Source organism: Mycobacterium sp. NGS34 (genome assembly GCF_059812845.1).
The window spans coordinates 57214-111400 of sequence record NZ_JCALDM010000015.1 but is presented as its reverse complement, the minus strand read 5'-3'; the positions used below and the strand labels follow the sequence as shown (position 1 = coordinate 111400).

58 protein-coding genes and 1 pseudogene (2 of these 59 running past the window's edge) are annotated in these 54187 nt (G+C 68.5%); 37 read left to right on the top strand and 22 right to left on the bottom strand.

Translation table 11 applies throughout. The features are described 5' to 3' along the window. Positions 1 to 945 carry the 3' portion of a zinc-dependent alcohol dehydrogenase gene (locus AC5Y7V_RS26605; RefSeq protein ID WP_499883038.1) on the top strand. The gene continues 114 nt to the left of window position 1, outside the view, so the window shows 945 of its 1059 coding nt (coding positions 115-1059); its start codon lies off the left edge, out of view; the stop codon is at positions 943 to 945. Positions 946 to 994: 49 nt separating this feature from the next. Here AC5Y7V_RS26605 and AC5Y7V_RS26600 read toward each other — a convergent pair whose 3' ends face one another. Genes AC5Y7V_RS26600 through AC5Y7V_RS26590 form a run of 3 tightly spaced genes read right to left on the bottom strand, consistent with a single transcriptional unit; the run spans position 995 to position 4571 of the window. Continuing rightward, the gene (locus tag AC5Y7V_RS26600) at positions 995 to 2722 is read right to left on the bottom strand and encodes an alpha/beta hydrolase (protein ID WP_499883037.1); all 1728 of its coding nucleotides are present in this window, start codon (positions 2720 to 2722) and stop codon (positions 995 to 997) included. Positions 2723 to 2731: 9 nt separating this feature from the next. Beyond that, positions 2732 to 3511: an enoyl-CoA hydratase gene (locus AC5Y7V_RS26595; RefSeq protein WP_499883036.1), complete on the bottom strand. Its 780-nt coding sequence runs from the start codon at positions 3509 to 3511 to the stop codon at positions 2732 to 2734. A 13-nt stretch (positions 3512 to 3524) separates the two neighbouring features. Beyond that, positions 3525 to 4571, bottom strand: a complete 1047-nt coding sequence (locus tag AC5Y7V_RS26590) for an enoyl-CoA hydratase/isomerase family protein (RefSeq protein ID WP_499883035.1) — start codon at positions 4569 to 4571, stop codon at positions 3525 to 3527. A 233-nt stretch (positions 4572 to 4804) separates the two neighbouring features. On the opposite strand from AC5Y7V_RS26590, the gene AC5Y7V_RS26585 reads away from it, so the two are divergent. The 3 genes from AC5Y7V_RS26585 (at position 4805) to AC5Y7V_RS26575 (ending at position 7832) form a co-directional block, all read left to right on the top strand. Next, the gene (locus AC5Y7V_RS26585) at positions 4805 to 5641 is read left to right on the top strand and encodes a Bax inhibitor-1/YccA family protein (RefSeq protein ID WP_499883034.1); all 837 of its coding nucleotides are present in this window, start codon (positions 4805 to 4807) and stop codon (positions 5639 to 5641) included. Between the two features lie 140 nt (positions 5642 to 5781). Next, complete coding sequence (locus tag AC5Y7V_RS26580; RefSeq protein ID WP_499883033.1) at positions 5782 to 6942, top strand: NAD(P)/FAD-dependent oxidoreductase; 1161 nt, start codon at positions 5782 to 5784, stop codon at positions 6940 to 6942. Then, entirely contained in the window at positions 6939 to 7832 is an 894-nt protein-coding gene (locus AC5Y7V_RS26575; RefSeq protein ID WP_499883032.1) for an RNA polymerase sigma-70 factor, read from the top strand. The genes AC5Y7V_RS26580 and AC5Y7V_RS26575 overlap by 4 nt, the downstream gene beginning before the upstream one ends. Here the strand turns inward: AC5Y7V_RS26575 and AC5Y7V_RS26570 are convergent. Both AC5Y7V_RS26570 and AC5Y7V_RS26565 read right to left on the bottom strand, forming a co-directional pair. Further along, positions 7829 to 9046: an acetyl-CoA C-acetyltransferase gene (locus tag AC5Y7V_RS26570; protein ID WP_499883031.1), complete on the bottom strand. Its 1218-nt coding sequence runs from the start codon at positions 9044 to 9046 to the stop codon at positions 7829 to 7831. The two genes, AC5Y7V_RS26575 and AC5Y7V_RS26570, sit on opposite strands and share 4 nt — an antisense overlap. 241 nt (positions 9047 to 9287) lie before the next feature. After that, a pseudogene (locus tag AC5Y7V_RS26565) lies at positions 9288 to 10095 on the bottom strand (SGNH/GDSL hydrolase family protein); the annotation flags it as partial. A gap of 243 nt (positions 10096 to 10338) precedes the next feature. On the opposite strand from AC5Y7V_RS26565, the gene AC5Y7V_RS26560 reads away from it, so the two are divergent. The 4 genes from AC5Y7V_RS26560 to AC5Y7V_RS26545 all read left to right on the top strand — a co-directional run bounded on the left by AC5Y7V_RS26560 (position 10339) and on the right by AC5Y7V_RS26545 (position 14852). Next, positions 10339 to 11418 (top strand): alpha/beta hydrolase, encoded by a 1080-nt coding sequence (locus AC5Y7V_RS26560; protein ID WP_499883030.1) that lies wholly within the window; start codon positions 10339 to 10341, stop codon positions 11416 to 11418. A 40-nt stretch (positions 11419 to 11458) separates the two neighbouring features. Beyond that, positions 11459 to 12865 carry a cystathionine beta-synthase gene (locus AC5Y7V_RS26555; RefSeq protein WP_499883029.1) on the top strand — a complete coding sequence of 469 codons (1407 nt, stop codon included), beginning with the start codon at positions 11459 to 11461 and terminating at the stop codon, positions 12863 to 12865. Positions 12866 to 12971: 106 nt separating this feature from the next. Then, a complete protein-coding gene (locus tag AC5Y7V_RS26550) occupies positions 12972 to 13625 on the top strand; it encodes an RDD family protein (RefSeq protein WP_499883028.1) in 654 nt (217 codons plus the stop codon). A 60-nt stretch (positions 13626 to 13685) separates the two neighbouring features. Beyond that, positions 13686 to 14852, top strand: coding sequence for a cystathionine gamma-synthase (locus AC5Y7V_RS26545; protein ID WP_499883027.1), 1167 nt, complete (start codon positions 13686 to 13688; stop codon positions 14850 to 14852). 100 nt (positions 14853 to 14952) lie between these two features. On the opposite strand, the gene greA is transcribed toward AC5Y7V_RS26545, so the two are convergent. Further along, on the bottom strand, positions 14953 to 15447 hold the full coding sequence (gene greA, locus AC5Y7V_RS26540; protein ID WP_499883026.1) for a transcription elongation factor GreA: 495 nt from the start codon (positions 15445 to 15447) through the stop codon (positions 14953 to 14955). 222 nt (positions 15448 to 15669) lie between these two features. Further along, positions 15670 to 16104 (bottom strand): DUF4307 domain-containing protein, encoded by a 435-nt coding sequence (locus AC5Y7V_RS26535; protein ID WP_499883025.1) that lies wholly within the window; start codon positions 16102 to 16104, stop codon positions 15670 to 15672. 138 nt (positions 16105 to 16242) lie between these two features. Between AC5Y7V_RS26535 and mca the strand changes: the two genes are divergently transcribed. From mca to AC5Y7V_RS26515, 4 genes are read left to right on the top strand one after another with little or no spacing between them, the layout of a single operon-like run. Then, on the top strand, positions 16243 to 17115 hold the full coding sequence (mca, locus tag AC5Y7V_RS26530) for a mycothiol conjugate amidase Mca (protein ID WP_499883024.1): 873 nt from the start codon (positions 16243 to 16245) through the stop codon (positions 17113 to 17115). Next, entirely contained in the window at positions 17112 to 17399 is a 288-nt protein-coding gene (locus AC5Y7V_RS26525; RefSeq protein ID WP_499883023.1) for a hypothetical protein, read from the top strand. The genes mca and AC5Y7V_RS26525 overlap by 4 nt, the downstream gene beginning before the upstream one ends. Next, positions 17386 to 19401, top strand: a complete 2016-nt coding sequence (locus AC5Y7V_RS26520) for a thioredoxin domain-containing protein (RefSeq protein WP_499883022.1) — start codon at positions 17386 to 17388, stop codon at positions 19399 to 19401. The genes AC5Y7V_RS26525 and AC5Y7V_RS26520 overlap by 14 nt, the downstream gene beginning before the upstream one ends. 22 nt (positions 19402 to 19423) lie before the next feature. After that, positions 19424 to 19807: a nuclear transport factor 2 family protein gene (locus AC5Y7V_RS26515; RefSeq protein WP_499883021.1), complete on the top strand. Its 384-nt coding sequence runs from the start codon at positions 19424 to 19426 to the stop codon at positions 19805 to 19807. Here AC5Y7V_RS26515 and trhA read toward each other — a convergent pair. After that, positions 19804 to 20556 carry a PAQR family membrane homeostasis protein TrhA gene (gene trhA / locus AC5Y7V_RS26510; protein WP_499883020.1) on the bottom strand — a complete coding sequence of 251 codons (753 nt, stop codon included), beginning with the start codon at positions 20554 to 20556 and terminating at the stop codon, positions 19804 to 19806. The two genes, AC5Y7V_RS26515 and trhA, sit on opposite strands and share 4 nt — an antisense overlap. A 107-nt stretch (positions 20557 to 20663) precedes the next feature. Between trhA and AC5Y7V_RS26505 the strand changes: the two genes are divergently transcribed. The 3 genes from AC5Y7V_RS26505 to AC5Y7V_RS26495 all read left to right on the top strand — a co-directional run bounded on the left by AC5Y7V_RS26505 (position 20664) and on the right by AC5Y7V_RS26495 (position 23607). Next, complete coding sequence (locus AC5Y7V_RS26505) at positions 20664 to 21452, top strand: (2Z,6E)-farnesyl diphosphate synthase (protein ID WP_499883019.1); 789 nt, start codon at positions 20664 to 20666, stop codon at positions 21450 to 21452. Positions 21453 to 21528: 76 nt separating this feature from the next. Then, positions 21529 to 22908: a hypothetical protein gene (locus AC5Y7V_RS26500; RefSeq protein WP_499883018.1), complete on the top strand. Its 1380-nt coding sequence runs from the start codon at positions 21529 to 21531 to the stop codon at positions 22906 to 22908. 282 nt (positions 22909 to 23190) lie between these two features. Continuing rightward, on the top strand, positions 23191 to 23607 hold the full coding sequence (locus tag AC5Y7V_RS26495; RefSeq protein ID WP_499883017.1) for a hypothetical protein: 417 nt from the start codon (positions 23191 to 23193) through the stop codon (positions 23605 to 23607). A 21-nt stretch (positions 23608 to 23628) separates the two neighbouring features. Here AC5Y7V_RS26495 and coaA read toward each other — a convergent pair whose 3' ends face one another. Next, positions 23629 to 24567 (bottom strand): type I pantothenate kinase, encoded by a 939-nt coding sequence (gene coaA / locus AC5Y7V_RS26490; protein ID WP_499883016.1) that lies wholly within the window; start codon positions 24565 to 24567, stop codon positions 23629 to 23631. Positions 24568 to 24684: 117 nt separating this feature from the next. Between coaA and glyA the strand changes: the two genes are divergently transcribed. The 5 genes from glyA (at position 24685) to AC5Y7V_RS26465 (ending at position 31012) form a co-directional block, all read left to right on the top strand. Then, entirely contained in the window at positions 24685 to 25977 is a 1293-nt protein-coding gene (glyA, locus tag AC5Y7V_RS26485; protein WP_499883068.1) for a serine hydroxymethyltransferase, read from the top strand. Positions 25978 to 26062: 85 nt separating this feature from the next. Continuing rightward, positions 26063 to 26890, top strand: a complete 828-nt coding sequence (locus AC5Y7V_RS26480; RefSeq protein ID WP_499883015.1) for an acyl-ACP desaturase — start codon at positions 26063 to 26065, stop codon at positions 26888 to 26890. Between the two features lie 251 nt (positions 26891 to 27141). Next, positions 27142 to 28443 (top strand): RNA 5'-3' helicase PhoH2, encoded by a 1302-nt coding sequence (phoH2, locus tag AC5Y7V_RS26475; protein ID WP_066941045.1) that lies wholly within the window; start codon positions 27142 to 27144, stop codon positions 28441 to 28443. Between the two features lie 133 nt (positions 28444 to 28576). Further along, a complete protein-coding gene (locus AC5Y7V_RS26470; protein ID WP_499883014.1) occupies positions 28577 to 29452 on the top strand; it encodes a polysaccharide deacetylase family protein in 876 nt (291 codons plus the stop codon). Positions 29453 to 29554: 102 nt separating this feature from the next. Next, complete coding sequence (locus AC5Y7V_RS26465; protein WP_499883067.1) at positions 29555 to 31012, top strand: adenylate/guanylate cyclase domain-containing protein; 1458 nt, start codon at positions 29555 to 29557, stop codon at positions 31010 to 31012. 1 nt (position 31013) lies between these two features. Here AC5Y7V_RS26465 and AC5Y7V_RS26460 read toward each other — a convergent pair whose 3' ends face one another. From AC5Y7V_RS26460 to glpX, 3 genes are read right to left on the bottom strand one after another with little or no spacing between them, the layout of a single operon-like run. Then, entirely contained in the window at positions 31014 to 32045 is a 1032-nt protein-coding gene (locus tag AC5Y7V_RS26460) for a hypothetical protein (RefSeq protein ID WP_499883013.1), read from the bottom strand. A 17-nt stretch (positions 32046 to 32062) separates the two neighbouring features. After that, positions 32063 to 33469 carry a class II fumarate hydratase gene (locus AC5Y7V_RS26455; protein WP_499883012.1) on the bottom strand — a complete coding sequence of 469 codons (1407 nt, stop codon included), beginning with the start codon at positions 33467 to 33469 and terminating at the stop codon, positions 32063 to 32065. Positions 33470 to 33499: 30 nt separating this feature from the next. Next, entirely contained in the window at positions 33500 to 34534 is a 1035-nt protein-coding gene (gene glpX, locus AC5Y7V_RS26450; protein WP_499883011.1) for a class II fructose-bisphosphatase, read from the bottom strand. 56 nt (positions 34535 to 34590) lie between these two features. On the opposite strand from glpX, the gene AC5Y7V_RS26445 reads away from it, so the two are divergent. Genes AC5Y7V_RS26445 through AC5Y7V_RS26435 form a run of 3 tightly spaced genes read left to right on the top strand, consistent with a single transcriptional unit; the run spans position 34591 to position 37635 of the window. Then, a complete protein-coding gene (locus AC5Y7V_RS26445; protein WP_499883010.1) occupies positions 34591 to 35274 on the top strand; it encodes a DUF4245 domain-containing protein in 684 nt (227 codons plus the stop codon). Between the two features lie 13 nt (positions 35275 to 35287). Further along, entirely contained in the window at positions 35288 to 36085 is a 798-nt protein-coding gene (locus tag AC5Y7V_RS26440; RefSeq protein WP_499883009.1) for a dienelactone hydrolase family protein, read from the top strand. A gap of 14 nt (positions 36086 to 36099) precedes the next feature. Beyond that, positions 36100 to 37635, top strand: coding sequence for a carboxylesterase/lipase family protein (locus tag AC5Y7V_RS26435; protein WP_499883008.1), 1536 nt, complete (start codon positions 36100 to 36102; stop codon positions 37633 to 37635). On the opposite strand, the gene AC5Y7V_RS26430 is transcribed toward AC5Y7V_RS26435, so the two are convergent. The 5 genes from AC5Y7V_RS26430 to AC5Y7V_RS26410 all read right to left on the bottom strand — a co-directional run bounded on the left by AC5Y7V_RS26430 (position 37632) and on the right by AC5Y7V_RS26410 (position 42029). Then, positions 37632 to 38759: an AI-2E family transporter gene (locus AC5Y7V_RS26430; RefSeq protein ID WP_499883007.1), complete on the bottom strand. Its 1128-nt coding sequence runs from the start codon at positions 38757 to 38759 to the stop codon at positions 37632 to 37634. The genes AC5Y7V_RS26435 and AC5Y7V_RS26430 overlap by 4 nt on opposite strands. Before the next feature lie 78 nt (positions 38760 to 38837). Then, entirely contained in the window at positions 38838 to 39914 is a 1077-nt protein-coding gene (locus AC5Y7V_RS26425) for a 3-beta-hydroxysteroid dehydrogenase (protein WP_499883006.1), read from the bottom strand. Between the two features lie 54 nt (positions 39915 to 39968). Beyond that, the gene (locus tag AC5Y7V_RS26420) at positions 39969 to 40202 is read right to left on the bottom strand and encodes an exodeoxyribonuclease VII small subunit (RefSeq protein ID WP_499883005.1); all 234 of its coding nucleotides are present in this window, start codon (positions 40200 to 40202) and stop codon (positions 39969 to 39971) included. Further along, a complete protein-coding gene (gene xseA, locus AC5Y7V_RS26415; RefSeq protein WP_499883004.1) occupies positions 40192 to 41442 on the bottom strand; it encodes an exodeoxyribonuclease VII large subunit in 1251 nt (416 codons plus the stop codon). Before xseA ends, AC5Y7V_RS26420 begins: the two co-directional genes overlap by 11 nt. Further along, complete coding sequence (locus AC5Y7V_RS26410; protein ID WP_499883003.1) at positions 41439 to 42029, bottom strand: lipid droplet-associated protein; 591 nt, start codon at positions 42027 to 42029, stop codon at positions 41439 to 41441. The genes xseA and AC5Y7V_RS26410 overlap by 4 nt, the downstream gene beginning before the upstream one ends. 65 nt (positions 42030 to 42094) lie before the next feature. On the opposite strand from AC5Y7V_RS26410, the gene AC5Y7V_RS26405 reads away from it, so the two are divergent. Further along, positions 42095 to 43093, top strand: coding sequence for a 4-hydroxy-3-methylbut-2-enyl diphosphate reductase (locus tag AC5Y7V_RS26405; RefSeq protein WP_499883002.1), 999 nt, complete (start codon positions 42095 to 42097; stop codon positions 43091 to 43093). Here AC5Y7V_RS26405 and AC5Y7V_RS26400 read toward each other — a convergent pair. Next, on the bottom strand, positions 43090 to 44244 hold the full coding sequence (locus AC5Y7V_RS26400; RefSeq protein ID WP_499883001.1) for a DUF6542 domain-containing protein: 1155 nt from the start codon (positions 44242 to 44244) through the stop codon (positions 43090 to 43092). The two genes, AC5Y7V_RS26405 and AC5Y7V_RS26400, sit on opposite strands and share 4 nt — an antisense overlap. Before the next feature lie 131 nt (positions 44245 to 44375). Here AC5Y7V_RS26400 and ychF point away from each other — a divergent pair, with 131 nt between their 5' ends. From ychF to AC5Y7V_RS26380, 4 genes are all read left to right on the top strand, one after another. Then, positions 44376 to 45449: a redox-regulated ATPase YchF gene (ychF, locus tag AC5Y7V_RS26395; protein ID WP_499883000.1), complete on the top strand. Its 1074-nt coding sequence runs from the start codon at positions 44376 to 44378 to the stop codon at positions 45447 to 45449. Beyond that, positions 45450 to 45887: a DUF2510 domain-containing protein gene (locus AC5Y7V_RS26390; protein ID WP_499882999.1), complete on the top strand. Its 438-nt coding sequence runs from the start codon at positions 45450 to 45452 to the stop codon at positions 45885 to 45887. A gap of 96 nt (positions 45888 to 45983) precedes the next feature. After that, the gene (locus tag AC5Y7V_RS26385) at positions 45984 to 46268 is read left to right on the top strand and encodes a type II toxin-antitoxin system Phd/YefM family antitoxin (protein ID WP_499882998.1); all 285 of its coding nucleotides are present in this window, start codon (positions 45984 to 45986) and stop codon (positions 46266 to 46268) included. Beyond that, positions 46265 to 46528 carry a type II toxin-antitoxin system RelE family toxin gene (locus AC5Y7V_RS26380; RefSeq protein WP_499882997.1) on the top strand — a complete coding sequence of 88 codons (264 nt, stop codon included), beginning with the start codon at positions 46265 to 46267 and terminating at the stop codon, positions 46526 to 46528. The genes AC5Y7V_RS26385 and AC5Y7V_RS26380 overlap by 4 nt, the downstream gene beginning before the upstream one ends. Positions 46529 to 46558: 30 nt before the next feature. On the opposite strand, the gene AC5Y7V_RS26375 is transcribed toward AC5Y7V_RS26380, so the two are convergent. Further along, positions 46559 to 47038, bottom strand: coding sequence for a hypothetical protein (locus tag AC5Y7V_RS26375; protein ID WP_499882996.1), 480 nt, complete (start codon positions 47036 to 47038; stop codon positions 46559 to 46561). Positions 47039 to 47157: 119 nt separating this feature from the next. Between AC5Y7V_RS26375 and AC5Y7V_RS26370 the strand changes: the two genes are divergently transcribed. The 3 genes from AC5Y7V_RS26370 to AC5Y7V_RS26360 all read left to right on the top strand — a co-directional run bounded on the left by AC5Y7V_RS26370 (position 47158) and on the right by AC5Y7V_RS26360 (position 48364). Continuing rightward, positions 47158 to 47502: a hypothetical protein gene (locus AC5Y7V_RS26370; protein ID WP_499882995.1), complete on the top strand. Its 345-nt coding sequence runs from the start codon at positions 47158 to 47160 to the stop codon at positions 47500 to 47502. 35 nt (positions 47503 to 47537) lie between these two features. Further along, entirely contained in the window at positions 47538 to 47888 is a 351-nt protein-coding gene (locus tag AC5Y7V_RS26365) for an Mtp family mycobacterial-type pilin (RefSeq protein WP_499882994.1), read from the top strand. Positions 47889 to 47965: 77 nt separating this feature from the next. Next, the gene (locus AC5Y7V_RS26360) at positions 47966 to 48364 is read left to right on the top strand and encodes a VOC family protein (RefSeq protein WP_499882993.1); all 399 of its coding nucleotides are present in this window, start codon (positions 47966 to 47968) and stop codon (positions 48362 to 48364) included. A 25-nt stretch (positions 48365 to 48389) separates the two neighbouring features. On the opposite strand, the gene AC5Y7V_RS26355 is transcribed toward AC5Y7V_RS26360, so the two are convergent. Next, on the bottom strand, positions 48390 to 48998 hold the full coding sequence (locus AC5Y7V_RS26355) for a TetR/AcrR family transcriptional regulator (RefSeq protein WP_499882992.1): 609 nt from the start codon (positions 48996 to 48998) through the stop codon (positions 48390 to 48392). A 66-nt stretch (positions 48999 to 49064) separates the two neighbouring features. Between AC5Y7V_RS26355 and AC5Y7V_RS26350 the strand changes: the two genes are divergently transcribed. From AC5Y7V_RS26350 to AC5Y7V_RS26335, 4 genes are all read left to right on the top strand, one after another. Beyond that, entirely contained in the window at positions 49065 to 50222 is a 1158-nt protein-coding gene (locus AC5Y7V_RS26350) for an aromatic ring-hydroxylating oxygenase subunit alpha (RefSeq protein WP_499882991.1), read from the top strand. Beyond that, positions 50219 to 50716, top strand: coding sequence for a nitroreductase family deazaflavin-dependent oxidoreductase (locus AC5Y7V_RS26345; protein ID WP_499882990.1), 498 nt, complete (start codon positions 50219 to 50221; stop codon positions 50714 to 50716). The genes AC5Y7V_RS26350 and AC5Y7V_RS26345 overlap by 4 nt, the downstream gene beginning before the upstream one ends. A 136-nt stretch (positions 50717 to 50852) precedes the next feature. Next, the gene (locus tag AC5Y7V_RS26340; protein WP_499882989.1) at positions 50853 to 51395 is read left to right on the top strand and encodes a peptidoglycan endopeptidase; all 543 of its coding nucleotides are present in this window, start codon (positions 50853 to 50855) and stop codon (positions 51393 to 51395) included. 228 nt (positions 51396 to 51623) lie between these two features. Next, positions 51624 to 51947, top strand: a complete 324-nt coding sequence (locus AC5Y7V_RS26335; RefSeq protein WP_499882988.1) for a putative quinol monooxygenase — start codon at positions 51624 to 51626, stop codon at positions 51945 to 51947. On the opposite strand, the gene AC5Y7V_RS26330 is transcribed toward AC5Y7V_RS26335, so the two are convergent. Continuing rightward, positions 51944 to 52624, bottom strand: a complete 681-nt coding sequence (locus AC5Y7V_RS26330) for a guanylate cyclase (protein ID WP_499882987.1) — start codon at positions 52622 to 52624, stop codon at positions 51944 to 51946. The genes AC5Y7V_RS26335 and AC5Y7V_RS26330 overlap by 4 nt on opposite strands. Before the next feature lie 95 nt (positions 52625 to 52719). Between AC5Y7V_RS26330 and AC5Y7V_RS26325 the strand changes: the two genes are divergently transcribed. Continuing rightward, positions 52720 to 52929 (top strand): hypothetical protein, encoded by a 210-nt coding sequence (locus tag AC5Y7V_RS26325; protein WP_499882986.1) that lies wholly within the window; start codon positions 52720 to 52722, stop codon positions 52927 to 52929. Here AC5Y7V_RS26325 and AC5Y7V_RS26320 read toward each other — a convergent pair. Further along, positions 52881 to 53714, bottom strand: a complete 834-nt coding sequence (locus tag AC5Y7V_RS26320) for an adenylate/guanylate cyclase domain-containing protein (RefSeq protein WP_499882985.1) — start codon at positions 53712 to 53714, stop codon at positions 52881 to 52883. The genes AC5Y7V_RS26325 and AC5Y7V_RS26320 overlap by 49 nt on opposite strands. A gap of 103 nt (positions 53715 to 53817) precedes the next feature. Between AC5Y7V_RS26320 and AC5Y7V_RS26315 the strand changes: the two genes are divergently transcribed. Beyond that, a protein-coding gene (locus tag AC5Y7V_RS26315; protein WP_499882984.1) for a glucose-6-phosphate dehydrogenase crosses the window boundary here: on the top strand, positions 53818 to 54187 show its beginning. Its footprint extends 1040 nt past the window's final position; the window shows 370 of its 1410 coding nt (coding positions 1-370); the start codon lies at positions 53818 to 53820; its stop codon lies off the right edge, out of view.

Genomic DNA, 54187 nt, shown 5'->3' with positions numbered 1-54187 from the left:
GACCTGGACCAAGCGATCGTGCACGCGCCGACCCCGGTTCCGGGCTCCGAGCAGCCGTTCGCAATCGGCCACGAGGGCGTTGGCGAGATCATGGACGTCGGGGCGGCGGTCAGGGGGCTCCGGCCCGGCGACGTGGTCGCCATCAGCTATCACCTGTCGTGTGGCGGCTGTGATCGCTGCCGTCAGGACATGCCCCTGTTCTGCCGCGCCACCTACGACCAGGCGATCGCGATGTACGGCATGCCGATCGGGGCGGAGTATGGCGGGCTGTTCTCGGATCTGGTCCGGGTGCCGTTCGCCGACCACTCGCTGGTGCCGCTGCCGCCCACCGTGTCCGCGGCGCAGGCCGTGTCCGTTGGCGACAACCTCACCGACGCGTGGCGAACCGTGGTACCGCACCTCACGCGGCGACCGGGAGCCGACGTTCTGATTCTCGGGACCGGTTCGATTGGCCTGTATGCCGTCGACATCGCCCGCGCACACGGGGCCGGCGAAATTTCTTACGTCGACGCCGACCCGACCCGGCAGGCGATCGCCGCCCGGTTCGGTGCCAGCGTCTACGCGCCCGAAGCCTTCGAACCGCAGCAGCGCCAATACCCGATCACCGTCAACGCCACCAACGACCGCACCGGCGCCGCGCTGCGCACCTGCCTGCTGGCCGGCGAACCCGGCGGCGTTTGCACGAACACCACGCTGCACTTCGACGACCCACGGGTTCCGCTACTGCACATGTTCCTCAACTGCCTGACCCTCACCGGAGGCCTCTCGCATGCGCGAACCAACATGGCCGCCGCGCTGGCGCTGATATCCGGCGGGGGGATCCAGCCAGGGACCGTCGCGACCGACGTCCTGCCGTTCGAGGCCGCCGACACCGCTGCCCTGGCGGGGTTCAAGCCCGTCTTCGTCCGAGAGCCGATCCTCGCGACGGCGACCTGCGCGGCTTGACTTCTCCAACCCGCCGCCGGTCACCACGGCACACCCGTGCGCGCTGGCGTCAGCCGTTGGCGTGCAACAGCGGCCGTAGTTTCTCCGTCTTCTCCGGCGTCCACCCGGGGGGCGAGAGCACCGCCGCCCAGCCGTTGGCGACGTCGGCGACGTAGTGGTGGCCGTGCCCGTCCGGCACGTCCACCGCCACCGCCATGTCGGCCGAGACTTGCAGGAACGTCACCACCGGGATCCAGTACGTCTCGGGCAGCACGTCGTAGCCGCGCTTTTCGCGCAGCCAGTCGGGCTTGGCGAACAGCAGATCGGGGGTCCACCAGGCGATCGGGTCGGAGGCGTGCTGCAGGTAGACCACCCGCGGGTGGCCCCACTCGGCGTCCGGACGCCCCAGATCGCTTGCGCGAGCGACGAATCGGACGTTCTTGCCGTCGTTGTAGATCGGCAGCCACTCCGGCGAACCGGCGTCGCGCGTCGAGGTCAGATCTGTCCAGATGGTGTTGTTGAACGTCGGCCCGCTGAACAGCGCGCCGTCGGTGCGGGCCAGCACGTTGTTGAGGCTCATGAACGGCGCCTCGCCGCCGAACGACCCCAGGCTTTCGCCGAACACCACGAGCTTGGGGCGCTGACCTTCGGGCATCTGACGGATCAGCCGGTCGACGGCCTCGAACAGCGCCTGGCCGGCGTGGCGGGCGTTTTCCTTGTCCACCAGGAACGAGAGCCAGCTCGGCAGGAACGAATACTGCATGCTGACGATCGCGGTGTTGCCGTTGTACATGTACTCCAGCGTCGAGGCCTCCGCCTCGTTGATCCACCCGGTGCCGGTGGTGGTTGCGACGGCGACGACGGCGCGCTGCAGCCCGCCCTCGCGCTGCAGCTCCCGGGCCGCCAGTTCCGCGGTCGCGGTGATGCCGTCCGCGGAGTTCAGCCCGGCGTAGGCGCGGATCGGTTGCACCGCCGGGGCGCCGTTGAACGCGGTGAGCTCGTCAACCCGGGGGCCGCCCTGGACGAAGATGCGGCCCTGGTGGCCAAGCGAATCCCAGGACGCCAGCGACCCGGGGCCACCGGATCGCAGCGGGGTCTTCGGGGGAGCGCTGTCGGGGCTCATTTCGTCGTTGACCGACGCGAACGTGTTGTTCATCGTGCGCATGGCGGACTTGAGGACGACGCCGTTCATCAGGGTGATGGTCAGCACCACCAGCGCGACCACGACGATGGTCACCGAGAGGCGGAACGGCGCGATCCGGTCCAGCAGCCCGACCAGGAAGCTGATCAGCCACCGGATGAACTGGCCGATCTCGACGAGCGTGAACAGCACCACGATCGACAGCACCGCGGCGATCGGGTAGTCGTACCACTTCAGGTGCGCGACGCCCATCAGGTCGCGCACGTGGTCCTGCCAGACGTGGAACCGGATCGCCATCACCACCATGCCGACCACGCCGACCGGGATCAGCACCTTCCAGGCCCAGCGCGGCGGAGGCGGGCTGTAATTGCGGGTGCGCATGTAACGGACCAGCCAGACGGCGAAGACCCCCAGCCCGTAGCCGATGGCCCCGGAGAACCCGCTGACGAGGCCCTGAAACACCGCGCCGCGGGGCAGCAGCGACGGCGTCAGCGAAAACCAAATGAAAATCAGGCCGACCGTGGTCCCGGTGAACGTGTAATGGCGCACCCACCATGGCTTTTCGTGCGCGACCGGCTCGTGCGGCAGGGCGGCTTCGCGCGCTTCCGCTTCGGCTGCCTCGTCGGGGGCGGTCGTGGCGGGACCCGGGTCGCTCATCGAAGCGTCCTATCGGTGGGTGAAGTTGGGGGGCCGCTTCTCGATGAATGCCGCCATTCCCTCGGACTGGTCCTCGGTCGCGAATGTCGAATGAAACAGCCTGCGCTCGTAGAGAAGTCCCTCGGACAGGGTGGACTCGAACGCGCGGTTCACGGCCTCCTTGGCCATTCGCGCCGCCGAGCGTGACATCTGCGAAATGGTGGTGGCGACGGCCTTGGCCTCGGTGAGCAGGTCGCCGGCCGGCACCACGCGCGAAACCAGGCCGCTGCGTTCGGCTTCGGCGGCGTCGATGGTCCGCCCGGTCAGGATGAGGTCCATCGCCTTGGCCTTGCCGATGGCGCGGGTCAGCCGCTGCGAACCGCCCATGCCCGGCAGCACACCGAGTTTGATCTCCGGCTGGCCGAACTTCGCGGTGTCGGCGGCGATCAGCAGGTCGCACATCATCGCGAGCTCGCAGCCACCGCCCAGCGCGTGTCCGGCCACCGCGGCGATGGTGGGGGTGCGCACGTCGGCGAGTTTGCCCCAGGTGGCGAAGAAGTCGGCGCCGAACGCGTCGGCGAAGCTCAGGGCGGCCATCTCCTTGATGTCGGCGCCGGCCGCGAACGCCTTGGCCGAGCCGGTGATGACGATCGCGCCGATTCCGGGATCTTCGTCCAATTTGGTTGCCGCGCTGGTGACTTCGATCATCACCTGGCTGTTTAGCGCGTTGAGCGCCTGCGGTCGGTTCAGCGTGATGATCCCGACCCGCTGATCGCGCTCGACGAGGATGGTCTCGTAGTTGTCTGTCACGCCAACCGCCTTTCTAGAATTTCAAGTCGTCGTCGACCGGGGCGAAATACGCCTGGACATCGGCCGCGGTGACCTCGGCCAGGGTCGCCGGCGACCATTTCGGATTGCGATCCTTGTCGATGATCTGCGCGCGGATGCCCTCCACCAGGTCGTGCGAGCCCGCCGACGCGCACGACACCCGATAGTCCTGGACCAGAACCTCTTCCAGGGAGCCCATTTTGGTGGCGCGGCGCACCGCCTCCAGCGCCACCGACACCGCGATGGGGGAGCGGGTGGCGATCAGGTCGGCGGCGTCGTTCGCCGGCCCGGAGTCATCACCACGCAGGGCGGCGACGATGTCTTCGACCGTGTCGCCCGCGAAGCACCGGTCGATCCAATCGCGTTGCGCGGCAAGCGGGCTGGGCGGCGGCTCGACCGCGTGCGCGGCGAGCGCGCTGTCGACGCCGTCGTCGACGATCGCCTTGGTGAACGCGGCCAGTTCGTCGTGCGGGACGTAGTGATCGGCGAATCCCATTGCGATGGCGTCGGATCCGGAGAACGGCGCGCCGGTGAGGGCGGCGTGCAGCCCCAGCGCACCGGGCGCACGGGACAACAGAAACGCCCCGCCGACGTCGGGAATGAACCCGATGCCCACCTCCGGCATTGCCACCTTCGAGGTTTCGGTCACCACCCGGACGCTGCCGTGCGCGCTGACCCCCACGCCGCCGCCCATCACGATGCCGTCCATCAACGACACGTACGGCTTGCCGAACCGGCCGATCTGGCCGTTGAGCAGATACTCGTCGCGCCAGAACTTCTTGGTCTCGACACCGTCCTTGCGGGCGCTCTCGTAAACCGCGACGACGTCGCCGCCCGCGCACAATCCGCGTTCGCCGGCCCCGGACAGCACCACCGCCCGCACCGCGTCGTCGTTTTCCCACCGCGTGAGCACGGCGCTCAGGGCGTTCACCATCGGGTGATTCAGCGAGTTGATCGCCTTGGGCCGGTTGAGCGTGATCAACCCGACGCCGCCTTCGACTCGGGTCAGGACCTCATCGGATTCTTGGAATTCCGCAGTCAACGCCCCTTGCCTTCCGATCGCCGCCCGGTCTCGACCAGCAATCTAGAACGTCACGACCGCAGCGATCCCCGCGGGTAAGGGTTATGTTTGACCGGACGACAACAGCAGAGCCCGTTTAAATACCCGGAAACGCCGAGAAAACAGCAGGTCGGTCGGGAACCCGGGCGCCCCGCCGGTCGTTGAGCAGTTGTTCGCACAGCTCGAACCCATAGCCATTGAGAGAGGATCCGACGGTGCGGGAGACAAGTAACCCGGTATTTCGTTCGCTGCCCAAGCAGAGCGGCGGATACGCGCAATTCGGCACGGGCGCGGCCCCGGGCTATTACCAGGCCGACCCCTACGTGGCCCCCTACCAGGACACCAGGGCCTCCCGCCCGCTGACCATCGACGACGTCGTCACCAAGACCGGCATCACGCTGGCCGTGCTGATGGCCTCGGCGGTGGTCTCCTACTTCCTGGTGACCGCCAACCTGGCGCTGGCCCTGCCGCTGCTGCTCGTCGGCTCGCTCGGCGGCCTGGGCTTGGTGCTGATCGCGACCTTCGGCCGAAAGCAGGACAGCCCGCCGCTGGTGCTGAGCTACGCCGCCCTGGAAGGGTTGGCGCTCGGCGCGGTGTCGTTCGTCTTGGCCAACTTCCAAGTCCGGGGTGCCAATGCCGGCGCGCTGATCGGCGAGGCCATTCTCGGCACCTTGGGTGTGTTCTTCGGCATGCTCGTCGTCTACAAGACCGGGGCCATCCGGGTCACTCCTAAATTCACCCGCATGGTGGTCGCCGCCCTGTTCGGCGCGCTCTTCCTCATGCTCGGCAACTTCCTGCTCGCGCTGTTCGGTGTCGGGCACGGCACCGGCCTGGGCCTGCGCAGCGGCGGTCCGGTGGCGATCATCTTCTCGCTGGTCATGATCGGCATCGCCGCGTTCAGCTTCCTGATCGACTTCGACGCGGCCGACCAGATGATCCGCGCAGGAGCCCCGGAGAAGGCGGCGTGGGGCATCGCGCTGGGCCTGACCGTGACGCTGGTCTGGCTGTACCTCGAGATCCTGCGACTGCTCAGTTACTTCAACAACCGTTAGCGCGGTTTGACGGAAAAACCGGCATGCCCTGTTGCGTGCCGGTTTTTTTTGCGCGTGTGTGCGCGACGCGATGTCACATCCGCGACCGCTGGATGCGTCTGGTGGTTGTCAGCACACATTCGCTCGCGAAAGGCAGCATCATGAAGCACATCGTGATCATCGGAGCCGGCTACGCCGGCATGGCGGCGACCACCCGCTTGGCGCGTCGGGTCAAGGGCCGCGACGATGTCCGCGTCACCCTGGTCAACCCCCAGGCTCGTTTCACCGAGCGGCTGCGCTTGCACCAGGCGGCTTCGGGCCAGCGGCTGGCCGACCTTGAGATCCCGGACATGCTCGCCGGCACCGGCGTCGAGTTCGTGCGGGGATGGGTCACCGGAGTCGACGCCGACGCGCGGACCGTCCGGCTCGACGACGAGCGCACCATCGGCTACGACACGCTGGTATATGCGCTTGGCAGTGTCGCCGACACCGAGGCCGTGCCCGGTGTCGACGAATTCGCCTACACCCTCAACACCGCCCGCGAGGCCGGGCTGCTGGCCCAGCAGCTGGATCGGCTCGACACTGGCACGGTGGTGGTCGCCGGCGGCGGCCTGACCGGAATCGAATCGGCGGCCGAGATCGCCGAGCGCCATCCGGAACTCGACGTCGTCCTGCTGAGCCGGCAAGCGCCCGGATCGACGATGGCCCCCGAGGCGCGCGCCCGGCTGAATTCCGGGTTGACCCGGTTGGGCGTGCGGGTCCGTGCCTGCGTCGACGTCGTCAAGGTGATGCCCGACGGGGTCGCCCTGGCCGACGGCGAGGTCGTCGCGGCGCGGGCGGTGCTGTGGACGACGGGAGTGCGGGTGTCGCCGGTGGCGGCCGCCGCGGGCCTGCGGGTCGACGAGCGCGGCCGGATCATCACCGACGCGGCCCTGCGTTCGGTGTCCCACCCGGACGTGTACGTCGTCGGCGACGCCGCGGCGATTCGGCAGGGATACGGCTTCGTGCACGGCACCTGCCAGAGCGGCATCCCGACCGGCGTGCACGCCGCCGCCAACATCGTGCGAGAGCTGAAGGGCAAGCAGCTCAAGCGGTTCCGTTTCGGCTACATCCACCAGCCGGTGAGCCTGGGACGCCACGACGGCGTCATCCAGTTCACCCGTCCCGACGACAGCCCGACGCGTTTCTATCTGGCCGGCCGGTGGGCGGTGGCATACAAGGAAACGGTGAGCGCCAGCCCCTGGACGACCTACCGCCTGCTCAAGCTGCTGCCCGCGCTGGGCGCCGTGACATGGCGGCGCGGCGGGGGCTTCACCCGATGAGCACCGACGAGCGCACGTTCATAGAACATCGGAAACTGTTGTTCGCCATCGCCTATCGGATTCTGGGGTCGGCGGCAGACGCCGAAGACGTCGTTCAGGATGCGTGGCTGAAGTGGTCGGCGGCCGATCGGGGTCAGGTCGCCGACCCCAAGGCCTACCTGTCCCGCATCGTGTCGAATCTGTCGATGGAACGACTGCGCTCGACCCGGCGTCAGCGGGAGACCTACGTCGGGCCGTGGCTTCCCGAGCCGATCCTCACGAGCGAGGACACGGCCGAGGACGTCGCGGCCGCCGAATCGGTGTCGATGGCGATGCTGGTCGTGCTCGAGACGCTGAGCCCACTGGAGCGCGCGGTGTTCGTGCTCAAGGAGGTGTTCGACTTCAGCTACGCCGAAATCGCTTCGGCCGTCGAGCGTTCCGAGGCGGCGGTGCGCCAGGCGGGCCACCGCGCCCGCAATCACGTGCAGGCCCGCCGGCCCAGGTTCGAGGCCGACCGCGGCAAGAAACGCGCGGTCACCGAACGCTTCTTCGCCGCGGCGACCGGCGGGGACATCAACGACCTCATGCAACTGCTCGCCCCCGACGTCACGCTATGGACGGACGGCGGCGGAAAGGTCCGACAGGCACTGCGCCCGGTCGAGGGCATGACCAAGGTCGCCGCGTGGCTCGCCGGGGTAACCAAACGCCCCTACGAAGGCGTCGAGATCGCCGATATGACAGCCGAAGTCGTCGACGTCAACGGCGGACCGGGCATCGTTTTCTCGGCCGCGGGCCGCGTGATCGCCACGCTCACCGTCGAACTCGACGCGGACGGGCGCATCGCCACGATCCACAACGTGGCCAACCCGGACAAACTGCATGCCGTTGCCGATGGCGTTCGGCGCGGTTAGCTCAGCCGCTCGATCACCATCGCCATGCCCTGGCCGCCGCCGACGCACATGGTCTCCAGGCCCAGCGTCTTGTCGTGAGTCTGCAGGTTGTTGAGCAGCGTGGTGGCGATGCGCGCGCCGGTCATGCCGAACGGGTGGCCCAGCGCGATCGCCCCACCGGAGACGTTCAGCTTGTCCTCGTCCATGCCCAGCTCGCGCGCCGAGCCCAGCACCTGCACCGCGAAGGCCTCGTTGATCTCGTACAGATCGATGTCGCCGATCGACATGCCCGCCCTGGCCAGCGCCTTCTTGCACGCCTCAATCGGGCCCAGGCCCATGATCTCCGGCGAGAGGCCGCTGACCCCGGTGGACACGATGCGGGCCAGCGGGGTCAGGCCCAGTTCCTTGGCCTTGGTGTCGCTGGTGATGATCAGCGCGGCCGCGCCGTCGTTCAGGGGACACGCGTTGCCCGCGGTGATGGTGCCGTTGGGCCGGAACACCGGCTTGAGCTCGCTGACCTTCTCGTAGGTGGTACCGGCGCGGGGACCGTCATCGGTGGTGACGGTGGTGCCGTCGGGCAGGGTCACCGGGGTGATCTCCCGCTCGAAGAAGCCGCTCTTGATGGCCTCCTCGGCGCGGTTCTGGCTGCGCACGCCCCAGCGGTCCTGCTCCTCGCGGCCGATGCCGGTGAGGATCGCGACGTTCTCGGCCGTCTGACCCATCGCGATGTAGACGTCGGGTAGGTTCCCGTCGGCGCGGGGATCGTGCCATTCGTCGGCGCCCGCCGCGGCCGCCGTCGAACGTTCCTGGGCCTCGTCGAACAGCGGGTTCTTGGTGTCGGGCCAGGAGTCGGAGTTGCCCTTGCCGAACCGCGACACCGTCTCCACGCCCGCCGAGATGAACGCGTCGCCCTCGCCCGCCTTGATCGCGTGGAAGGCCATCCGCGTGGTCTGCAGCGACGACGAGCAGTACCGGTTGACCGTGGTGCCCGGCAGGAAGTCATAGCCCAGCTCGACGGCGACCACGCGCGCCATGTTGAAGCCGGATTCGCCGCCCGGCAGGCCGCAGCCCAGGATGAGGTCGTCGATCTGGTGCGGGTTGAGCGCGGGCACCTTGTCGAGCGCGGCGCGCACCATCTGGGCGGCCAGGTCGTCGGGCCGCATGGACACCAGCGACCCCTTCATGGCGCGGCCGATCGGTGAGCGAGCGGCTGAGACGATGACGGCTTCAGGCATGGCGTTTCCCTTCAAATCCCTTCCGCCGGTGCGGACTCGCATCACAAGCGGGTGTCTGGGCACCCCGACGGGCTAGAACAAATCTAGTCGGTGCCGACCGGCTGGGATTCGGACGGGGCGGGGGATGCGGTCGCCGGGCGCCGCCACAGCCGCGTCACGAGGGTCAGCCGCGCGGGGGACTCGTCGAGCTTCGGCGCCAGGGCGGCGGCCGCGGCGTCGGGCGTCGGGCTCTCGACAACTACGCCCAGCGCGTCGCACAGCGCGCCCAGCAGCGCGTCCGCGGCCAGCGCGTAGGCGGCCGGCGAGGGGTGGAAGCCGTCGGCGGAGAACATCAGCTCGGGCGCGGTGCGGAATCGGGGCGCCAGCAGCTGCGCCATTGCGACCGGGACCCCGCCCGCCCCGCGGACGGCGGCCGTCTGGGCGCGGGCGAGCTGCGAAGTCCGCGCGTGCGCCAGCGAGCGCAGCGGTTGGGGAATCGCGCTGATCACACCGAGATCGGGACAGGTGCCGACGACCACGACGGCACCGCGCGAACGCAGCTTGCGCACGGTCAGCGCCAGCCGCTGCGCCGATTGGCTGATGCCGTTGAGGGCTGTGACGTCGTTGGCCCCCAGCATCATCACCGCCACGTCCGGCGGCGGGCCGGCCACGAACATCGCGTCGACCTGGCCGGCGACGCCCTTCGACGTGGCGCCGACGATGGCCTTGGTGCTGAGCCGGACGGCCTTGCCCGCCCGCTCGGCCAGTCCGCGGGCGATCAGCACGCCGGGCACTTCCTCGGCGCTCATGCAGCCGTACCCGGTGGCCGTCGAGTCGCCGAAGATCATCAGGTGCAGGTCGGCGGCCATGCCGCGCTGCCAGCGCTGCACGGGGCCGCCCCCGGCGATGTACACGCCGTCGGCGCGCGGCGGGATGTCCCAGGCCTTCGGAATGACGGTGCGTGTGTGCGCCGCCTGGCCGACCAGCAGGTTGCGTGCGCCCAGATAGGCGGTACCCGTCGAGGCGAGTGCACCCGCTGTGGCCAGGGCGATCGTCGAACGACGCGGCACCCGGATGGTCACGGAATCAGTTTAGTTCGGCTTGAGTGTTTGCGCGGGCGGCTTATGAACAATGTGGTCACGTTGTGAATCAAATGTGGTATCAAATCAGATTCTTCAAACGTTCTACCCAGCAAAGGCTGTCAAGCTAAGTTTCAAGGGTTGGCTGAACGCCCTGGAAAGCGGGCTGAACCGGACGCTTGGCCGCCTCGTCACATGCTGTATCGGACTACAACGGCGTAGGAAGTGTTGAGCATGACCGCACCTAGCAAGGTATCCGGTTTCCCCCGGAATACCGTTCGGCCACATGAGGTCCTCAAGCGACGTAGAGTTGAGGCACGCAGATTTGCCATCAGCGACGGCGCGCCGGTCGAGGTACTCGAGTCCGGTCCCAGCGTTGCTGCGCGCGTAGCTAACGTCGCGTCCCGGCTGACCATCCGCCCGGTTCTGTCCGTCGGCAGCCACGTCCCCAACCTGCCGTGGCCGTGGGGTCTGATCGACGTCGCGGCCCGGGTCCTGCTCCCGGTTTCCGCCACCGTCCGCGAGACGGTGAACTTGCCCAATGCTTCCGCGCAGCTCGTGCGCGCCCCCGGAGTGCTGCCCGCGGACGGCACCCGCCGGGTGATCGTCTACTTGCACGGCGGCGCGTTCTTGACCTGTGGAGCAAACTCCCACGGCCGGCTGGTCGAGACGCTGTCGAAGTTTGCTGACTCGCCGGTACTGGTCGTCAACTACCGGCTGTTGCCCAAGCACTCGGTCGGGATGGCCCTCGACGACTGCCACGATGCCTACCGGTGGTTGCGCGAGCGCGGGTTCGAGCCGGACCAGATCGTGCTGGCCGGTGACTCCGCGGGCGGGTATCTCGCGCTGGCCCTGGCGCAGCGCCTGCTGCAGGAGGCGCGCGGGGATTCGGACATGCCGGCGGCCCTGATAGCGATCTCGCCACTGCTGCAGCTAGCAAAGGAATGCAAGCAGGCGCACCCCAACATCAAGAGCGACGCGATGTTCTCCGCGAACGCGTTCGACGCGCTCGGCGCATTGGTTGCTAGCGCCGCCGAAAAGAACATCGTCGACGGCAAACCCGAAGAGATCTACGAGCCGTTGGAGCACATCAAGCCGGGCCTGCCGCGGACGCTCATCCACGTTTCCGGGTCCGAGGTGTTGCTGCACGACGCGCAGCTGGCGGCGTCGCGGTTGGCGGCGGTCGGTGTCCCGGCCGAGGTTCGGGTCTGGCCCGGCCAGGTCCACGACTTCCAGCTGGCCGCCCCGCTGGTGCCCGAGGCGATCCGTTCGCTGCGCCAGATCGGCGACTACATCCGCGAGGCGACCGGCTAGCGAGTGTGCGCCGCGCGAAAGCGCCTGAGACGATGAACGCATGCGGATCGCGCAGCACATCAGTGACCTCATCGGTGGCACGCCGCTGGTTCGGCTGAACTCCGTCGTCCCCGACGGCGCGGGCACCGTGGCGGCCAAGGTCGAATACCTCAACCCCGGCGGCAGCTCGAAGGACCGGATCGCGGTGAAGATGATCGACGCCGCCGAGGCCAGCGGGCAGCTCAAGCCCGGCGGCACCATCGTCGAACCCACGTCGGGCAACACCGGCGTGGGCCTGGCGCTGGTCGCCCAGCACCGCGGGTACAAGTGCGTGTTCGTCTGCCCCGACAAGGTCAGCGAGGACAAGCGCAACGTGCTGCTCGCCTACGGCGCGGAGGTCGTCGTGTGCCCGACGGCGGTGCCGCCCGACCACCCGGACAGCTACTACAGCGTCTCCGACCGGCTGGTCGAGGAGATCGACGGGGCGTGGAAGCCCGACCAGTACGCCAACCCGGAGGGACCCGCCAGCCACTACGCGACGACGGGCCCGGAGATTTGGGCCGACACCGACGGCAAGATCACCCATTTCGTCGCCGGCATCGGCACCGGCGGCACTATCACCGGCGCCGGCCGATACCTCAAGGAGGTGTCCGGCGGGCGGGTCAAGGTCATCGGCGCCGACCCGGAAGGTTCGGTGTACTCGGGCGGCAGCGGCCGGCCCTACCTGGTCGAGGGCGTCGGCGAGGACTTCTGGCCGGACGCCTACGACCGCACGGTGCCCGACCAGATCATCGCGGTGTCGGACTCCGACTCGTTCAACATGACCCGGCGCCTGGCCCGCGAGGAGGCGATGCTGGTCGGCGGGTCGTGCGGGATGGCGGTGGTCGCCGCGATCAAGGTTGCCGAGGAGGCCGGGCCCGACGCGCTGGTCGTGGTCCTGTTGCCCGACGGCGGGCGGGGCTACATGTCCAAGATCTTCAACGACGCCTGGATGTCGTCGTACGGGTTCCTGCGCGGACGCCTCGACGGGTCGACCGAGGAGTTCACCGTCGGCGATGTGCTGCGCCGCAAGTCCGGTGAGCTGCCCGACCTGGTGCACACCCACCCGTCCGAGACCGTGCGCGACGCCATCGGCATCCTGCGCGAGTACGGCGTGTCCCAGATGCCTGTCGTCGGCGCCGAGCCGCCGGTGATGGCGGGCGAGGTCGCCGGCAGCGTTTCCGAACGCGAGCTACTGTCCGCCGTCTTCGAGGGCCGGGCGAAGCTGGCGGACGCCGTCGCGCTGCACATGAGCCCGCCGCTGCCGATGATCGGCGCCGGCGAATTGGTCAGCGCGGCGGGCAAGGCGCTGCGCGACTGGGACGCGCTGATGGTGGTGGAAAAGGGCAAACCGGTCGGCGTGATCACCCGCTACGACCTGTTGGGATTCCTGTCCGAGCCGCCCCGCGGGGCGACGGTCCGGCGTTAGCGGGCAGGCCCCGCGTCCGAGCCCGCAAATCTCGCTTATACCGCTTCGCTGGCCCGGCAGGTACTGTAATTCGGCCTGGTTCAGCTAACGCAGTGGAGGGTTGCCCATGTCCGATCAACCGTCGCCCGGCGAGTCCTACCAGCCGCCCCCAGGGGCCGGCGGCCACGAACCCCCTCCGCCGCCCCCGGCGGGCGGTTCCTACCCGCCGCCGCCCCCGTCGTCGGGCGGATATGCGCCGCCCCCGCCCGGACCGGCGATCCGCGCCCTGCCGACGGAGTCCTACACGCCGTGGGTCACCCGGGTGCTGGCGTTCATCATCGACAACATCCCGGCCGGCGTCCTGGTGGGCATCGGCGCGATCATTCAGGCGCTCACCACGCAACAGTCGTGCGTCAGCGACATCACCCAGTACAGCGTCAACCAGTACTGCGTGAACCAGCCCAGCGCCATCGGCACGATGGCGTTCTGGTTGACGTGGCTGGCCGCAGTGGCCTACCTGGTCTGGAACTACGGCTACCGCCAGGGCACCACGGGCTCCAGCATCGGCAAGTCGGTGATGAAGTTCAAGGTGGTAAGCGAGGTCACCGGGCAGCCGATCGGTTTCGGGATGTCGGTGGTGCGCCAGATCGCGCACTTCGTCGACCAGATCATCTGCTACATCGGCTACCTGTTCCCGCTGTGGGACGCCAAGCGGCAAACGCTGGCGGACAAGATCATGACGACGGTGTGTCTGCCCCTCGAAGAGGGCGCAGCGGCCTGAATCCGGACGGCCTTCGGTCGGCGGGACGGTGGCGCGACGGCGTCACTAGGCTGATCGTCGATGAGCGAGGACCGTAGCGGAGACCACAAGTTCAACGGATTGGCCACCAAGGCGATCCACGCCGGCTACCGCCCGGATCCGGCGACCGGGGCGGTGAACGCCCCGATCTACGCCAGCAGCACATTCGCCCAGGACGGTGTCGGCGGGCTGCGCGGCGGATTCGAGTACGCCCGCACCGGCAACCCGACCCGGGCCGCGCTCGAGGCCTCGCTGGCCGCAGTCGAGGAGGGGGCCTTCGCGCGCGCGTTCGCCTCCGGGATGGCCGCGACCGACTGCGCCCTGCGCGCGATGCTGCGGCCGGGCGACCACGTCGTCATCCCCAACGACGCCTACGGCGGCACCTTCCGGCTGATCGACAAGGTGTTCACCAAGTGGAACGTCGAGTACACGCCGGTGGCGCTGTCCGACCTGGACGCCGTCGCCGCCGCGATCAACGCGCGGACCCGGCTGATCTGGGTGGAAACCCCGACCAACCCGTTGCTGACCATCGCCGACATCGCCGGGATCGCCGAACTGGGCAAGCAACACTCGGCAAAGGTGTTGGTGGACAACACCTTCGCGTCGCCGGCGCTGCAGCAGCCGTTGACGCTGGGCGCCGACGTGGCACTGCACTCGACGACGAAATATATCGGCGGCCACTCCGACGTGGTGGGCGGCGCGCTGATCACCAACGACCCGGAGCTGGACGACGCGTTCGCCTTCCTGCAGAACGGGGCGGGCGCGGTGCCCGGTCCGTTCGACGCCTACCTGACGATGCGCGGCCTGAAGACCCTGGTGCTGCGGATGCAGCGGCACAGCGAAAACGCTTGCGCGGTAGCAGAATTCCTCGCTGAGCAGCCCGCGGTGAGCGCGGTGCTGTATCCGGGCCTGCCCGGCCACCCCGGCCACGAAATCGCCGCGCGCCAGATGCGCGGCTTCGGCGGGATGGTGTCGGTGCGCATGCGCGGGGGCCGGCGGGCCGCCGAGCAGCTTTGTGCGCGGACCGGGGTGTTCATCCTGGCCGAGTCGCTGGGCGGCGTGGAGTCGCTGATCGAGCTGCCCAGCGCCATGACGCACGCGTCGACGGCCGGTTCGCAACTGGAAGTGCCCGACGACCTGGTGCGGCTTTCGGTCGGCATCGAGGACGAGGCCGACCTGTTGGCCGACCTCGACCAGGCTCTCGCTTAATTCCTCTGGCGGTGTTCGCCGGGCCCTGCCCGGCCACCAGACGCAGAATCGCACGCGCAGGGCGCGGTTTATGCGATTCTGCGTCTGCTCGCGGCGGGGGCTACGAGTGGTAGGGCTCCGCGCTGACCAGGGTGACCTCGACGGTGTTGCCGTTGGGCACCTGGTAGCTGCGGGTCTCGCCGACCTTGGCGTCGATCAGGGCACCGCCCAGCGGTGAGTTGGGCGAGTACACCTCGAGCTTGCCGTCGTTGACGCCCTCCTGGCGGGTGGCGATCAAGAAGGTCTCGCTGTCGGACTTGTCGCCGTTGTAGTAGACCTTGACCACCGAGCCGGGCAGCGCGACGCCGGACTGCTTGGGCGCCTCGCCGACCTTGGCGTTGTTGAGCAGGTCCTGCAATTGGCGGATGCGGGCCTCCTGCTGACCCTGCTCTTCGCGGGCCGCGTGGTAGCCGCCGTTCTCGCGCAGGTCGCCCTCTTCGCGGCGGTCGTTGATTTCCGCGGCGATGACCGGACGATTCGCGATCAACTGGTCGAGCTCGGCCTTGAGTCGGTCATGTGACTCCTGGGTCAACCAGGTCACCTGAGTATCCGTCATCTCGTCGTGCTCCTCGTATTTCCTTCTCGTTCGCGTAGTCGCGCAAGTTTTTGCACCCCGCTGCCGGGGGTATCGGGTCCCGCCCCGCCTACCGCCGCTCCGTTCTTCCGACGGCCTTTAATGCAGCAATACACGGTCCCTACGGGAACCGTGCATTCATCCATGTTACCACCGCGCAAACAGATGATGACTCAATATTCGCCGTTGGTCTTGATCGCGCGGTCAGGCCGGACGCAGGTAGCCGGGCACATCGGTGCCGCAACCGTAGATGTCGGCCATCACCGGCGGCCGGACGGATTTCACCGTCGTCGTCACCTGGACGGTGGCCTGGTCGGACGGCGCCACCAGCACCTCGCGTCTGCCGGTCTCGCCGCCGTCCTTGGCCCGGACCCGCACGATGCAATCAACCGGGCGCGACGGGTCGGATCGCGTCACGCTGATCGTTACCGATGCCGTCTCGTTGTCGATCACCTGGTAGCCGGCCAGCGATCCGGTGACGTCGCTGGTCCCCAGCCGCTGGTAGCCGATGACGGCGACGACGACGCCCACGGCGACGACCAGCACCGCCAGACCGATGGCAACCCGGCGGCGGGACACGCGCGACAGCCGCGACCGGCCGTAGCGGGCCTCGGGGCGCGGAAGCGAGGTTTCGGTCATGCCTGGGTATGCCTGGGTTGGTGGGCTGCCGGCCGACGGCCGACGGGATGCAACGATCGGAACTGGAATTATAAGGTCGTTTCTAGCACTTCTAGCCCTTCAGGGGCGACCAGCCAACCGACTCGGAGAAGGGGGCACGTGAGCGAACTGCGGTTGATGGCGGTGCACGCCCACCCCGACGACGAGTCGAGCAAGGGTGCGGCCACCGTGGCCCGCTATGCCGACGAGGGTCACCGGGTTTTGGTGGTGACCCTGACCGGGGGCGAGCGCGGCGAGATTCTCAACCCGGCGATGGACCTGCCCGACGTGCTGGAGCACATGGCCGAAATCCGCCGTGACGAGATGGCGAAGGCGGCGGAGATCCTCGGCGTCGAGCACACCTGGCTGGGCTTCGTCGACTCCGGCCTGCCCCAGGGCGATCCGCCGCCGCCGCTGCCGGAGGGCTGCTTCGCGCTGGCGCCGCTGGAGGAACCGGTCGAGGCGCTGGTGCGGGTGGTCCGCGAGTTCCGCCCGCACGTGATGACCACGTACGACGAGAACGGCGGCTACCCGCACCCCGACCACATTCGCTGCCACCAGGTTTCGGTCGGCGCGTTCGAGGCCGCCGCCGACTACGCCCGCTTCCCGGACGCGGGCGAGCCGTGGGCGGTGTCCAAGCTGTACTACAACCACGGCTTCCTGCGGGCGCGGATGCAACTGCTGCACGACGAATTCGTCAAGCGCGGCCAGGAGGGCCCGTTCCAAAAGTGGCTCAAGCACTGGGATCCCGAGCACGACCCGTTCGAGTCCCGGGTGACGACGCGGGTCGAGTGCTCGGCGTATTTCAGCCAGCGCGACGACGCCCTGCGCGCGCACGCCACCCAGATCGACCCGAACGCCGAATTCTTCGCCGCTCCCATCGAATGGCAGCAGCGGCTCTGGCCGACCGAGGAATTCGAGCTGGCCCGCTCGCGGGTTCCGGTCAAACTGCCCGAGGACGACCTGTTCGCCGGAATCGAGGACGACGGGTGACCCACCATCTCCTCCGGGTGATCGCCGACGGCCCGCACAACCACGGGCCCGACTTCGGCAAGGCCAGCCCGGTCGGACTGCTTGTTGTGGTGCTGCTGGTGGTCGCGACGCTGTTCCTGTTGCGGTCGATGAGCCGGCAGCTGAAGAAGGTTCCGAAGACGTTCGACCCGGAGCATCCCGAGCCCGATCAGGCCGCCGACGAGGGCACCGACACGATCGGTGAGGGGCCCGGCCCGGCGAACGGGCCGACGCGGGCCCCAGGACCCGGTGATGAGCCCGGCTGAGCAGTCCGCAACGAACACCCTCGGCCTGGCCACCAGCCCCTATCTGCGCCAGCACGCCGACAATCCGGTGCATTGGCAGCAGTGGACGCCGCGGGCGCTCGCAGACGCGGAGGCGCGCGACGTGCCGATCCTGCTCTCCATCGGCTACGCCGCCTGCCACTGGTGTCATGTCATGGCCCACGAATCGTTCGAGGACGACGAGGTGGCCGCGGTGATGAACGCGGGATTCGTCTGCATCAAGGTCGACCGCGAGGAGCGCCCCGACATCGACGCGGTGTACATGAACGCCACCGTCGCGCTCACCGGGCACGGCGGATGGCCGATGACGTGTTTCCTGACATCCGACGGCCGACCCTTCTTCTGCGGCACGTACTACCCGAAAGACGGCTTCCTGCAACTTCTCTCGGCCGTATCGGCCACCTGGCGGGACCGCCGCGGGGAGGTCGAGGAGGCCTCGGACCACATCGCCGACGAGTTGCGCAAGATGGCAGGCGGGCTGCCCGGCGGTGGCCCTGACGTGGCGCCGCAGCTGTGCGACCACGCCGTCGCGTCCGTGCTGGGCGACCAGGACCCGGTTCACGGCGGGTTCGGCGGCGCCCCCAAGTTCCCGCCGTCGGCGCTTCTCGAGGCGCTGCTGCGCAACCACGAGCGCACCGGGTCACCGGCGGCGCTGGAGGCGGTCGCGCGCACGGCCAACGCGATGGCCCGCGGCGGCATCTACGACCAACTCGCCGGCGGCTTCGCCCGTTACAGCGTCGACAATGCCTGGGTGGTACCGCATTTCGAGAAGATGCTCTACGACAACGCGTTGCTGCTGCGGGCGTACGCGCACTGGGCGCGGCGCACCGGCGACCGGCTGGCCCGCCGCGTCGCCGCCCAGACCGCGGGGTTCCTGCTCGGCGAGCTGACCGACGGTGACATGTTCGTCTCGTCGCTGGACGCCGACGCCGACGGCCGCGAGGGTTCGACGTATGTGTGGACGCCCGCGCAGCTGACCGAGGCGCTCGGAGCCGACGACGGTGCTTGGGCGGCAACGGTTTTCGCGGTCACCCCGTCCGGCACCTTCGAACACGGCAGCTCGGTGCTGCAGTTGCCCGCCGACCCGGACGACCCGCAGCGGGCCGAACGGGTCCGCACCGCGCTGCTGGCCGCGCGGCTTATCCGGGCGCAGCCCGGTCGCGACGACAAGGTCGTCACGTCGTGGAACGGCCTGGCGATCACGGCGCTCGCCGAGGCCAGCGTGGCGTTGGACGACCCCGAATTGGCCGCTGCCGCAGGGCGTTGCGCGCTTTCGCTGCTGGGCCTGCACGTCGTCGACGGCCGGTTGCGGCGCGCCAGCCTGGGCGGGGTGGTCGGCGACAGCCCCGGCATCCTCGAGGATCACGCGATGCTGGCCACCGGCCTGCTCGCGCTGTATCAGCTGACCGCCGACGAGTCGTGGCTGACGACGGCGAGCGACCTGCTGGACACGGCGCTGCGCCATTTCGCCGACCCTCAGCAGCCGGGCCGCTGGTTCGACACCGCCGACGACGCCGAGCGGTTGGTGCTGCGCCCCGCCGACCCGCTGGACGGCGCGACGCCGTCGGGCGCGTCGTCGATCACCGAAGCGTTGCTGACCGCGGCGCACCTCGTCGACGGGGAACGGGCGGAACGGTACCTGCGGGCCGCGGGTGACGCCCTGGCCGCGCACTCGCTGCTGCTGGAGCGCGCGCCGCGGTCGGCCGGGCACTGGCTGGCCGTCGCCGAATCCGCGGTTCGCGGGCCGCTGCAGATCGCGGTCGCCTGCGACCCGGCGCGGTCCCCGCTGCTGGCCGAGGCGCGCCGGCTGGCGCCCGGCGGGGCGATCGTCGTGGGCGGCGAGCGCGATTCGTCGGCGCTGCTGGTCGGCCGGGACCGGGTTGGCGGCGCCGACGCGGCGTACGTGTGCCGCGGCCGGCTTTGCGACCTGCCGGTGACCGCGGCGGCCGAACTGGCGGCGGCCCTGGATGTTTCGGGAGGGTAGCCCGGAGGCTACCCTGCCTCCCATGCCAAACGCCTCGGACCGGGTCCACGCGATCACGGACACCGTCAACCGCTACATCGAGCTCATCGCCAAGGGCAGCGCCGACGACCTGGTGGAGTTGTACGCCGACGACGCGACCGTCGAGGACCCGGTCGGGGGCGAGGTGCACATCGGCCGCCAGGCCATCCACGGCTTCTACTCCGCGGTCAACGACGTGCAGCGCGAATGCGAGCTGGTGTCGCTGCGGGTGGCCGGCAACGAGGCGGCGTTCCAGTTCCGCCTGACCATCACCGCGGGGGAGCACCGGATGGTGATCGAGCCGATCGACGTCATGGTGTTCGACGACCGCGGCAAGGTCACCGCGATGAAGGCCTACTGGTCGGCGGCCGACGTGCGGCAGCTCTAGGCGGGGTTGCCGACGTAGAAGACGGCGAACCACATGGCGATGTAGTGCAGGATCGCCGCGATCGCCGTGAAGGCGTGGAAAAACTCGTGATAGCCGAACGTCTTCGGCCACGGGTCCGGCCAGCGCAATCCGTAGAGCAGCCCGCCGATGCTGTAGAACGCGCCGCCGACGGCGAGCAGCACCATCGCGGCCACCCCGGCGACGTGGATGATCGTCGGCGCGTACCAGACGGCCACCCAACCCAGCAGCAGGTACAGCGGCACGCCCACCCAGCGCGGCGCCGTCGGCCAGCACACCTTCAGCACGATGCCCGCCAGCGCGCCGCCCCACACGATCCACAACACGGTTCGCCCGTCGGCGGGCGGCATCGCCAGCATCGCGAACGGCGTGTAACTGCCGGCGATGAACAGGAAGATCATCGAATGGTCGAGCCGCTTCATCAGGTTGCGGCTCTTGGCGGATTTCCAGTTGACGCGGTGGTAGGTGGCGCTGACCGCGAACATGGCCACGGTGGCCAGGGCGTAGGCGAACGTCGTCAGCCCGGCCCGCGTGGATGCCACCGCCCACGACACCGACACCAGGCTCGCGCCGCAGACGATCGCCAGCCACGCGGAGTAGAAGTGAATCCAGCCGCGCATGCGGGGCTTGGAAACGGCCTCGGCGGCACCCTCGACGAGCTGTTCGACGGGATTGCCGGGCGCGATCGCCTCGGGCTCCGGGTTGGGGGGCGTGCTGGTTTTGCTGCTCATTAGAACCAACAGTAGCGGCGAACGACCACGACCCGGTGTTGGACGTGCGGTGGGGTTGCGCAAATCCAAACCGGAATTTGGCGTCGCTCACAGTAGGGTGGAGCTTCGTGGAGATCATCCCGCCGCGGCTCAAGGAGCCGTTGTACCGCGTCTACGAGCTGCGGCTGAGGCAGGGTCTGGCGGCCTCGAAATCCGAGCTTCCCCGCCACATCGCGGTGCTGTGCGACGGGAACCGGCGCTGGGCGCGCAACGCGGGTTACGACGACGTCAGCTACGGCTACCGGATGGGTGCCGCGAAGATCGCCGAGATGCTGCGCTGGTGTCAAGAGGCCGGCATCGAGATGACGACGGTGTACCTGCTGTCCACCGAAAACCTGCAACGCGACGCCGACGAGCTGGCCGGCCTCATCGAGATCATCACAGACGTGGTCGAGGAGATCTGCGCCCCCGCCAATCGGTGGAGCGTCCGCACCGTCGGCGACCTCGGGCTGATCGGCGAGGAGCCGGCCCGCCGGGTGCGCGACGCGGTGGAGTCGACCCCGGCCGTGGCGCCGTTCCACGTCAACGTCGCCGTCGGCTACGGCGGGCGCCGGGAGATCGTCGACGCGGTGCGGGCGCTGCTGAACAAGGAGCTCGCCAACGGGGCCACCGCCGAGGAGTTGATCGACGCGGTGACCGTCGACGGCATCTCCGAAAACCTTTACACCTCGGGGCAACCCGACCCCGACCTGGTGATCCGCACCTCCGGCGAGCAGCGGCTGTCGGGGTTTCTGCTGTGGCAGAGCGCCTATTCGGAGATGTGGTTCACCGAGGCGCACTGGCCCGCGTTCCGCCGCGTCGATTTCCTGCGCGCGCTGCGTGACTACAGCCAACGGCACCGCCGATACGGCAAGTAACCCGTGTCGATCGCAAGCGCGGCGTAGCCGGGCGCAGCGGGTCGGCGCGCATCGAACCCCGTGCCACACTGGATGCATGGCTGCGCTGTCGGCGGTGGTTTTCACGCTGAGCTTGTGGCTGGGTTTGTATCTGCTGGCCCGCGACCCGCGCAAGCCGGTGCTGGCGCTGGCGGCGATCGGGCTGTTCGGTTTCGCGCTGGTGGTCGCGCTGGACGCAATACGCACCGCCGGCGTCGGCCACGTCGCGGTCCTCAGCCGGCTCGAGATCTATCTGGCCGCCGTACCCAGCGTGGCGTGGTTCGCGGTGCTCGTCGAGCTGTCCCGCCCGGGCGACCGCTGGCGGGCGCGCACCGGTGAGATTCTGCTCGTCGGCGGTGTCGGCGCGCTGATCCTGCTCGGCGCGGCGCTGGCCGGCAGCGTCGAAGGGCCGCTGCGGCCAGGGCACCTGCTGATGATGGCGGTGATCTCGACGTCCACGTTGGGGGCGATGATCGTCGCGGTTCGGCGGCCCGCCCAGCCGACCTCGGTCGTGGGCGTCGTGGTCGTCGCGACGCTGTTCTTCGCGCTGGCCAACGCCATCCTGATCATCCCGCTGGGCATCGTGCCGAGCTGGCTGGCCCTGGCGTCGACGGGTTGCGACGTCCTGACGCTCGGGGTGGCGGTGGCGCTGTGGGACGCCTTCGACGAGGGCCAGGCGTTGCGCGCCGACATGCTGCGCTCGTTCGCCGGTTCGATGGCGGTCGCCGTGCTGTTCGGCGGCCAGGCGCTGATCGGCTTGGCGCTGACCCGCGGGGAGCCCGCCGCGCAGACCGTGCTCACCGTACTGCTGTTCACCACGCTCGCCATCGCGATCGCGGTGCAGGTGCTGGCCGACCCACTGGCCGGCGTGCTGGACCGGCTGGCGTTCTCCCGGTCGCCCACGCTGCGCGCCGACCGGGCCGCGTTGCGGCACACCGGGGCGGCGCTGCCGTTGCGCTCGGCCGATCCCCGCAAGGCGCTCGCGCACATCGACGACGACACCTTCGCCCGGCTCACCCGCCGCGCGCTGGGCCACTACGCCGACCTGACCAAGCTCGTCGCCAGCCCGCTCACCGCGTTGCCCGTGATCGACGAGCGGCTGGCAGCGCGCGGCGCGCCCGATCACCCGGTGGAGCGGGCCAACGAGCTCAAGGCCGTTCTCGCCGACGGCATCGCCCGGCTCAAACCCCGCGACGCGGGCGATTTCGGAACCACCGAGGAATGGCGTTACTACAACTCGCTGTACTTCCCGTACGTCGTCGGGGTGCGCGCGTACGCGCAGAACGCCACCGCGGCCGGCCTGGACGCCACCGCCCGGCAGGCCTGGCAGTGGCTGGTCACCGAGGTGCCGCAGCGCTCGCTGCACAACTGGCAAAGCGCCGCCGCCCGGCTCATCGCCGCGGATCTGCGCGGCCGGGTGCCGGTCCCCAGCGACTAGCGGGGCGGCCCCGCCGCTCGCGAGATGTAAACCACCGCGACCGTCGTCGGCGCGTCTTCGCAGCCGCTTATGTGTCGCGGCGCCGGGGGGCGCGATCAGGCCAGCGGCCCCACGATTTGCGACACGTGTGGAACTAATTGGCCCACGGCGGGAATAGCCCGAAGAAATGCCTGGTCTTTGTATCCGTGGCAGCAGTTGGCAGCGCCACGCGTCGATATGGCAGTGCTCTGGCGGCACGCTCAAACCAGATCGACCCCCTCCGCCATCGCTAGGAGTAATCACATGACCGCCGTTTCTGGTCTCCCCACCCGCCCCTTGTACGACTCGACCGATTCGCTGCTGCGGTTCGCCATGCGCGCCGACGCCACGTTGACCGGGCTGTGCGGCTTGGCCGTCGCTTTCTTCGCCGACCCGATCTCGTCGCTGACCGGACTCACGTCGGGCCAGGAATACGCGATGGGCGCGTTCTTCGTGCTCGCCGGCCTCGTCGTGTTCAGCCTCGCCGCGGCGCCGGACCTGCGCCGCGTCGGGATGGGCATCATCGCGGCCAACGTCGTCTTCACGCTGGCCGCGATCGTGGCCGCCGAGGCGGTGCCCATGTTGACCGCAACCGGGGTGGCCGCGACGCTGGCCACCGGCGTCTACACCGCGGCGTTCGGCGGTCTGCAGTACCTGGGAATGCGTCGCCTCGCGACGTAACCCCGCCCACCGGCTCCCGCGCTACAGCTTGCGCAGGCGCAGCCGATTGATGGAGTGGTCGGCGTCCTTGCGCAGCACCAGGGTGGCGCGGGGCCGGGTCGGCAGGATGTTCTCGACCAGGTTGGGCCGGTTGATCGACCGCCAGATCTCGCGGGCGGCGGCGACCGCCTTGGTGTCGTTCAGCGCCGAATAGTGGTGGAAGTGTGACTCCGGATCGGCGAACGCCGTGGTGCGCAGCGACAGGAACCGCGACACGTACCACTGTTCGATGTCCTCGATCCGGGCGTCCACATAGAGCGAGAAGTCGAACAGGTCCGACACCATCAGGGTCGGACCGGTCTGCAGGACGTTGAGGCCCTCGAGGATCAGGATGTCGGGGTGGCGGACGACGTGCTTGGCCCCCGGGATGATGTCGTACTTCAGGTGCGAATACACCGGCGCGCACGCGTAGTCCGCGCCGGACTTGACCGACGTCACGAACCGCATCAGCGCCCGGCGGTTGTAGCTTTCCGGAAAACCCTTGCGGTGCATCAGGTTTCGCCGATCGAGCTCGGCGTTCGGGTATAGGAAGCCGTCGGTGGTCACCAGGTCGACGCGGGGGTGGGGATCCCAGCGGGCCAGCAGCGCCTGCAGCACGCGGGCCGTCGTCGATTTGCCGACGGCCACGCTGCCCGCCACGCCGATCACGAACGGCACCGGCCGGTCCGGATTCTGTTGCGGTTCCCCGAGGAATTCCGCGGTGGCGGCGAACAGCCGCTGGCGCGCCGCGACCTGAAGGTGGATCAACCGGGCCAGCGGCAGGTAGACCTCTTCGACCTCCAGCAGGTCGATCTGCTCACCGAGACCGCGCAGCCCGACGAGTTCCTCTTCGGTGAGGGCCAGCGGCGTCGACATGCGCAGCGCACGCCATTGTTTTCGGTCGAACTCCACATAAGGGCTCGGCTCGCTAGGCCGCGGCATAGTGCTCAAGTGTGGCAGGGGCAAACGCGCGCCCGACGGCTGGGCTGGCGAAAAGCGCCCGCGGATAGACTGGCGGCCGTGACCGCCGCACCTGACGCCCGTACCGCCTCTTCTGTGATGTCGGCCCCGCTCGCCGAGGTCGACCCCGACATCGCCGAGTTGCTGGACAAGGAACTGCACCGGCAACGCGACACCCTGGAGATGATCGCCTCCGAGAACTTCGTGCCCCGCTCGGTGCTGCAGACCCAGGGGAGCGTCCTGACCAACAAGTACGCCGAGGGACTGCCCGGCCGGCGCTACTACGGCGGATGCGAGCACGTCGACGTCGTGGAGAACATCGCCCGCGACCGGGCCAAGGCGTTGTTCGGCGCCGAGTTCGCCAACGTCCAGCCGCATTCCGGGGCGCAGGCCAACGCCGCCGTGCTGCACGCCCTGATGTCACCAGGGGAACACCTGCTGGGCCTGGACCTGGCCAACGGCGGCCACCTCACCCACGGAATGAAGCTGAACTTCTCCGGAAAGCTGTACGAGGCCGGCTTCTACGGCGTGGACCCCAAGACGCATCTGGTCGACATGGATGTCGTGCGCGCCCGGGCGCTCGAGTTCCGCCCCAAGGTGATCATCGCCGGCTGGTCGGCGTACCCGCGGATCCTCGACTTCGCCGCGTTCCGCTCGATCGCCGACGAGGTCGACGCCAAGCTGTGGGTGGACATGGCGCACTTCGCCGGGCTCGTCGCCGTGGGCCTGCACCCGACGCCGGTGCCGCACGCGGACGTGGTGTCCACGACCGTGCACAAGACGCTGGGCGGCGCCCGTTCCGGCATGATCCTCGGCAAGCAGGAGTACGCCAAGGCGATCAACTCGGCGGTGTTCCCCGGCCAGCAGGGCGGCCCGCTGATGCACGTCATCGCGGGCAAGGCGGTCGCGCTCAAGATCGCCACCACACCCGAGTTCGCCGACCGCCAGCAGCGCACGCTGTCCGGGGCGCGCATCGTCGCCGACCGCCTGCTGGCGGCCGACGTCGCCAAGGCCGGCGTCTCGGTGGTCAGCGGCGGCACCGACGTGCACCTGGTGCTGGTCGACCTGCGTGACTCGCCGCTCGACGGCAAGGCCGCCGAGGACCTGCTGCACGAGATCGGCATCACCGTCAACCGCAACGCGGTCCCGAACGACCCGCGCCCCCCGATGGTGACGTCGGGGCTGCGGGTGGGAACGCCGGCGTTGGCCACCCGCGGTTTCGGGGACGCCGAATTCACCGAGGTAGCCGACATCATCGCCACCGCGCTGGCAACGGCCGGGACCACCGGCAAAGACGTAGACGTTTCCGCGCTGCGGCAACGCGTGACGCGCCTGGCCAGGGATTTCCCGCTCTACGAGGGCCTGGAGAACTGGACGCTCGTCGACCGCTGAGCGGGTTAGGGACCAAAGTCACCATTCGGCGGCGACACGCCCCAACAATTTCACAGAACCTGTTCCTAGAAGTTACAGTAACCGCATGGCACAGAAACCTGTTCCTAACACGCTGACCCTCGAACTCGAGCCCGTGGTCGAGCGGCTCATGGACCACCACCTCAACACCGAGGACCTGTGGTTCGCCCACGACTACGTGCCCTTCGAGCAGGGCGAGAACTTCGCGTTCCTGGGCGGACGCGACTGGGACGCGTCCCAGACCACCCTGCCGCGGACCATCACCGACGCCTGCGAAATCCTGCTGCTGCTCAAGGACAACCTCGCCGCACACCACCGCGAGCTCGTAGAGCACTTCATCCTCGAGGATTGGTGGGGCCGCTGGCTCGGCCGGTGGACCGCCGAGGAGCACCTGCACGCCATCGCGCTGCGCGAATACCTCGTGGTGACCCGGGAGGTCGACCCGACCGCCAACGAGGAGGCCCGCGTCCAGTACGTGATGAAGGGCTACCGCGGCGACACCTACTCGCAGGTCGAAACCCTGGTCTACATGGCGCTCACCGAGCGCACGCACGCGGTCTTCTGCGGCAACCTGGCGGCCGCGATCGAGGAGCCCGTGCTGGCCGGCCTCATCGACCGGATCCGCAGGGACGAGGTGCGCCACGAGCACATGTTCGCCAGCCTCGTCGCGCACTGCCTCTCCTACACCCGCGACGAGACCATCGCCGCGATCGCCGCGCGGGCGGCCGACCTGCAGACGGTGGGCGCCGACATCGACGCCTACGCGGACAAGGTGCGAAACGTCGCGGACGCGGGCATCTTCACCCCGCAGGACCTACGGCAGGCGATCTCCGACCGCATCACCGACTGGGGTGTGGCGGGCGAACCCGCGCTGCAGCAGTTCGTCATAAGTTAAGCCGAACGTCACCCGAGCCGGCCGCGGCCCGCGGCCGGTTTTTGGTGTCCCCGTGTCGGTCTCGGCGCGCCTGCGCGGCGCCGAAGCGGCCACGAGAGTAGCGTCGTTCCCGATGGCCAGCGACAAGATCTGCTGCCAGGGCGGCACCTCCCGTCACGAGAAGGGCAGGACCGGCCCCGGTCCTGGTGCTGCGGCTCCCGCCGACATGCCTGTGCGGGTCCGCGCGGGCTTACCCGCTCGAGGAGCGCTTCGTGACCGATCTCCGGACCTATGTGCTCGACACCTCCGTGCTGCTGTCCGACCCGTGGGCGTGCAGCCGGTTCGCCGAACACGAGGTGGTGGTGCCGCTGGTGGTGATCAGCGAGCTGGAGGCCAAACGCCACCACCACGAACTGGGCTGGTTCGCCCGTCAGGCGTTGCGCCTGTTCGATGATCTTCGGCTCGAGCACGGACGGCTGGATCAGCCGATTTCCGTTGGGACACAAGGCGGCACGCTTCACGTCGAACTGAATCACACCGACCCGTCGGTGCTGCCCGCCGGCTTTCGCACCGACAGCAACGACTCCCGGATCCTGAGCTGCGCCGCCAACCTGGCCGCCGAGGGTAAGCGAGTTACGTTGGTCAGCAAGGACATTCCGCTGCGGGTGAAGGCCGCCGCGGTAGGACTGGCCGCCGACGAGTACCACGCGCAGGACGTCATCGTCTCCGGTTGGTCGGGGATGCAGGAGATCGAGACCGGCACCGACGACATCGACGCGCTCTACGCCGACGGTGAGATCGATCTGGTCGAAGCCAGAGACCTGCCCTGCCACACCGGGATTCGGCTGTTGGGCGGCAGCTCTCACGCACTCGGGCGGGTCAACGCGGCAAAACGCGTCCAGTTGGTTCGCGGCGACCGCGAGGTGTTCGGGCTGCGCGGGCGTTCCGCCGAGCAGCGGGTGGCGCTGGACCTGCTGCTGGACGAGTCGGTGGGCATCGTGTCGCTGGGCGGCAAGGCCGGCACCGGCAAGTCGGCGCTGGCGCTGTGCGCGGGCCTCGAGGCGGTGCTGGAACGGCGCACCCACCGCAAGGTGGTGGTGTTCCGACCGCTGTATGCGGTGGGCGGCCAGGAGCTCGGCTACCTGCCCGGCAGCGAGAGCGAAAAGATGGGTCCGTGGGCGCAGGCGGTCTTCGACACCCTCGAGGGCCTCGCCAGTCCCGCGGTGCTCGAGGAGGTGCTGTCCCGGGGCATGCTCGAGGTGCTGCCGCTGACCCACATCCGGGGCCGCTCGCTGCACGACTCGTTCGTGATCGTCGACGAGGCGCAGTCGCTGGAGCGCAACGTGCTGCTGACCGTGCTGTCCCGGCTGGGCACCGGATCGCGGGTGGTGCTGACCCACGACATCGCCCAGCGCGACAACCTGCGCGTCGGCCGCCACGACGGGGTCGCAGCGGTGATCGAGAAGCTCAAGGGCCACCCGCTGTTCGCCCACATCACGCTGCTGCGCAGCGAGCGCTCGCCGATCGCTGCGCTGGTCACCGAGATGCTCGAGGAGATCGCCGGACCGCACTGAGTGTGAATCCTTGGCTTTAACGGTCACTTCAGGGCGGGAAATCCGCGCGAATCTCGCCCTGGTGCAACACTGAAAACCCTGGTTACAGGGTCAGCGCCGCGGCTGCACACCCAACCCCGGGTAGGCTTCCTACGTGCCGAAACGACCCGACAGCCAGGCCTGGCGCTATTGGCGGACCGTGTTGGGCGTCGTGGCGGCCGCCGCGGTGCTGGTGATCGGCGCCCTCACCGGTCACGTGACGCGGGCCGACAACCTCAGCTGCTCGGTCGTCAAGTGCGTCGCGTTCACGTTCGACGACGGGCCGGGGCCCTACACCGACCGGCTGCTGCAAATCCTGAAGGACGCCGACGCCAAGGCCACGTTCTTCCTGATCGGCAACAAGGTCGCCGCCAACCCGGCCGGCGCCAAGCGCGTCGCCGACGCCGGCATGGAGTTCGGCAACCACACCTGGGAACACCCCAACATGACCACGATCCCCCCGGAGGACATCGCGGGCCAGTTCTCCCGCAGCAACGACGCGATCACTGCCGCGACGGGCCGGGCCCCGTCGCTGTGGCGTCCCGCCGGCGGGCTGTCCAACGACGCGGTGCGGGCGACCGCGGGAAAGTTTGGGCTGGCCGAAATACTGTGGGACGTCATCCCTTTCGACTGGATCAACGACTCCAACACGGCCGCGACGCGGTACATGCTGATGACCTACATCAAGCCCGGCTCGGTGGTGTTGTTCCATGACACCTACTCGAGCACCGTCGACTTGGTGTACCAGTTCATCCCGGTGCTCAAGGCCAACGGCTACCGCTTGGTGACGGTCAGCGAATTGCTGGGGCCGCGGGCGCCGGGCAGCACGTACGGCGGCCGCGACAACGGGCCGCCCGCCAACCAGCTGCACGACATTCCGCCCGGCGAGATCCCCGCCCTGCCCAACACGTCCTCACCCAAGCCGATGCCAAATTTCCCGATCACCGACATCCCGGGCCAGAACTCGGGCGGGCCGAACAACGGCGCCTAGAAAAGGTTTGGGCCCGCTCACCGCTACCTTTATAGGGTGATCAAGCCGGGCTGGCTTCGGGCTCCAGCGGCGGGGCAGCGAAAATCCGCTCGCCGGTTGGAGATCCAATATGCGATCGACCTCACGCTGGCGTACGTCGTGGCCGTCGTCGACGCCGCCGCCATCCTGGTCCCGCTGCGCGGACACACGTCCGCCGCGGCCAACGTCGACATCGTGGAAAGAAACACGGCCCTGGTGCTGGCGCTGATTGCGGTGGGCGTCGTCGGCGTCGTGGTGGCGGGTGTCCGCAACCTGGCTCCCACGCTGCGTTGGTACGCCGCCGGGGACGAACCGACCGACGCGCAACGGGAAGCGGCGATGAGGATCCCCGGCCGTCAGTCGACGATCCTCTTGCTGTCCTGGGGCGGGGCGGGGGCGATCTTCGCGGCGATGAATCTGGCCGGGGGGCCCGAGCTGATGCTGCCCATCGTCCTCGGTGTGCTGCTGGGCGCGCCGGCGGCCGCCGGCATGGGGATGCTGTTCGCGCAGCGGACTTTGCGGCCCATCATGGGCGCCGCCACGCTCGGCCGCGAGCCGCGCCTGGTGGTGCCGAGCGTGTTCGCGCGACTGGTGTTGCTGTGGTTCTTGTGCAGCGCGCTGCCGATCGGGGTGATCGCGGCCCTGGTCGTCCTTCGCTCGTACGGATGGCTGATCCAGAAGTCGGCATCGCTGGACGTGCCGCTGCTGGTGGTCTCACTGGCGGCGGTGCTGCTCGGTTTGCCGATCATGATCTTGACGTCGCGCTCCATTTCCGATCCCCTCAGCGAGGTCGTCGACGCGATGGCCGAGGTGGAGCACGGCCACATGGAAACCAAGGTGGGCGCCTACGAGCGCTCCCAAATCGGTCGCCTGCAAACGGGATTCAACCGAATGGTCGCCGGGCTCGCCGAGCGGGATCGGCTGCGGGACCTGTTCGGGCGCCACGTCGGAACCGATGTCGCGCAACGCGCGATTCAAGAGGGTGCGTCGCTGTCCGGCGATGTGGTCGAGGCGGGGGTGCTCTTCATCGACCTGGTCGGCTCCACGCAACTCGCGGAAAGCCGCCCCCCGCAAGAGGTCGCCGAGGTGCTCAACGACTTCTTCCAGATCGTGGTCGACGCGGTCGACGAACACAACGGGCTGATCAACAAATTCGCCGGCGACGCCGCACTGGCCGTCTTCGGCGCCCCGTTGCGCACGGCGCAACCGGCGTCGGCGGCGCTGGCGACGGCGCGCGCCTTGGCCAGCCAGCTGCGCCGGCTGCCCGTCGTCGATTTCGGCATCGGCATTTCGGCGGGACGCGTCTTCGCCGGCAACGTCGGCGCCGAAAACCGGTATGAATACACGGTAATCGGCGACGCGGTCAATGAGGCGGCGCGGCTGGCCGACCTTGCCAAAACCGCCGAGCGGCGAATCCTGTGTTCGGCCGCCGCCATCGACCGGGCCGACGACGCCGAGCGCGCGCACTGGGCCGAGTGCTATTCGACCGTGTTACGCGGCCGCTCCGAGGCCACGCACGTGTCGGCGCCGGCGAGTTCCTGACCTACTTCTTTACCTTCAGCGCCCCAACGACTTTGGTGATGATGCCCGCCGACGCCGCGTCGCCGATGGGCGTCGCGCCCATGAAGATGGTGACCGGCTTCGTGTCGACCGCGATGATGACCACGGAGTCACCCTTGACGTTGCGTGCGGGGTCGGCGATCGTGATGTCGGCGTCCACGCGGGCGGCCTTCACACCGTCGACGGTGAGCGACGACGTCTTCGTCGGGCCCAGGGTGGGCGTGGCGTTCGCGTAGCCCGGTCCGTTGGCCACGCAGTCCAGCAACTTCGCCGCCTGCGCGCCGACGTCCATGCTGGAGACGAAGTTGGTGACGGCGACCTCCGCCTGCATCATCCACTGGTTGGCGCCGGGCACCTCCGCCCCCACGCCGACCGCGCCGATGAGGTTGGGGGACTGATCATCCGAAAAACCCTGCCACCCGGGGGTGGCGCTGGCCGGGAACGACAGCTTGCCCGCGCTGATCGTGTCGCCGGAGGGCTTGTCGCCGCCGGACACGTTGGGCGTGCAGCCGGTCGCCGTCTGCTGGGAGTTGTTCGGCGACGACGACGGGGCGCTCGTGGAGGACGGCACGGACGGGTTGGTCGAGGGGCTCGCCCTGTTCGGCTTGCTTCCGTTGTTGAGCCCGATCGCCAAGAGCACCACCACGATGATGACGCCCAGCACCGCGATGCCGGCGAGGATCAGCCACGGCGCCTTGGAGCGTGGTCCCGGCGGTGGCCCGGGCGGGTACGGCCCGCCGGGCCCTCCCGGCCAGCCCGGCGGAACCTGCTGCCCGGGCGGCGGGAACTGCTGGGGCTGGTAGGGGCCCGCCGGATACGGGCCGCCCGGCGCGGGGTAGGGGTATCCGCCGCCCGGCGGCGGGCCGCCCGGCGGGGGACCACCCGGTGGCGGGCCGACCGGTGGCTGGCCACCCTGCGGCGGGCCACCCCAATATGGGCCCTGCCCATAGGGATTCGCCCCGTAGGGATCCTGACCGTAGGGACCGCCGGGGGGACCGCCGGGGGGATTCGTCATCGCCGAACCGCTCTCATCTATTCCTCCGGCTTCACTTTGGCCATCGCCAACACGTCGAGGCGGCGGTCCAGTTCTTCGAGTGACAGCTTGTCACCGATCAGGCCGCGGTCGATCACGGTCTGTCGGATGGTCTTGCGCTCCTTGAGCGCCTGCTTGGCCACCGCGGCGGCCTCCTCGTAGCCGATGGCCGAGTTCAGCGGCGTCACGATCGACGGCGACGACTCGGCAAGCTCGCGCAGGTGCTCGACGTTGGCCCTGAGCCCGACGATGCAGCGCTCCGCGAACAGCCTCGAGACGTTGGTCAGCAGCTTGAAGGACTCGAGAATGTTGCGCGCCATCATCGGGATGTAGACGTTGAGCTCGAAGGCGCCGGACAACCCGCCGACGGCGACCGCGGCGTCGTTGCCGATCACCTGGGCCGCGACCTGCGTAACCGCCTCCGGCAGAACGGGATTCACCTTGCCCGGCATGATCGAGCTGCCCGGCTGCAGGTCCGGCAGCTGAATTTCGGCCAGGCCCGTCAGCGGGCCCGACCCCATCCAGCGGACGTCGTTGGCGATCTTGGTCAGCGACACCGCGATGGTGCGCAGCGCGCCGGAGGCCTCGACCAGCCCGTCGCGGGCGGCCTGGGCCTCGAAAGAGTTTACCGCCGGGCGCAATTCGCTCAGGCCGGTGGAAGCGACCAGGGTCTCGACCACCTTGACGCCGAACCCGTCGGGTGCGTTGAGGCCGGTGCCCACGGCGGTGCCCCCGATCGCGAGCTCACCCAGCCGCGGCAGCGTGGCCCGGACCCGTTCGATGCCGGCCTCGATCTGGCGGGCGTACCCGCTGAATTCCTGGCCCAGCGTGACCGGGACGGCGTCCATCAGGTGGGTGCGGCCGGACTTGACCACCGTGTGCCACTCGCGGGCCTTGCTCGCCAGCGCGTCGTGCAGCACCTCGAGCGCGGGGATGAGGTGACGCACCGCGGCCTCGGTCGCCGCGATGTGCGTGGCGGTCGGGAAGGTGTCGTTGGACGACTGCGACATGTTGACGTCGTCGTTGGGATGCACCGTCACCCCGTTGGCGGCGGCGATGCTGGCGATCACCTCGTTGGTGTTCATGTTCGAGCTTGTGCCCGAACCGGTTTGGAAGACGTCGATGGGGAACTGGTCGTCGTGGCGGCCGTCGGCGATCTCGGCCGCGGCGGCGATGATCGCGTCGGCCTTCTCCGGCGCCAGCAGCCCGAGGTCCTTGTTCACTTGCGCGCAGGCACCCTTGAGCAGCCCCAGCGCGCGGATCTGGGTGCGCTCCAGGCCGCGGCCCGAGATCGGGAAGTTCTCGACCGCGCGCTGAGTCTGCGCGCGCCACAAGGCCTTTGCCGGCACCCGGACCTCGCCCATGGTGTCGTGCTCGATGCGGTACTCGGCGTCCTCAGTGGCCATAGATTGGTCTCCTGGTTTCGGGTCGGGTTCTTAGGGCAGGGGGTAGGCGGCAGAGCTGTCGCCGGTGAAGTCGATCGCGGAGTACTCGTTGAGCTTGGACAGCCGGTGATAGGCCTCGATCAGGCGCACGGTGCCCGACTTCGAGCGCATCACGATCGACTGGGTGGTGCAGCCGCCGGGGTAGTACCGGACGCCCTTGAGCAGGTCGCCCTCGGTGACGCCGGTCGCGCAGAAGAAGACGTTCTCGCCGGACACCAGGTCCTCGGTGGTCAATATCTGGTCCAGGTCGTAGCCCGCGTCCAGCGCCTTGCGGCGCTCGACGTCGTCCTTGGGCGCCAGTTGAGCCTGGATGGCCCCGCCCATGCAGCGGATCGCCGCCGCGGCGATGATGCCCTCCGGCGTGCCGCCGATGCCGGCCAGCATGTCGGTGCCCGATTCCGGCCGGCACGCGGAGATGGCGCCCGCGACGTCGCCGTCGGTGATCAGCCGGATCCGGGCGCCGGTGGCCCGGACGTCTTCGATGAGCTGTGCGTGCCGCGGCCGGTCCAGGATGCATACCGTCATGTCGCGCACCGACAGGGCCTTGACCTTGGCGACGGCCTTGATGTTCTCGGCGATCGGGGCGGTGATGTCCAGCACGTTCGCGGCCTCGGGGCCGACGGCGATCTTGTTCATGTAGAACACGGCCGACGGGTCGAACATCGCGCCGCGGTCGGCCACCGCCAGCACGGAGATGGCGTTGGGCATGCCCTTGCTCATCAACGTGGTGCCGTCCACCGGGTCGACGGCGAAGTCGCACTCCGGCCCGTCGCCGTTGCCGACCTCCTCGCCGTTGTAGAGCATCGGGGCCTGGTCCTTCTCACCCTCGCCGATCACCACCACGCCGCGCATCGACACGGTGTTGACCAGCTCGCGGATGGCGTCCACGGCCGCGCCGTCGCCGCCCTCCTTGTCGCCGCGGCCCACCCAGCGGCCGGCCGCCATGGCACCGGCCTCGGTTACCCGGACCAGCTCCATCGCCAGGTTGCGGTCGGGGGCTTCACGGCGTTGGGGGCGATCGCTCATGGTTGCCGATTGTCCCAGAAGCGGATCCGTCTGCCGGAACTGGGATACTCGGCGTCATGACCGACGAGCCGCAGCCGAACGCCGAGGTAGGCGAGCCGACGCCGGCGCCCAAACCGGCAAAGCCCCGGTTGCTGCAGGACGGTCGCGACATGTTCTGGTCGCTGGCGCCGTTGGTCGTCGGCTGCATCCTGCTGGCCGGCCTGGTCGGGATGTGTTCGTTTCAGCCGGTCGGGACGAACAAGGGCGCGATCCCGTCCTACGACGCGGCGGCGGCCTTGCGGGCGGACGCCCAGGCCCTGGGCTTTCCGATTCGGCTGCCCCAGCTGCCCGCCGGCTGGCACCCCAACTCCGGCGGACGCGGCGGCATCGACAACGGCCGAACCGACCCCGCGACCGGTCAGCGGCTGCACGCGGCCACCTCGACGGTGGGCTACCTCAGCCCGACGGGCATGTACCTGGGCCTGACCCAGAGCAACGCCGACGAGGACAAGCTCGTCGGGTCGGTCCATCCGTCGGCGTATCCGACCGGGACGGTCGACGTCGGCGGCGTCAACTGGGTCGTCTATCACGGCAGCGCGCAGGGCGCGCAAGCAGAGGGAGCCGCCGAACCGGTATGGACCACCAGGCTCGCCGGCCCGGCCGGCGCCACCCAGATCGCGATAACCGGTGCCGGCAGCGCCGAGGAATTCCGTACGCTGGCCTCGGCGACGCAATCAGCGTCGCCGTTACCCGCGCGCTGAAAGAAGGCACCGCGTGACCGCACCCCAAGCAGACCTGTCCGGATGGTCGGTGGCACCGTTCACCGGAGGCGGCTACACCCACGACGTCTACCGCAAGGGCACCGGCCCCGGCGTGGTGCTGATCCCGGAGATCCCCGGCATCCATCCCGCCGTGCTCGGACTCGGTAATCATCTGGTGGACAACGGCTTCACCGTCGCGATGCCGTCGCTGTTCGGTGAGCCGGGCAAGCCGAAGACGCTCGGCTACATCATCAGCTCCATCACCCGAGCCTGTGTCGCAAGGGAATTCGCCGCGTTCGCCACCAACAAGGAGCGACCGGTGTCGCTTTTCCTGCGCGCGCTGGCCCGCGACCTCAACGCGTCCACGCCGGGCAAGGGCGTCGGCGTCATCGGGCAGTGCTTCACCGGCGGCTTCGCGCTGGCCGCCGCGGTCGACGACAGCGTGTTGGCCCCGGTGCTTTCGCAACCGTCGGTGCCGATGCCGCTGGGCCGCGCGCGCCGCGCCGACACCGGTCTGAGCGAATCCGAGATGACGACCGTGGCCGACCGGTGCGCCAACGACGGCCTGTGCGCGATGGGCCTGCGCTTCAGCGAGGACAGCGTCGTGCCGAGGGAGCGGTTCGCGGCGCTCAAGGCGCGCCTCGGCGACGCGTTCGAGGTCATCGAAATCGACTCGCGCCCAGGCAACGAGGGCGGCTTCGGCAGGATGGCGCACTCGGTGCTGACCGACGAGGTCCGCGAAGTCGACGGTCAACCTGCTTACGAGGCGCGCAAGCGGGTGGTCGAGTTCCTAACCGAGCGGCTCACGTAGGGAAGTTCGAGATCATGGCGAGCGACGACCGCGTGGTCGAAACCACCCACGGCCCGGTCCGGGGCGCTGACGACGGGGACGTCAGGACCTGGAGGGGCATCCGATACGCCGCGCCGCCCCTCGGCGACCTGCGGTTCCGGCGACCGGAGCCCCCGCAGCGGTGGCCGGAGATCGCCGACGCCACCAGCTACGGTCCCGCGTGCCCGCAACCCACCTTCCCCAACATGCCGCTGGAACTCGGTGCGCCGCAGGGCGAAGACTGCCTGCGCCTGAACGTCTTCGCGCCGGCGGGCACCGCGCCCGGCGATGCCAAACCCGTGATGGTGTGGCTGCACGGCGGCGCCTACGTTCTGGGATCGGCCAGCCAGCCGCTCTACGAGGGCCACCGGTTGGTCACGGGCGGTGACGTGGTCGTCGTGACGGTCAACTATCGCCTCGGGGCGTTGGGCTTTCTCGACTTGTCGTCGTTTTCCACCGCGCGGCGCCGCTTCGATTCGAACATCGGGCTGCACGACGTGCTGGCGGCGTTGCGCTGGGTGCGCGACAACATCGCGGCGTTCGGAGGTGACCCCGAAAGGGTCACGCTGTTCGGCGAATCCGCCGGCGCGGGGATCGTCACGACGCTGCTGACCACTCCGGCGGCCGAGGGCCTGTTCGCCGGCGCGATCGCCCAGAGTTCCCCGGCCACATCGGTGTACGACCGCGACCGGGCCGAGCGCGTCGCCGTGAGCTTCCTCGACAAGCTGCGAATCGACCCGGCCGCGCTGCCCGACGCGCCGATCGAAGCGATCCTGGCCGCGTCGCAGCAGGTGTTCGACGAAGTGCCCGTGCGCAATCCGGGCTTGCTCGCGTTCGTCCCGATCGTCGACGGCGACCTGCTGCACGACTACCCGGTCAAACTGGCGCAGGAGGGTCGCTCGCACCCCGTGCCGTTGATCATCGGCACCAACAAGCATGAGGCGGCGCTCTTCCGGTTGATGCGCTCGCCGCTGATGCCGATCACCCCGCACGCGATCACGTCGATGTTCACCCAGATCGCCGCCGAACAGCCCGACCTGCAATTGCCCACCCAGGAGCAGATCGTGTCGGCCTACTCCGGATTGCGGCGCAAGGCAAGGTTTTTGAGCATCGCCACCGACGTCGGCTTCCGGATGCCGTCGGTGTGGCTGGCCGAGGGGCACAGCGGTGTGGCGCCGGTGTATCTGTACCGGTTCGACTATTCGACGCCCCTGCTGAAGCTGCTGCTGGTGAACGCCGCGCACGCCACCGAATTGCCTTACATCTGGGGCAATCTCGGGGCGCCGAAGGACCCGACCCTGAAGCTCGGCGGCGCCAGGACCGCCAAAGCGGTCTCGAAACGGGTGCGCACCCGGTGGGTCAACTTCGCCACTCACGGGAAGCCCGCGGCCCCCGACGGCGAGCCGGACTGGACGCCCTACCAGGAGGCCGATCGGGCCTGCCTGATCATCGACAAGCGCGACACGATCGCCACCGATCTGGACGCGCCGATCCGGGCCGCGTGGGGCAGCGAGATGGTGAGCTTCCGCTAGCTCGATGCCGCCTTGCGCCACGGAAACCAATTGCGGCGCACGGGTTCGTCGTCGAGCGGTTCGAGTTCGATGCCCTTGTACACCGCGAGGTAGACGTCGACGGTGGTGACGATGAGGATCATCAGCACCGGGCCGATGACGATGCCCCATGGGCCGAACATGGCGATGCCCGAGAACACCGCCAGCAGCATGAGCGCCGGATTCAGCCGCGCGTCGCGGGGGACCAGGATGGGGCGCAGGAAGTTGTCGATGTTGGTGACCACGATGAGGTGCCACAGGACGACGAAGGCGCCGCCGACGATGTTGCCGTAGAAGATCATTCCGATGCCAAACGGAATCGTCACGATTCCGCCGCCCAGCGGAATGATCGACAACGCGGTCAGCAGAACCGCGAAAATGAAGAAGCCATGGTGAAAGCCGGCGACGTAGATGGACGCGGCGCCTGCCACGCCCTGACACAGCGCGATGACGAACTGGCCGCTGACGGTGCCGCGCACCATCGCCCCGGCCTTCCTCAGGTACAGATCGGTGACCTCGTCGCCCAGCGGGTTGAGCTGGCCGATCAAGGTTCGCACCCGTTCGCGATTCACCAGCAACGCGAGGAACACGTACAGAAAGATGATCGCCGACGCGACGGCGCCGGCGATGCCGCCGACGGCGCCCTGCAGGAAATGCAGGAGCCATTCGCCGACGCTGCGTCCCACGGTGATCATCGACTTCCGCAGCGTGTCCGTGGTTACCGTTGTGTGCGCGAAGGGAACCCGGGCCAACAGGTCGTTGACCGCATGCAGGATCCGGTCGCCGAGCCCGCTCAGGTCGGTGGTCTTGACCCACTCCGAGATGCTGTCGACCATGCGGCGGATCTGAACGAACGCCAGGACCACGAGGAGGCCGACCGGAATGAACACGACGGCCAGCGCCGCCAGCAGGGTGCAGGTGGCCGACAGGCCGGTGCCCAGGCGTCGGTTGAACCAATTGAACAGGGGGGTGAACAAGTACGCCCCGACGGCGGCCACCACGATGAGCACGAAGTAGTTGCGCAGGAAATACGCACCGAACAGCAGGGCGATCAGCGTGAGCACCGCGAGCGCGCGTTTTTGGGTGAGCGTGAATTCGGTGTTCATGCGAACCGGGCCGCCCTCCGCGTCGTCGCTGCTGAGCTGAACCTTAACGCCGGGCGGTGCCTTTCGTCAGCATCCGAGCTACCGGGCCGCGGCTTGAGTTTTCATCCGCTGGAACAGGTCCACGTAGTACGGCAGGCATTCGGACATGGCCTTGTCGGTGGTGAACAACGGCTCGTATCCGAGGTCGCGCCGCGCCTTGTCGATCGAGAAGTAGTTGTCCAGATACAACCGCTCGATGGCCAGCGGCTCCAGCAGCGGCGCCGGTATCCCGAACCGGAAATGCAGCCGCTGCCATCCGCTCATCGCCGCGCGCACCATCGGGCCGTTCACGCGCACGCGGGGCCAGTTGACGCCGCAGGCCTCCACGACCGGCCGGGCGAATTCGAACATGTTGATCGGGTCGGCGTCGTTGATGAAGTACGCCTGACCGGGCGCCGTCCCACCCGGGACCAGATGCTGGGCGGCGAGGATGAAACCGTGAATCAGGTTGTGCACGTAGGAATTGTCGAGCCGCGCCGACTTGCGGCCGATCAGCACCTTGACGTGTCCGGCGATCACGCTTTCGAACAGCCTGCGAAACATCGTCTGATCGCCGCGGCCCCAGATGCCGCTGGGCCGGATCGCGCACGTCAGCATGTCCCCAACGCCGTTCTGCGCCAACACGAATCGCTCGGCGACCACTTTCGTCTCGGTGTAGAGGTCGTTGAACCTGTTGGTATACGGCAGCGTCTCGTCACCGGCGGCGATGTTCTGCCCGCCCATCACGACGCTGTTCGACGAGGTGTAGACGAACCGCTTCACCCCGGCCCGTTGCCCGGCGTGCACCAGGTTCTCCGTGCCGCCGACGTTGACGGCGAAACTGCGCTGGCGGTATTCGTCGGTGACCGACGCGCCGCCCATCAGCTCGATCAGCGCGGCGGTGTGGAACACCGTGTCGATGCCGTCGACCGCCGCGGCGCAGACGCCCGCGTCGGTGACGTCGCCCTGCAGGACCTCCAGCTGCGGATGCGCCTCAAGCGGCGAGGGGGCGCGGTCGAAGGAACGCACCTGGTATCCGCGGTCGAGCAAGGTGGTCACCAGGTTCGCGCCGACAAACCCCGAGCCCCCGGTGACCAGGACGCGCCCAAGTTCGGTTGTCAGTGATGGATCACCCATAGTTCGCGAAGCATAGTCCAGAACAACTGGAACGTGTTCCAGTGTCGGGTGCCCTCAGCCCTCGTCGGCCTCGCCGGCCGCCAGCGCGTCCTCGACCCGCTTGCGCGCTCCAGCTAAGTGCTCTTCGCACCTTTTGGCCAGCTGTTCGCCCCTTTCCCACAGCTGCAGCGACGCGTCGAGGTCCAGCCCGCCCTGCTCCAGCAGCCGCACCACCTCGACCAGCTCGTCGCGGCACGCCTCATAGCCGAGCTGACTAATGGGAGTAATTGATTCGTCGTCACGCGCCATCGGAAACCCCCTCGCTGACCGCCGCCACGGCGCCGTCGGCCACCCGCACCCGCAGCCGCGTGCCCGGCGGCGCGTCGTCGACAGAACGCAGCACCGCCGCGGGTCCCGCGTGCGGAACGGTCTGCACGACGGCGTAGCCGCGGGCCAGGGTGGCCGCGGGGCCCAGGGTGGCCAGCCGCGCGCCGAGGTGACCGACGCGGTCGGCCTCGGCGCCGATGAGCCGCCTGATGTCGCGGCGCACGGCCGAGCGGGCGCGGTGGATTTCGTCGGTGCGGGTGGCCAGGGCCGTCAGCGGCTCGGCCAGCACGGGGCGGCTGCGCAGCTGGGTCAGCGCGCGTTGTTCGCGGGACACCCAGTTGCGCAGGGCCTGCGCGCTGCGCCGGCGCAGGTCATCGATCAGCCGCTGCTCGGCGGCGGTGTCGGGCACCACCCGCTTGGCGGCGTCGGTGGGCGTCGCGGCGCGCAGGTCGGCGACCAGATCGCACAGCGGGTTGTCGGGCTCGTGCCCGATCGCGCTGATCACCGGGGTGCGGCAGGCCGCGATCGCGCGGCACAGGGTCTCGTCGGAGAACGGCAGCAGGTCCTCCACGCTGCCGCCGCCGCGGGCCACCACGATCACGTCGACGTCGGCGTTGCGGTCGAGTTCGGCCAGCGCCTCGACGATCTGCGCGACCGCGTTGGGCCCCTGCACGGCCGTGTTGCGCACGGCGAAACGCACCCCGGGCCAGCGGGCGGCGGCCACGGTCGTCACGTCGTGTTCGGCGGCGCTGGCGCGGCCGGTGATCAGCCCGATCATGTTGGGCAGGAAGGGGATTGGTCGCTTGAGCCGAGGGTCGAACAGCCCTTCGGCGTCGAGCAGCCGGCGCAGCCGGTCGATGCGCGCGAGCAGCTCGCCGATGCCGACCGCGCGAATCTCGCTGAGCCGCAACGAGAAGGTGCCCCGGCCGGTGTAGAACGACGGTTTGCCGCAGACCACCACCTGGGTGCCTTCGGCGAGTTTCACCGGCGCGTTCGCCACCAGGTCGCGCGAACACGTCACGGTCAGCGACATGTCGGCGGCCGGGTCGCGCAGCACCATGAACACCGTCTTGGAGTCGGGGCGCATCGTGATCTGGGCCAGCTGCCCCTCGACCCAGACGATGCCCAGCTTGTCGATCCAGCCCGCGACGCGCACCGCCACCGCGCGCACCGGAAAGGGGTTCTCCGCGGAGTTGGGTTCGGGATTAGCCGCTTGGGTCACTTCGCGTTCGCGCGGGTGATCCTGTTGGCGAGCAGCGTCTGGAACGGCGCCCGGGCCTTGGTGGCCTGCTCGTAGGCCAGCAACGCCTCGAGCTCGTCGACGCTCAGCGACTGCAGCCGCGCGCGCAACTGGGCCAGCGTCAGCGCCGGGTAGTCGAGTTCGGTCGCCACCTCCGGCTGCGCGACCGTCGGTTTCGCCGCCGGCTTCCTCGATTGCTTCGCGGGTTTGACGAGCGCGCTGGCGTCCTCGTGCGCGTCGGCCACCGAGTACAGCGCGAACCGGCCCTCGGGCCGCCGGTCGGCGTCGTCGCCGTCGGCCGCTGGGACCCCGTCGTCTTCCGGCAGGTCCTCGTCGAAGGTCGCCCACTCCGGCTTCTCGTCCTTGGGCGGAAAGATCGACTCGAGGGTGCTGTCGCCCTTGATCACCAGCTCGGCGAGGTTCTGCTGAAACCGCATCACAATGTGCGCCGCCGTGCTGGCCAGCGTCATGGGGTACATCAGGATGGTTTTCGGCAGCTTCATGGTCTCCTCGACAGCGACTGTCGCCGCGCCGACTATCAGCCGAACTCCGTACGGTGCAGTGGCCATGGGTCCAAGACTGCCTCAACCGGCGGATAAGTCCAAGCCGACCGCCGGCCGGTACCCTGAATGTCATGCCGCCGACTGTTGACATGGGAATTCCGGGTGCGGCCAGCACGGTAGTTAACGACCCGACCCGCAAGAGGGTGCTCCTTGCGGAGCCGCGTGGCTACTGCGCGGGGGTGGACCGGGCCGTCGAGACGGTCGAGCGCGCCCTGGAGAAGCACGGCGCGCCCGTCTACGTGCGCCACGAGATCGTGCACAACCGGCACGTCGTCGACACCCTGAAAAAGGCCGGCGCCGTCTTCGTCCAGGAGACCGACGAGGTCCCCGAGGGCGCCATCGTGGTGTTCTCCGCGCACGGCGTCGCGCCGACCGTCTACGCCGCGGCCGCCGAACGCAACCTGCAGACCATCGATGCGACCTGCCCGCTGGTGACCAAGGTGCACAACGAGGCCAGGCGCTTCGCCCGGGACGACTACGACATCCTGCTCATCGGCCACCAGGGGCACGAGGAGGTCATCGGGACCGCCGGCGAGGCGCCCGAGCACGTGCAGCTGGTCGACGGCGTGGCCGCGGTGGACGACGTCACGGTGCGCGACGAGAACAAGGTGGTCTGGCTCTCGCAGACCACGCTCTCGGTCGACGAGACGATGGAGATCGTCGAGCGGCTGCGGCAACGCTTCCCCAAGCTGCAGGACCCGCCCAGCGACGACATCTGCTACGCGACCCAGAACCGCCAGGTCGCGGTCAAGGCGATGGCGCCCGAGTGCGAGCTGGTCATCGTCGTCGGGTCGCGCAACTCGTCGAACTCGGTGCGGCTGGTCGAGGTGGCTTTGGGCGGCGGCACGGCGGCCGCGCACCTGGTGGACTGCGCCGACGACATCGACCCGGCGTGGCTGGAGGGTGTCACGACGGTGGGCGTCACCTCCGGCGCGTCCGTGCCCGAGGTGCTGGTGCGCGGTGTGCTGGAGCGGCTCGCCGACTGCGGTTTCGACGTGGTGCAGCCGGTGACGACGGCCCAGGAGACGCTGGTGTTCGCGCTGCCCCGGGAAATCCGGTCGCGCCGCTAGCCTTCGAACTCCCAGGATTCCGCCGGAAACCCGCGCGGCGCACGGGAACTACCGCGGCGCTCGGCGCGCGGGTCCCTGGGTTCGTCCAGCGGGGCTTCCCCGCGGTAGCGCACCCGGGAGATCGGGTGGTGTGTCGAGTTGCCATTGCCGCTGGGGGCGGGGCGACGACGCCGGGGCTCGTACGACTCGTACCGGTCGAAACGCTCGGGCGCGCTCGGCGGCTCATACGGCTCGTAGCCGTCGAACCGGCTGCTCCGCGGCGCCGGCCGGTCATAGGGATCGCGGCGGGCCCGGGGCTCGCGGCGGGTGTCGCGCGGCGGCTGGGCGCGCGGGTCGGCGTCGGCCGGCGGCCTGGGGCGGCGACGCGGCCGGGGCGGTGGCTCGGCGGGATCGAAGTCACGGGGCGGTGCCGGGCGCCGGCGCCGTGGCCGCTCCGCCGCGGGATCTGCGTGGTCGTCGTCCAGCGGCGGGCGCCCATGCCGGGAGTGGCTTCGGCTGGAACGGGCGCCGGAGCGGCCACCCCGCGCGGTCGTCCGGCCGTCCCGCGCAGAGGCCCTGGCAGACCGGGCTCGTTTGGGCGTGGCCGGTGCATCCTGCGCGTCGTCCTCGCGACTAGCGACGCCGAAGAACGAATTCAGTTTCGCCCCAACGGCGCTGACAAACGACTGGGATTCTTTAGCCGCTCCCGCGGCGTCGTCCGTGGCGACAGACGTGCCCTGCGACTTCCCGAAATACCAACGCACCAGGCCGATCAGCAGCACCCCGCCGGCGGTGCCCAGCATCAGCGGGAAGCGCTCGATGAGCGGATAGCCGCAGTTGATCAGGAGGTCTTTGAGGTTGCCGAGCTTGCGTCCATGGAACATCCAGTAGGCGCCGGGGACCGCGCAGAAAAGAATCAGCGGTGGCTGAATGATCGCGGTGAACACGCCCTCCTGCCGCACGGCCAGCACCGCGGCCACGCAACCGGCTATATAGAAGGCCGCGAAGACGTGCGTCAGGTCCTTGTGACCCATTCCCGCGTCGACCGCGTAACCGATGGCGGTCGCGGACACCGCGATGAGCAGGGCCGCCCACCACGGCACACCTGGGATCCCGGGGTGGATCGAGCGGTGGTTGGCCTCAACCGCCGATCTTTCCCGCTGTGCTGACACATGTAGACCGTACCGGGAATGAGCCGAAACGCTCGTAAAGACCTTGTTAGCGACGGTTGGCGTGCCCCCGCAAAATCAAAGCCGCACGCGCGAACGAACCGCCACGGCCAGCCCCTTAGACTTGGTTCCCCGTGAGCCTCAGCCTTGGAATCGTGGGCCTGCCCAATGTCGGCAAGTCGACGCTGTTCAACGCGCTGACCCGCAATAACGTGGTGGCGGCGAACTATCCGTTCGCGACCATCGAACCGAACGAGGGCGTGGTTTCGCTGCCCGACCCGCGGCTGGCCAAGCTGGCGGAGCTTTACTCCTCCGAGCGCATCGTTGCGGCGCCGGTCACATTCGTCGACATCGCCGGGCTGGTCAAGGGCGCGTCGGAGGGGGCCGGGCTGGGCAACAAGTTCCTGGCCCACATCCGCGAATGCGATGCCATCTGCCAGGTGGTGCGGGTGTTTTCCGACGACGACGTGACCCACGTCGCAGGCGAAGTGGATCCCAAGTCCGACATCGAGGTCGTCGAGACCGAGTTGATCCTGGCCGACCTGCAGACCCTCGAGCGCGCGTTGCCGCGGCTGGAGAAGGAAGCGCGCACCAGCAAGGAGCGCAAGCCCGTGCACGACGCGGCCGTCGCCGCGCAGGCGGTGCTGGACGAAGGCAACACGCTGTTCGCCGCGGGGGCGGACGTCTCGCTGCTGCGCGAGCTGAACCTGCTGACCATCAAGCCGTTCCTCTATGTCTTCAACGCGGACGAGGCGGTGCTGACCGACGCCGCGCGGGTCGCCCAGCTGCGCGAGCTCGTCGCGCCTGCCGACGCCGTATTCCTCGACGCCGCAATCGAATCCGAGCTGGTCGAGCTCGACGACGAGTCGGCCGCCGAGCTGCTGGAGTCGATCGGGCAGACCGAGCGCGGCCTCGACGCGCTGGCCCGGGCGGGTTTTCACACGCTCAAGCTGCAGACCTTCCTGACGGCGGGGCCAAAAGAGGCGCGGGCGTGGGTAATTCATCAAGGTGACACGGCGCCCAAGGCCGCAGGGGTGATCCACACCGACTTCGAGAAGGGCTTCATCAAGGCCGAAATCGTGTCCTACGACGACCTGATCGCCGCGGGGTCCATGGCGGCGGCCAAGGCGGCCGGCAAGGTCCGCATGGAGGGCAAGGACTACGTGATGGCCGACGGCGACGTGGTGGAGTTCCGGTTCAACGTCTAGGTGGCAGAGCCGCCTGTCGCCAGCGGTAATGCCGGAGACGAAGGCCTCGAATTCGACTATCTTGACTCAGGTTTGCGCCAAGCTCACGGCAGCGCTACGGCTTGTGGGTTGGGTTCAAACCTGGCAGAACAGACGAAGGAGGTGGACAGCTTGCCGGTGTTAGTGGTCTTGGCAACCGCGACGGACGATGCGTTCACAAAGCGCCCTGTGTCTGTGCGGGGTGCGCTGGTTAGCGTCATCCTCGTGGCGCTCTGCCTATTGTTCCTCAGGTGGCTATGGGTGCGGGCTCGGCGGGGCGTTGACGCGCAGCCAGGCGATGCAAAGACCTCCGCCTCCCCGCCAAATGCGGCCGGGTGGTACCCCGACGCGCGCGAACCGACGTTGATGCGGTATTTCGACGGCCAGAACTGGACTTCGGTGACTAAGCCGCGCGAATAGCAATCACTTCACGCACTGCCGGGTCGAGGGTAATTGGGGTAGCTTCGCCCAACTTCGGTTGAACGACCGTCAACCGATCACGCTAGAATTCTGTACATGACGACACTTCCGCTTGCTGAGGTACGGGCAAACCTGTCCAAGCTCGTCGACGAAGCCGTGCGGACGCACCAGCGCATCGAAGTGACCCGGCAAGGGCGCCGGGCCGCGGTGATCCTCAGTGCGGATGACTTTGACTCCATCATGGAAACCTTGGCGATCCTCAGCGATCCGGAACTCATGCGTGATGTCCGCGAGGCCGAGACCGAAGCGGAAAACGGTGAGACGTACACGCTCGACGAGGTAACAGAGGAGATGCGCGCCGCAGGCCGGCTCCCGCGGTGAGCTACCGCATCGAATTGACACGGGCTGCAAAACGGGCGCTGACCGAGCTCTTGCCCGAAACGGTCGCCGTCGCCTGCTGGGAGTTCATTCGAGGTCCACTCGCCGAGGATCCATACCGAGTGGGCAAGCCGCTGCGCGGTCAGCTGGAGGGCCGGTTTTCGGCGCGTCGAGGCGAATTCCGGTTGATTTATTGGGTTTTCGAGGACATGGTCGTCATTCGCGTGATCCACATCGCGCATCGCCGCGACGCTTATCGATGACGCAGTGGCTTGGAGTGCGAATCAAGCCTGTTACGCGAGCGCGGGCGGAAGCACACTCGGCTCCCCCGACTGGCCACTCGTCTTGGTCAAGGTAAATCGGTGCGCGATGGGTTGGCTGCTGTGGTCCGTATATCCGCAGGCGGCCTCCGTACGGACGACCACCATCGTGCCCGTCCCCGCGCTGGGGTCCCACGTCCATTCTTCGGTACCCCGATGCGTCGTCCCGTCACTGCACCGCCACGCCGCGGGATTCGGCGGAAGGGCCAGATGCCACCGATCGGCGTAGAACTGGGCCTGGCCCGAGGAATTGGAGAAGGTGACTTGGGTGCAGCCAACACCGCAAGACGTGGCCTTGAATGTCAGGTCTTGGAGACTTCCGTCGACGAAGTGGACGGTGTACATGCCGTTCACCACCTCGTCGGCGGCCATCACCGGGTCGGCCGACGCCGGCGCTGCGAGCGGGATAGCCATGGCGGCCAGCGCGACGGCCGTTATGGGGATCTTCCTCATCGGCGTTCCTAACTTGGTAGCCCTCCGGCAGCACGATACGACCATGTCAGCGGAAAAAACAGGCCCGGGAATGGGTTTGCTGCGATCGGCATTCGCCGAATGCGGCGTTAAGGTAAGTCGTGGCCGCTGGGGACCGAGACGCCGGGGACGAACCCGGACGGCTTGCCGCGGAATTGGGTGACCGCGAGGAGGCTCTCGCGCGGCGCGAGAGCGAGATCTCCAGGCGCGAGCGGGTCGCCGACGAGCGCGAGCAAGCGGCCGACGACCGCGAGCTGCGCGCGGACGAACGCGAGGGCACGACGGTGCAGCGGGAGCGCGAGCGACTGCGGCGCGTCGACGAGCGGGGGGAGCGCAGTCAGGCCGCTGCCAAACGGGAGAACGCCGAAATCAGGCGCGCGGTGGCCGAGAGCCGACGGGGCCTGCAGAATCTCTCGGCGTCGGCGAAAGAGGGGAGCGCTAACTAGTGGACTGCTGGGAAATCGTGAAGTTGAGACCGTGGGTGGCGAGCGTCCTGGGCGGATTGACGTTGTTGGTCTTGTTGGCCTTCGGACTGGCCCTCGGCCCGGGCCCGTCGGCCCAGGCGGCCCCTGCCCCCATACCCGGCAATCACTGGTGCCCGGGCGATCCGTGGGACGCGGGCTGGGGTACCGCCTACAACTGGGATTGGAACCACTGCCACGACTGGCAAGGCCTGCCCGGTCCGGCCGGCTGGGGACCCTGGGGACCCCCGCCGGGCTGGGCGCCGCCGCAGCCGCCCCCACCGGCCTGGGCGCCCGGGGCTCGGTTGATGTGGAACCCGACGCTCAATAGTTGGGGATTCTGGAACAACGGGGTCTGGACCTCGATCTAGCCGTAATTGTCGGGGCCCCCGCCTAGCCTTGCCGTCGACGCAGGACACCGCGCGCCGATCGCCACAGGGAGGGCTCCATGAAGTTCGTTTCGACCCGCATCATCACCGCCGACGTCAACCGGCTGGTCAACTTCTACGAGATGGTCACCGGGGTGTCCGCGGCATGGGCGAACGAGCTTTTCGCCGAGATCCCGACCCCGGTTGGCACGTTGGCCATCGGCAGCGACAAGACGGTGCCGCTGTTCGGGGCGGGATCCGCCGAGCCGGCTGCGAACCGCAGCACGATCGTGGAATTCCTGGTCGAGGACGTGGACGCGGAATATCAGCGGCTTCGCGACGGGGTCGGTGAGGTGGTGACCGAGCCCACGACCATGCCGTGGGGAAACCGGGCGCTGTTGTTCCGCGATCCGGACGGCAATCTGGTCAACCTGTTCACGCCCGTCACGGACGCGGCCCGCGTCAAGTTCGGAGTGTGACCGTCGCGCAATAGGTTTCGACGAATCAGCGCCGCTTGATGGCGTGCGCGCGCACGGACGGGGCGATCCAGTCCTCGAGGAAGCCGCGCAGCCTCTTTCCCGTGCGGGCGGGGCGTCCCGGGTCCACGATGAGCGACTGCAGCATGCGCAGCATGACCTCGACGAGTTCGTCCAGCTGGCCTTCCGCGAATCCCGCTGCGGCCCAATCGACGTCGAATCTTTGCAGGATCGATCGACCGAACGAGATCGCCATGTCCGAGGTCACGCCGGCGGTCAGCGCGCTGGCCTTGCCGGGCTGCATGACCAGGCTGAGGTACTTGTCGTGGGCGATCTGCTCGTAGGTGTAGGCGATGCCTTCCACGACGGCCTCGGTGGGGTCGGTGATCGATCCCAGATGGGCGGCAAGCCGATTCAGGAAGGCGTCGACGGACGAGAGCGCGGTGGCACCCAAGAGCGCCTCATGGGTGGAGAAGTAGCGATAGACGGTCTGGCGCGTCACGCCGAGGCTTTGGGCGACCTCGGAGACGCTCACGGTCCCGCGCTCATCGATGGCGGTGCGTGCCGTGTCGATGATTCGAGCGACCGCTTCCTCGTCGTCCGCCGGGATGTCCCCGGACCAGCCGTGTCGCCGCATGGCGTGATCGTCGCACAACGGGGCGCCGAGGCTTGACAATACAAACTCCCATGCTTGTATGGTCAGATGGCTCCTGTGAGTGGCACCGACGAGACCTTGACACGGCGCGGGCTGCGCCACGCCCTGGATGGCACGACGGACCTGGCCGATCGGGAACTGAGGGTGCCGCTGCACTATTACCGCGATCCGAAGATCACCGAGATCGAGGAGTCGCAGATCCTGCGCAAGGTGCCGTTGGCGATCGTTCCGTCGGCGCAGGTGCCGGAGAAGAACGACTACGTGGTCCGCTCGGTGCTGGGCGATTCGCTGCTGGTGACCCGGGACCGTACTGGTGTCAGCCACGTCTTGCTCAACTACTGCCGCCACCGCGGGGCCATGCCGGCGTGCGGATCGGGCAACGCCTCTCGATTCGTCTGTCCCTATCACGCCTGGACATACCGGAACACTGGCGAGCTGTTCATGGTCCCGGGCAAGGCCGGCTTCGATTCCATGGATCCGAAGGAATACGGGTTGGTCGAACTGCCGTCCGAGGAGCGCCACGGCTTCATCTGGGCGGTGCTGGCCGCCGATGCGACCATCGACCTCGACGCGCACCTGGGCGCCCTCGACGCCGAGCTGGCGCTATGGAACTACGCGGCCTACGGGTACCACACGCAGCGCGAGTTCACGTCCGATGTGTCGTGGAAGGGCGCGCTGGAAGCGTTCGCCGAGGGATACCACTTTCCCTATGTCCACGGCGGCAGCCTCATCGGACAGAACACACTGGCCAACACCATGGTCTACGACGAGTTCGGCAGGCACCACCGCATCGGCTTCCCGTTCAACTGGATCACCAACGTCGACACCGACCCCACCGCGGCGACGGAACCGCTGATGAACATGGGCGTGATCTATTGGGTCTATCCGAACCTCATCCTCGCGAACAGTCCTGTGGGCGTGGAGATTATCGACATATTGCCCGATGGCGAGCCGACGCGCTGCACAGTCCGGCACAGCTGGATGGCCCGAATACCGGCAACCGACGACGACATGAGGGCCGGCTACGACGCCGTCTACGAGGGGGTGCACGCGGCCGTCCGCGACGAGGACTTCGCGATGCTGCCCCAGTGTGGGGAAGGCGTCAGGCACGGGCAGCACGACCACATGATCATCGGCCGCAACGAGATTGGCGTCCAACACATGATCAAAGTGTTCGGCCAAGAACTCGGCGTGGCGCTGCAATGACCGCGCCCAAACGGCCCCAGCAGCTGGATTCGCCGCTGCTGCCGGTCATCTTTCGCCACATGAGCAGGGCGCAGGTGTGGGTGTACCGCAAAACGAATGGGCGCATCGGGGGCAAGTGGCGGATCGGCGCCGGCTTCCGCAAACCGGTGCCGACGCTGCTGCTCGACCACCGGGGCCGCAAATCGGGCAAGCTGTTCACGGTGCCGCTGCTCTATCTACGCGATGGGCACGACGTGGTCGTGGTCGCCTCGCAAGGGGGGCTGCCGAATCATCCGCAGTGGTACCGCAATCTGGTCGCCGGCCCCGATACGACCGTGCAAATCGGGAGCGAGCGGCGCCCGGTGCGCGCGGTGACCGCCGACGCGGGGCAGCGAAGCCGCCTGTGGCCGCGACTGGTCGAGCTCTACGCGGACTTCGACACCTATCAGAGTTGGACCGAACGCGAGATCCCGGTCGTGGTCTTGCGGCCGCGCTCGGGGAGCCCCGCCGGCTGACCGAGTTTCTCTTCTGGAAATTTGCTGGCTCGTTATCCGTTCGCTATCGATGTGGCGCACGCCATTGTCGAATTTACGCATGACGAAGGCCACAAATTTTGGCTCGCATTGAATGTAATTGCTAGCGTGCCTGCCCATGGTTGTTTTAGCAACGTTGATGTCGCTCATCAATCAGGTCTCCGGGACGCCCTATATTCCGGGTGGAGATTCTCCCGCTGGGACCGATTGCTCTGGGCTCGCTTCCTGGGTCGCCAACGCGGCGACCGATAGGCCGGTCTTCGGCAGCAGGTTCAACACCGGCAACGAGGAATCCGCGCTGCTGCAGCGCGGCTTCCAGTACGGGACCGCGCCCAACGCGTTGGTGATCGGCTGGAACGGCGGTCACACCGCGGTGACGCTGCCGGACGGCACGCCCGTGTCCAGCGGTGAACGCGGCGGCGTGCGCATCGGTGGTGCGGGGGCCTACCAGGCCGGATTCACGCACCACATGTTCCTGCCGATGCCGGACGGCGACCTTGCGCTTGCGCCGCCGCCCGACGCGCCGCCGCCCCCGCCGGACGCTCTGCCGCCACCCCCGGAGGCGCCGGCTCCGCCGGCGGTCCTGGTCGACGCGACGGCGCCCGCGCCGCCGGCCCCGGACGCGCCGCCGCCTGCGGACGCCGCAATTCCCAATCCATAAAGAATTGGATTCGCGCCGGTCTCATTATCCGAATAGGAGCTCATTCCCCGCGAATGTGAACCGATCGCGATAAGTGCCAGGTTTGTGACGCGCGTCACTTGATTGCGCGCATATGGCCGGCGATTAGCCAATAGCAGAAATTCGCCTAGGCGTCAAAGTGGACGCCTAGGCGAATTTTGCTGGAGAACCGCTGATGGCCGGTAGGCCCGCGGCACGTATCCTGCGGCCATGATCTTCATCGTCGTCAAGTTCGAGACCAAGCCCGAGTGGACCGACCGCTGGCCGGAACTGGTCGCCCCGTTCACCGCGGCCACCCGCGCCGAGGCCGGCAACCTGTGGTTCGAGTGGTCGCGCAGCCTGGACAACCCGGCGGAGTACGTCCTCGTGGAGGCGTTCCGGGACGGTGACGCGGGTGGCGTCCACGTCAACAGCGATCACTTCAAGCGCGCGATGCAGGAGCTCCCGCAGGCGCTGACGTCCACGCCCAAGATCATCAACCAGAACGTCGACGCGACGGGGTGGTCCGAGCTGGGCGAAATGACGGTCGATTAGCCGACGCTGACCGCGATTTCGCTGCCCAGCTGATACCCCGGGGCGAGCGGGAGCGTGTCGCCGCTCCAAAACGAGCCCGGGTCAAACCAATTCGCGTCCTTGTCCGTGACGAGCAGACCCATGTCCTCGTAGGTGATCGCCACCGTCTCCGCGCAGTACGCCGTCTCCAGGCCCATCTTGCGCTCCTGCCTGCGGCGCTGCGTCTGTTCGCGAACCTTTTTGTCCACCAAGGGGATTCCGCGCACCCAGTCGTTGATGGTCGGCAGCCGGCCGCGGAACCACCGGCCGGTCAGCCGGGCAGTGGTGGGAAACGCGGTGCCATCCATCCGCGCGATCGTCCGCAGCAGCCTGTTCTCCTGTTCGCGGGTGGCGTAGGGCGTCAACTGACGCAGCCAGCACCGCTGCTGGTAGCGATCGGTCCACTGCAGCACGGCCTGGCGCAGGTCGTTGAGCTGTACGCCACGGTGGTTGGTGCCGGTCCAGAAGTCGACCAGTTTGTCGCCCAGTTCGGCGTGCCAGATCAACGGGGGCAGGTCGTCGATGGCCACCGTCATGCCGACGTGGTTCACCGGGGCATTCGTCAGCGTCTGGATCGCCCGGTCGGGCCGTGAGCGGCCGCGGAACAGCCACAGGTCGCCGGTCCGGGTCTCGTCCAGCGCCTGGTCCAGTGTCAGCATGTAAGTCCGCTCGACGCTTCGGGTTTCGCCATTGCAGTCATTATGGGCCCGGGAAGACTTCGCGGGCGGCCTGGCATGGTAATAGCCTGTCAGGTATGCGCAGGGTTTGGAAGTGGATCGGGCTCGCCGGTGTCGCCGGCGTCGTTGCCGGGGGAGTGCTGGTAGCCCGCGACCAACGCAGGCGACGCGCCTACACGCCCGACGAGATCCGCGCGCGGCTGCACGAGCGGCTGGCCGAATCCGACGCGGCGAGCTTTCAGTCCAAGTCGGGATCGGCGTCGGGTTCTACGGAGAACAACCGGTAGCTGCCCGAAAAGCCTTTCAACTCGACCTCGCGCCCCTTGTCGAATCGGATGCCGTCGCAGTCGCGTAGGGCGTCTCGCACCGGTTCGCTGACCAGGATCTGCCCGCCGACGGCCTGCGCGGCGACCCGTGCCGCCATCGCGACGTTGCGCCCGAACAGGTCGTCGCCGCGGCGCACCGACCGGCCCATGTGAATCCCGATCCGCACCCGAATCTCCTGGTGCCGCTTGCGTTTTGCGTCCCTGTGTAGCGCCTGCTGAACGTCCATGCCGCAGCGCACGGCCTCCTCGGCGCGCGAGAAGGCGATCATGTAGCCGTCGCCCTGACTCTTGACGACGTGGCCGGAGCGTTGCCGCACGAGTCCCGAGACGAGCTTGTCGTGCGAACTGATCAGCCTGACCCAGGCACGGTCGCCGATGCGCTCGTTGAGCGCGGTGGACTCCTCGATGTCGGAGAACAGGATCACCACCCGGCCGTCGGGGGTGACCCGGGCCAGGTCGGGCCGCTCGACCTCGGCCCAGTCGGCGAGGTCCTCGATCGAGCTGCGCACGGCGGCGCCGAAGCCCTCCTTGCGCATCACGTTGGCGGCGTTCCATACCCGTTTGACGGCCTCGCGGCCGCCCGAGAGCAGCTGATTGCGGGCGTCGGTCCGCTGTTGCAACTCTTCGAGTTCGCGGCGGGCGCGCACCAGCAGCACCGAGAGCACGGCGATGGCGCCCGCTTCGATCGCGGCGATCGCGGCCAGGGCGTAAAGCGCGACATGCAGCAGATCACCCACGCTTGGCATCCTGCCAAAGGCCCGGTCGGCCTCGGGTTGTCGGGCCCAAATGCAATGTTTAGGGTTGAGCACGGGCCGCCGCGGGTAGCGAATCTCGAGGGAGGTGCGCGTCTTGGCCGACGGTGAGACTAACTCGTCGAATCTTTTGGTGATCTTCGGCATTACGGGTGATCTGGCCCGCAAGATGACCTACCGTGCGCTCTACCGGCTCGAGTCGCGGGGCCTGCTCAACCATCCGATCATCGGTGTGGCCAGTGACGACATGCCCCTCGAGAAGCTGATCGAGCGGGCGCGGCGGGCGATCGGCGACTCGGGTGAAACGCTCGACGATGCGGTGTTCGACCGGTTCGCGGCCCGGTTGTCCTATCTGCACGGCGACGTCACCGATCCCGGGCTCTACCAGCAGCTCGCCAAGCGGATCGGCAAGGACTGCCGCCCGCTGTATTACTTGGAGATGCCGCCGTCGTTGTTCGCGCCGATCG

Bases quoted from the DNA above. Each gene is read 5' to 3' on its own strand.
- AC5Y7V_RS26600 (WP_499883037.1), bottom strand. From the start codon at position 2,722: ATGAGCGACCCGGGTCCCGCCACGACCGCCCCCGACGAGGCAGCCGAA.
- glyA (WP_499883068.1), top strand. From the start codon at position 24,685: ATGTCGGCCCCGCTCGCCGAGGTCGACCCCGACATCGCCGAGTTGCTG.
- AC5Y7V_RS26345 (WP_499882990.1), top strand. From the start codon at position 50,219: ATGACCGCGCCCAAACGGCCCCAGCAGCTGGATTCGCCGCTGCTGCCG.
- AC5Y7V_RS26375 (WP_499882996.1), bottom strand. From the start codon at position 47,038: ATGAGGAAGATCCCCATAACGGCCGTCGCGCTGGCCGCCATGGCTATC.
- AC5Y7V_RS26520 (WP_499883022.1), top strand. From the start codon at position 17,386: ATGAGCCCGGCTGAGCAGTCCGCAACGAACACCCTCGGCCTGGCCACC.
- AC5Y7V_RS26535 (WP_499883025.1), bottom strand. From the start codon at position 16,104: ATGACCGAAACCTCGCTTCCGCGCCCCGAGGCCCGCTACGGCCGGTCG.
- AC5Y7V_RS26515 (WP_499883021.1), top strand. From the start codon at position 19,424: ATGCCAAACGCCTCGGACCGGGTCCACGCGATCACGGACACCGTCAAC.
- AC5Y7V_RS26335 (WP_499882988.1), top strand. From the start codon at position 51,624: ATGATCTTCATCGTCGTCAAGTTCGAGACCAAGCCCGAGTGGACCGAC.
- AC5Y7V_RS26355 (WP_499882992.1), bottom strand. From the start codon at position 48,998: ATGCGGCGACACGGCTGGTCCGGGGACATCCCGGCGGACGACGAGGAA.
- AC5Y7V_RS26445 (WP_499883010.1), top strand. From the start codon at position 34,591: ATGACCGACGAGCCGCAGCCGAACGCCGAGGTAGGCGAGCCGACGCCG.
- AC5Y7V_RS26405 (WP_499883002.1), top strand. From the start codon at position 42,095: ATGCCGCCGACTGTTGACATGGGAATTCCGGGTGCGGCCAGCACGGTA.
- AC5Y7V_RS26480 (WP_499883015.1), top strand. From the start codon at position 26,063: ATGGCACAGAAACCTGTTCCTAACACGCTGACCCTCGAACTCGAGCCC.
- AC5Y7V_RS26460 (WP_499883013.1), bottom strand. From the start codon at position 32,045: ATGACGAATCCCCCCGGCGGTCCCCCCGGCGGTCCCTACGGTCAGGAT.
- coaA (WP_499883016.1), bottom strand. From the start codon at position 24,567: ATGCCGCGGCCTAGCGAGCCGAGCCCTTATGTGGAGTTCGACCGAAAA.
- AC5Y7V_RS26545 (WP_499883027.1), top strand. From the start codon at position 13,686: ATGAGCGAGGACCGTAGCGGAGACCACAAGTTCAACGGATTGGCCACC.
- AC5Y7V_RS26555 (WP_499883029.1), top strand. From the start codon at position 11,459: ATGCGGATCGCGCAGCACATCAGTGACCTCATCGGTGGCACGCCGCTG.
- AC5Y7V_RS26575 (WP_499883032.1), top strand. From the start codon at position 6,939: ATGAGCACCGACGAGCGCACGTTCATAGAACATCGGAAACTGTTGTTC.
- AC5Y7V_RS26455 (WP_499883012.1), bottom strand. From the start codon at position 33,469: ATGGCCACTGAGGACGCCGAGTACCGCATCGAGCACGACACCATGGGC.
- AC5Y7V_RS26560 (WP_499883030.1), top strand. From the start codon at position 10,339: ATGACCGCACCTAGCAAGGTATCCGGTTTCCCCCGGAATACCGTTCGG.
- AC5Y7V_RS26330 (WP_499882987.1), bottom strand. From the start codon at position 52,624: ATGCTGACACTGGACCAGGCGCTGGACGAGACCCGGACCGGCGACCTG.
- AC5Y7V_RS26495 (WP_499883017.1), top strand. From the start codon at position 23,191: ATGACCGCCGTTTCTGGTCTCCCCACCCGCCCCTTGTACGACTCGACC.
- AC5Y7V_RS26340 (WP_499882989.1), top strand. From the start codon at position 50,853: ATGGTTGTTTTAGCAACGTTGATGTCGCTCATCAATCAGGTCTCCGGG.
- AC5Y7V_RS26410 (WP_499883003.1), bottom strand. From the start codon at position 42,029: ATGGCCACTGCACCGTACGGAGTTCGGCTGATAGTCGGCGCGGCGACA.
- AC5Y7V_RS26325 (WP_499882986.1), top strand. From the start codon at position 52,720: ATGCGCAGGGTTTGGAAGTGGATCGGGCTCGCCGGTGTCGCCGGCGTC.
- AC5Y7V_RS26350 (WP_499882991.1), top strand. From the start codon at position 49,065: ATGGCTCCTGTGAGTGGCACCGACGAGACCTTGACACGGCGCGGGCTG.
- trhA (WP_499883020.1), bottom strand. From the start codon at position 20,556: ATGAGCAGCAAAACCAGCACGCCCCCCAACCCGGAGCCCGAGGCGATC.
- AC5Y7V_RS26360 (WP_499882993.1), top strand. From the start codon at position 47,966: ATGAAGTTCGTTTCGACCCGCATCATCACCGCCGACGTCAACCGGCTG.
- AC5Y7V_RS26425 (WP_499883006.1), bottom strand. From the start codon at position 39,914: ATGGGTGATCCATCACTGACAACCGAACTTGGGCGCGTCCTGGTCACC.
- AC5Y7V_RS26580 (WP_499883033.1), top strand. From the start codon at position 5,782: ATGAAGCACATCGTGATCATCGGAGCCGGCTACGCCGGCATGGCGGCG.
- AC5Y7V_RS26550 (WP_499883028.1), top strand. From the start codon at position 12,972: ATGTCCGATCAACCGTCGCCCGGCGAGTCCTACCAGCCGCCCCCAGGG.
- AC5Y7V_RS26430 (WP_499883007.1), bottom strand. From the start codon at position 38,759: ATGAACACCGAATTCACGCTCACCCAAAAACGCGCGCTCGCGGTGCTC.
- AC5Y7V_RS26570 (WP_499883031.1), bottom strand. From the start codon at position 9,046: ATGCCTGAAGCCGTCATCGTCTCAGCCGCTCGCTCACCGATCGGCCGC.
- AC5Y7V_RS26320 (WP_499882985.1), bottom strand. From the start codon at position 53,714: ATGCCAAGCGTGGGTGATCTGCTGCATGTCGCGCTTTACGCCCTGGCC.
- AC5Y7V_RS26500 (WP_499883018.1), top strand. From the start codon at position 21,529: ATGGCTGCGCTGTCGGCGGTGGTTTTCACGCTGAGCTTGTGGCTGGGT.
- AC5Y7V_RS26385 (WP_499882998.1), top strand. From the start codon at position 45,984: ATGACGACACTTCCGCTTGCTGAGGTACGGGCAAACCTGTCCAAGCTC.
- AC5Y7V_RS26420 (WP_499883005.1), bottom strand. From the start codon at position 40,202: ATGGCGCGTGACGACGAATCAATTACTCCCATTAGTCAGCTCGGCTAT.
- glpX (WP_499883011.1), bottom strand. From the start codon at position 34,534: ATGAGCGATCGCCCCCAACGCCGTGAAGCCCCCGACCGCAACCTGGCG.
- greA (WP_499883026.1), bottom strand. From the start codon at position 15,447: ATGACGGATACTCAGGTGACCTGGTTGACCCAGGAGTCACATGACCGA.
- AC5Y7V_RS26435 (WP_499883008.1), top strand. From the start codon at position 36,100: ATGGCGAGCGACGACCGCGTGGTCGAAACCACCCACGGCCCGGTCCGG.